General features: G+C 63.1%; 47 protein-coding genes, 1 tRNA gene and 1 pseudogene (2 of these 49 running past the window's edge). 26 read left to right on the top strand and 23 right to left on the bottom strand.

Annotated features, from left to right (window positions below; translation table 11 throughout):
- From L4X63_RS11555 to L4X63_RS11530, 6 genes are all read left to right on the top strand, one after another.
- Positions 1-209, top strand: partial view of a class I SAM-dependent methyltransferase gene (locus L4X63_RS11555; protein ID WP_250678780.1) — the 3' portion only. The gene continues 499 nt to the left of window position 1, outside the view; only the last 209 of its 708 coding nucleotides appear in the window; its start codon lies off the left edge, out of view; the stop codon is at positions 207-209.
- Between the two features lies 1 nt (position 210).
- Positions 211-438, top strand: coding sequence for a DUF1653 domain-containing protein (locus L4X63_RS11550; RefSeq protein WP_250678779.1), 228 nt, complete (start codon positions 211-213; stop codon positions 436-438).
- Complete coding sequence (locus L4X63_RS11545) at positions 438-1,094, top strand: toprim domain-containing protein (protein WP_250678778.1); 657 nt, start codon at positions 438-440, stop codon at positions 1,092-1,094. The genes L4X63_RS11550 and L4X63_RS11545 overlap by 1 nt, the downstream gene beginning before the upstream one ends.
- On the top strand, positions 1,091-1,642 hold the full coding sequence (locus tag L4X63_RS11540) for a 3'-5' exonuclease family protein (RefSeq protein WP_250678777.1): 552 nt from the start codon (positions 1,091-1,093) through the stop codon (positions 1,640-1,642). Before L4X63_RS11545 ends, L4X63_RS11540 begins: the two co-directional genes overlap by 4 nt.
- A complete protein-coding gene (locus L4X63_RS11535; protein ID WP_250678776.1) occupies positions 1,639-2,415 on the top strand; it encodes a radical SAM protein in 777 nt (258 codons plus the stop codon). The genes L4X63_RS11540 and L4X63_RS11535 overlap by 4 nt, the downstream gene beginning before the upstream one ends.
- Positions 2,416-2,529: 114 nt before the next feature.
- Complete coding sequence (locus L4X63_RS11530; protein ID WP_250678775.1) at positions 2,530-3,075, top strand: hypothetical protein; 546 nt, start codon at positions 2,530-2,532, stop codon at positions 3,073-3,075.
- A gap of 64 nt (positions 3,076-3,139) precedes the next feature.
- Here L4X63_RS11530 and L4X63_RS11525 read toward each other — a convergent pair whose 3' ends face one another.
- On the bottom strand, positions 3,140-4,507 hold the full coding sequence (locus L4X63_RS11525; protein WP_250678774.1) for a putative sensor domain DACNV-containing protein: 1,368 nt from the start codon (positions 4,505-4,507) through the stop codon (positions 3,140-3,142).
- A 284-nt stretch (positions 4,508-4,791) separates the two neighbouring features.
- Between L4X63_RS11525 and mutS the strand changes: the two genes are divergently transcribed.
- Both mutS and L4X63_RS11515 read left to right on the top strand, forming a co-directional pair.
- Positions 4,792-7,404 (top strand): DNA mismatch repair protein MutS, encoded by a 2,613-nt coding sequence (gene mutS / locus L4X63_RS11520; protein WP_250678773.1) that lies wholly within the window; start codon positions 4,792-4,794, stop codon positions 7,402-7,404.
- A 105-nt stretch (positions 7,405-7,509) separates the two neighbouring features.
- Positions 7,510-8,721 (top strand): N-acetylmuramoyl-L-alanine amidase, encoded by a 1,212-nt coding sequence (locus tag L4X63_RS11515; protein ID WP_250678772.1) that lies wholly within the window; start codon positions 7,510-7,512, stop codon positions 8,719-8,721.
- 255 nt (positions 8,722-8,976) lie between these two features.
- Here L4X63_RS11515 and L4X63_RS11510 read toward each other — a convergent pair whose 3' ends face one another.
- From L4X63_RS11510 to hpt, 5 genes are all read right to left on the bottom strand, one after another.
- Positions 8,977-9,306, bottom strand: coding sequence for a hypothetical protein (locus L4X63_RS11510; RefSeq protein ID WP_250678771.1), 330 nt, complete (start codon positions 9,304-9,306; stop codon positions 8,977-8,979).
- Between the two features lie 195 nt (positions 9,307-9,501).
- The gene (locus L4X63_RS11505; RefSeq protein WP_250678770.1) at positions 9,502-10,659 is read right to left on the bottom strand and encodes a hypothetical protein; all 1,158 of its coding nucleotides are present in this window, start codon (positions 10,657-10,659) and stop codon (positions 9,502-9,504) included.
- A gap of 178 nt (positions 10,660-10,837) precedes the next feature.
- Positions 10,838-11,281, bottom strand: coding sequence for a hypothetical protein (locus tag L4X63_RS11500; RefSeq protein WP_250678769.1), 444 nt, complete (start codon positions 11,279-11,281; stop codon positions 10,838-10,840).
- A gap of 121 nt (positions 11,282-11,402) precedes the next feature.
- The gene (locus L4X63_RS11495; protein WP_250678768.1) at positions 11,403-13,448 is read right to left on the bottom strand and encodes a DUF3426 domain-containing protein; all 2,046 of its coding nucleotides are present in this window, start codon (positions 13,446-13,448) and stop codon (positions 11,403-11,405) included.
- A complete protein-coding gene (gene hpt, locus L4X63_RS11490; protein WP_250678767.1) occupies positions 13,448-14,005 on the bottom strand; it encodes a hypoxanthine phosphoribosyltransferase in 558 nt (185 codons plus the stop codon). Before hpt ends, L4X63_RS11495 begins: the two co-directional genes overlap by 1 nt.
- A gap of 120 nt (positions 14,006-14,125) precedes the next feature.
- On the opposite strand from hpt, the gene L4X63_RS11485 reads away from it, so the two are divergent.
- Together L4X63_RS11485 and L4X63_RS11480 are read left to right on the top strand one after the other, a co-directional pair.
- Entirely contained in the window at positions 14,126-14,818 is a 693-nt protein-coding gene (locus tag L4X63_RS11485; protein WP_250678766.1) for a DUF1573 domain-containing protein, read from the top strand.
- Between the two features lie 81 nt (positions 14,819-14,899).
- Positions 14,900-14,976, top strand: a tRNA-Arg gene (locus L4X63_RS11480).
- A 151-nt stretch (positions 14,977-15,127) separates the two neighbouring features.
- On the opposite strand, the gene L4X63_RS11475 is transcribed toward L4X63_RS11480, so the two are convergent.
- The 6 genes from L4X63_RS11475 to L4X63_RS11450 all read right to left on the bottom strand — a co-directional run bounded on the left by L4X63_RS11475 (position 15,128) and on the right by L4X63_RS11450 (position 23,041).
- Complete coding sequence (locus L4X63_RS11475; RefSeq protein WP_250678765.1) at positions 15,128-15,772, bottom strand: fibronectin type III domain-containing protein; 645 nt, start codon at positions 15,770-15,772, stop codon at positions 15,128-15,130.
- A 429-nt stretch (positions 15,773-16,201) separates the two neighbouring features.
- Entirely contained in the window at positions 16,202-16,789 is a 588-nt protein-coding gene (locus L4X63_RS11470) for a hypothetical protein (RefSeq protein WP_250678764.1), read from the bottom strand.
- Between the two features lie 42 nt (positions 16,790-16,831).
- Positions 16,832-19,936 (bottom strand): efflux RND transporter permease subunit, encoded by a 3,105-nt coding sequence (locus L4X63_RS11465; RefSeq protein WP_250678763.1) that lies wholly within the window; start codon positions 19,934-19,936, stop codon positions 16,832-16,834.
- 14 nt (positions 19,937-19,950) lie between these two features.
- Positions 19,951-21,174, bottom strand: a complete 1,224-nt coding sequence (locus L4X63_RS11460) for an efflux RND transporter periplasmic adaptor subunit (protein ID WP_250678762.1) — start codon at positions 21,172-21,174, stop codon at positions 19,951-19,953.
- Positions 21,171-22,469, bottom strand: coding sequence for a TolC family protein (locus tag L4X63_RS11455; RefSeq protein WP_250678761.1), 1,299 nt, complete (start codon positions 22,467-22,469; stop codon positions 21,171-21,173). The genes L4X63_RS11460 and L4X63_RS11455 overlap by 4 nt, the downstream gene beginning before the upstream one ends.
- A 203-nt stretch (positions 22,470-22,672) precedes the next feature.
- Positions 22,673-23,041, bottom strand: a complete 369-nt coding sequence (locus L4X63_RS11450) for a hypothetical protein (RefSeq protein WP_250678760.1) — start codon at positions 23,039-23,041, stop codon at positions 22,673-22,675.
- A gap of 385 nt (positions 23,042-23,426) precedes the next feature.
- Here L4X63_RS11450 and L4X63_RS11445 point away from each other — a divergent pair, with 385 nt between their 5' ends.
- The 15 genes and pseudogenes from L4X63_RS11445 to L4X63_RS11375 all read left to right on the top strand — a co-directional run bounded on the left by L4X63_RS11445 (position 23,427) and on the right by L4X63_RS11375 (position 44,702).
- Entirely contained in the window at positions 23,427-24,653 is a 1,227-nt protein-coding gene (locus L4X63_RS11445; RefSeq protein WP_250678759.1) for a two-component system sensor histidine kinase NtrB, read from the top strand.
- Between the two features lie 2 nt (positions 24,654-24,655).
- Positions 24,656-26,014, top strand: a complete 1,359-nt coding sequence (locus L4X63_RS11440; RefSeq protein WP_250678758.1) for a sigma-54-dependent transcriptional regulator — start codon at positions 24,656-24,658, stop codon at positions 26,012-26,014.
- 171 nt (positions 26,015-26,185) lie between these two features.
- Positions 26,186-26,758, top strand: a complete 573-nt coding sequence (locus L4X63_RS11435) for a MamS/MamX family magnetosome protein (RefSeq protein ID WP_250678757.1) — start codon at positions 26,186-26,188, stop codon at positions 26,756-26,758.
- A gap of 27 nt (positions 26,759-26,785) precedes the next feature.
- The gene (locus tag L4X63_RS11430; RefSeq protein ID WP_250678756.1) at positions 26,786-27,637 is read left to right on the top strand and encodes a hypothetical protein; all 852 of its coding nucleotides are present in this window, start codon (positions 26,786-26,788) and stop codon (positions 27,635-27,637) included.
- 38 nt (positions 27,638-27,675) lie between these two features.
- Complete coding sequence (locus L4X63_RS11425) at positions 27,676-28,821, top strand: hypothetical protein (protein WP_250678755.1); 1,146 nt, start codon at positions 27,676-27,678, stop codon at positions 28,819-28,821.
- A 352-nt stretch (positions 28,822-29,173) separates the two neighbouring features.
- Complete coding sequence (locus L4X63_RS11420) at positions 29,174-30,148, top strand: sulfurtransferase (protein ID WP_250678754.1); 975 nt, start codon at positions 29,174-29,176, stop codon at positions 30,146-30,148.
- Positions 30,149-30,224: 76 nt separating this feature from the next.
- Positions 30,225-31,979, top strand: a complete 1,755-nt coding sequence (locus L4X63_RS11415; RefSeq protein ID WP_250678753.1) for a VTT domain-containing protein — start codon at positions 30,225-30,227, stop codon at positions 31,977-31,979.
- Positions 31,980-32,075: 96 nt separating this feature from the next.
- Positions 32,076-32,194: pseudogene (locus L4X63_RS11410) on the top strand (IS5/IS1182 family transposase); the annotation flags it as partial.
- A gap of 488 nt (positions 32,195-32,682) precedes the next feature.
- Positions 32,683-37,260, top strand: a complete 4,578-nt coding sequence (gltB, locus tag L4X63_RS11405; protein ID WP_250678752.1) for a glutamate synthase large subunit — start codon at positions 32,683-32,685, stop codon at positions 37,258-37,260.
- Positions 37,261-37,293: 33 nt separating this feature from the next.
- Entirely contained in the window at positions 37,294-38,775 is a 1,482-nt protein-coding gene (locus tag L4X63_RS11400) for a glutamate synthase subunit beta (RefSeq protein WP_250678751.1), read from the top strand.
- 203 nt (positions 38,776-38,978) lie between these two features.
- Positions 38,979-41,093 (top strand): sensor histidine kinase, encoded by a 2,115-nt coding sequence (locus L4X63_RS11395; RefSeq protein WP_250678750.1) that lies wholly within the window; start codon positions 38,979-38,981, stop codon positions 41,091-41,093.
- Positions 41,094-41,185: 92 nt separating this feature from the next.
- Entirely contained in the window at positions 41,186-41,530 is a 345-nt protein-coding gene (locus L4X63_RS11390; RefSeq protein ID WP_350339186.1) for a type II toxin-antitoxin system RelE/ParE family toxin, read from the top strand.
- Positions 41,509-41,799, top strand: coding sequence for a helix-turn-helix domain-containing protein (locus tag L4X63_RS11385; RefSeq protein WP_250678749.1), 291 nt, complete (start codon positions 41,509-41,511; stop codon positions 41,797-41,799). The genes L4X63_RS11390 and L4X63_RS11385 overlap by 22 nt, the downstream gene beginning before the upstream one ends.
- A 13-nt stretch (positions 41,800-41,812) precedes the next feature.
- Complete coding sequence (locus L4X63_RS11380; RefSeq protein ID WP_250678748.1) at positions 41,813-42,115, top strand: hypothetical protein; 303 nt, start codon at positions 41,813-41,815, stop codon at positions 42,113-42,115.
- 337 nt (positions 42,116-42,452) lie between these two features.
- Entirely contained in the window at positions 42,453-44,702 is a 2,250-nt protein-coding gene (locus tag L4X63_RS11375; RefSeq protein WP_250678747.1) for a PAS domain-containing hybrid sensor histidine kinase/response regulator, read from the top strand.
- A gap of 51 nt (positions 44,703-44,753) precedes the next feature.
- On the opposite strand, the gene L4X63_RS11370 is transcribed toward L4X63_RS11375, so the two are convergent.
- Positions 44,754-46,427, bottom strand: a complete 1,674-nt coding sequence (locus L4X63_RS11370; RefSeq protein WP_250678746.1) for a sigma-54 dependent transcriptional regulator — start codon at positions 46,425-46,427, stop codon at positions 44,754-44,756.
- Between the two features lie 419 nt (positions 46,428-46,846).
- On the opposite strand from L4X63_RS11370, the gene L4X63_RS11365 reads away from it, so the two are divergent.
- Positions 46,847-47,137 (top strand): STAS domain-containing protein, encoded by a 291-nt coding sequence (locus L4X63_RS11365; RefSeq protein ID WP_250678745.1) that lies wholly within the window; start codon positions 46,847-46,849, stop codon positions 47,135-47,137.
- 162 nt (positions 47,138-47,299) lie between these two features.
- Here L4X63_RS11365 and L4X63_RS11360 read toward each other — a convergent pair whose 3' ends face one another.
- From L4X63_RS11360 to sucC, 10 genes are all read right to left on the bottom strand, one after another.
- Positions 47,300-48,439, bottom strand: a complete 1,140-nt coding sequence (locus L4X63_RS11360) for an acyl-CoA dehydrogenase (RefSeq protein ID WP_250678744.1) — start codon at positions 48,437-48,439, stop codon at positions 47,300-47,302.
- 54 nt (positions 48,440-48,493) lie between these two features.
- Complete coding sequence (locus L4X63_RS24020; protein ID WP_502799909.1) at positions 48,494-48,649, bottom strand: 3-hydroxyacyl-CoA dehydrogenase family protein; 156 nt, start codon at positions 48,647-48,649, stop codon at positions 48,494-48,496.
- A 129-nt stretch (positions 48,650-48,778) separates the two neighbouring features.
- Positions 48,779-49,954: a thiolase family protein gene (locus tag L4X63_RS11350; RefSeq protein WP_250678743.1), complete on the bottom strand. Its 1,176-nt coding sequence runs from the start codon at positions 49,952-49,954 to the stop codon at positions 48,779-48,781.
- A 230-nt stretch (positions 49,955-50,184) separates the two neighbouring features.
- Positions 50,185-50,664 carry a 6,7-dimethyl-8-ribityllumazine synthase gene (gene ribH / locus L4X63_RS11345; RefSeq protein ID WP_250678742.1) on the bottom strand — a complete coding sequence of 160 codons (480 nt, stop codon included), beginning with the start codon at positions 50,662-50,664 and terminating at the stop codon, positions 50,185-50,187.
- A gap of 150 nt (positions 50,665-50,814) precedes the next feature.
- A complete protein-coding gene (locus L4X63_RS11340) occupies positions 50,815-52,020 on the bottom strand; it encodes a bifunctional 3,4-dihydroxy-2-butanone-4-phosphate synthase/GTP cyclohydrolase II (RefSeq protein WP_250678741.1) in 1,206 nt (401 codons plus the stop codon).
- A 140-nt stretch (positions 52,021-52,160) separates the two neighbouring features.
- On the bottom strand, positions 52,161-54,152 hold the full coding sequence (locus L4X63_RS11335) for a (Fe-S)-binding protein (RefSeq protein WP_250678740.1): 1,992 nt from the start codon (positions 54,150-54,152) through the stop codon (positions 52,161-52,163).
- Between the two features lie 205 nt (positions 54,153-54,357).
- Positions 54,358-55,701: an electron transfer flavoprotein subunit alpha gene (locus L4X63_RS11330; RefSeq protein WP_250678739.1), complete on the bottom strand. Its 1,344-nt coding sequence runs from the start codon at positions 55,699-55,701 to the stop codon at positions 54,358-54,360.
- Between the two features lie 11 nt (positions 55,702-55,712).
- Positions 55,713-56,525: an electron transfer flavoprotein subunit beta/FixA family protein gene (locus tag L4X63_RS11325; protein ID WP_250678738.1), complete on the bottom strand. Its 813-nt coding sequence runs from the start codon at positions 56,523-56,525 to the stop codon at positions 55,713-55,715.
- An 83-nt stretch (positions 56,526-56,608) separates the two neighbouring features.
- Positions 56,609-57,487 (bottom strand): succinate--CoA ligase subunit alpha, encoded by an 879-nt coding sequence (gene sucD / locus L4X63_RS11320; protein WP_250678737.1) that lies wholly within the window; start codon positions 57,485-57,487, stop codon positions 56,609-56,611.
- Positions 57,484-57,671, bottom strand: partial view of an ADP-forming succinate--CoA ligase subunit beta gene (sucC, locus tag L4X63_RS11315; protein WP_250678736.1) — the final stretch only. Its footprint extends 1,000 nt past the window's final position; 188 of the gene's 1,188 nt are visible here — the last part of the coding sequence; its start codon lies beyond the right edge, outside the window — the gene reads right to left on this strand; the stop codon is at positions 57,484-57,486. The genes sucD and sucC overlap by 4 nt, the downstream gene beginning before the upstream one ends.

Raw genomic sequence — 57,671 nt, 5'->3', positions numbered from 1 at the left:
ACTGGGGGGCGGTGCAAACGCTGATGGGCGCGACTCCCGACTCGTTAGCTTCGCTTCCCAAGCAGTTGAAGGAGGTCCTGACGGTCCTCCCCCCAACGGAAACGGAAGCTCTTATCCGGGAAAGCGGGATCGCCTGCCCGGTGCGGTTTTTCCAATCCCTGATGATCCACGGCTGGTATGGGAAAAAAACGCAAATCCAGGGGGGCTGACATGAGTGGTGCTACCGGCAAACTCCTTCCCGGCCGTTACCGGCACTACAAGGGAAACGAATACGAGGTCATCGGCATCGCCCGCCACAGCGAAACGGAGGAGGAAATGGTGGTCTACCGAAAGCTCTACGGCGACCACTCCCTCTGGGTCAGGCCACGGGCGATGTTTGAAGAACAGGTCGAGGTAAACGGCCACCTGGTCCCGCGCTTCGCACGGCTTGACGAATAATGAAGAAGCACATCTTCAAAGACCCCGTTTCGATGCCCGGTTCTTCCCTGTCGCCAGAGGAGGTCTATGCGGGCGCCGAGCCTGTTAGCGGCACACCCGGTCACGCGTATCTGCTGCGCCGCGGCATCGGGGCCGATATCGCCACCACCTTCGGCGTCAGGTATCACGGCGACTTCGCCGGGCGCCCGGCGGTAATAGTCCCCCTGCACGACGTCCAAGGCAATCTCACCTCACTTCACGGCCGCTACCTGAGCACGGCGAGGCTTCAGGACAAGATGTTCACCGTCGGCAGGCCCGGTGGTGTCATCTCGTTGCCGGAGTCGTGGAGGGTGGATCCCCTCATCGTGGTGGAGGGTCTCTTTGACGCCTTGTCGCTGGCGGTCTCCGGGTGGAGCTCGGTGGCCACGATAGGACGTCACGTCCCCTGGCTGGCCGAGGTCAGCCGCGGCCGGACCGTCTGGGCGGCCTTCGATGCGGGGCGGCCCGGGGAGGCCAACGCGGAGAGTTACCGGAAGCAGCTACTCGGTGCGGAGGTGCGGCGCCTGCCCCCTCCCCCACGGTGCAAGGATTGGAATACCGCGCTCGTGAAACGCGGAAGGGAAGCGGTCTCGAAGTGGGTCGCCAGCCAAATGGCCGCTGGGGAGGCAATGGGATGAGTGAAATCTACATCAGCACCGATGTCGAGGTCGACGGCCCCATTCCGGGACCGTACTCCATGCTGAGTTTCGCCTCGGCGGCGTTTCTCCCCGACAAGACCATGGTTGGGACCTTCTCGGCCAACCTGGAAACCTTACCGGGAGCGAGCGCGCATCCCGATACCGTTAACTGGTGGGGAGCCCACCTGGAGGCCTGGGAGAAGTGTCGCCAGGATTTGCGGGATCCCGGGGAGGCCATGGCCGATTACGCCGCCTGGGTGCAACGGCTGCCGGGGAAGCCGGTCTTTGTCGGCTACCCCGCCGCTTTCGATTTCATGTTCGTGTACTGGTACCTGATCCGCTTCGTGGGGCACAGTCCGTTCAGCTTCGCGGCGCTCGATATAAAGACGCTCGCCATGGCGCTGCTGCGCACCGAGTTCCGCAAGACCGCCAAGAAAAACATGCCCAAAAGGTGGTTCGATCCCGCCCCCCATTCCCACGTCGCGCTCGACGACGCGATCGAGCAGGGTCTGCTTTTTTGCAACATGCTGGCGGAAATGAAAAGGTGAGGCGGGACTCGCTGCCGCCTGCCGTCTGTTTCCGCGTATCCCGCCACTGCAATGCCCGCTGCCGTTTTTGCCTGGCTCCCCCCGACGGCATCACGGTCAGCGAGGAGACCTTGAAGGCCCGTCTGGATTGGCTCTTCTCCGCCGGGGTGAGATCGATCCATTTCTGCGGCGGCGAGCCGGCTATCCACCCTGCCCTTCCGGGGCTGTTGCGGCACGTGGCCGCAAGCGGCGCCAAAAGCCGCGTGACCACCAACGGCATCGAGGTTTCAGACGATGTGGCCGCCGCTTTGCAGGAGTCCGGTACCCACGTCAAGGTGAGCCTCCACGGTGACCGCAACCACCACAACGGCCTGGTCGGATGCGACGGTTTCGACAGGACCGTTGCCACCCTCCGGATGCTCCAGGTAGCGAAGGTGCCGGTCTCGGTACAGACCACGCTGGTGGCGGGAGGGGGCTGGGTGCTCGATTGGGCGATCGATTTCTGCCTTCGGCAAAAGATCAAGCGGCTCAGTTTTCTTCCTTTCGTGGCCCGGGGGAGAGGAGTGGCGCTGCGCGATCAATTGGCACTTTCGAGTGGCGAGCGCGCCTCGTTCTTGCATCACGTGAAGCAGGCAAGACGCCTGCTGTCGAATCGTCTGGACGTAAGGTGGCTGGACATGAGATCCAGCAGGCTTTGTGTCATCGATGTAGATGGCCGCATCGTCATTGAAAGAGGCAGCGAAGTCCTGGATCTCCAACTGGGAAACGTGGGAATTCCCGCCAGGCCCCGTTGATCCAGCCGCTTCCCCGCTGAAGCCAAGCCTTCGGCTTGGCGGGACGTGCTCCCCCTGCTGACTCAACTAACTAACTAATTTGCGCATGTATTCCCGATCCTAAAGGAGAACCTGATGGCTACCATGAAGCGCCTGTGTCCTGCCGCTGTACTCATTGCTCTGACTTTCTTGCTGACGCCGGCGGCATACCCGGGGACGGCGGCCGAGGTGTCGGTCAACAACTTTCCCGCGCTGCAGCAGGTGAGAGGAGCGGTCACCGTCGAGGGGACCACGAGGACATACAAGTTGGAGGGACTGCTCGTTACGCCCGGGGCAAGAAACGATCTCAATGAACTGCTCCATGCGGGAAAGGTCGACACCGACGGTTTCACCTCGGTAACGCTTTCCCTGCAAGGAGAAGTAAAGAGCACCACTTTTCTATCTGGAAATGTCGGCCTCATGCTGATCCCCGACGAGGAGCCAGTGCTCAGGGTTCTGAAAGAGGTCAAACAGATCCAGTTTCCGGTCGAAATCGCCTGCAGTGTGAGAAGCGGCGATTCCGAGTACTTCAGTTGCGCGCTGCCCGCCTTGAACGTAGGCTTTCCACGCTATCGCGTGTACTTCTACAACACCCTCAACAAGCCCGCCGAGGTCAACGCCTACCTCTACCTCAAAAAATAGGCCACTGGGGCCACACATCCGGGGGACACAGCCAAGGGGGCCAGGCACCTTTATGAGCCGGGGGTTAGAAGCCGGGGACGCCGGTGGGGACTTGGTCCCAGTAGGTGACGGCACCGTTGTGCCACTTGACGATCTGGACGCTCTCGTCCTGGGAGATCACGATGGCGATGGCGTCGTGGAGCTGCTGGCAGAGCCGGTAGGCGGCCCGGTGCCGGGTCCCCACTCCCTCGCTCAAGACCTGCTCGGTCCGGGTCCCCTCGGTGTCCAGGGCATGGGTCACCATCCCCACGCTGTCCAGATCCCCCGAGATCACGCCGCCAAACCCCAAAAGCTCCTGCCGCTTGGTGATCACCACCGCCCCGTCCACCGCCGAGAGCGCCGCGATGAAGTGCGCCACGTCGAAGATCGCCTCGTCCAAGAGGGCGATGGCGTCGTCCTTGCTGGTCACGTACTCCCGCCACCCCACCACCTTCTGGGGCTCGTCCGGATCGCCGTAGATCTCGGCCAGCTTGTTCATCACCCGCAGGGTCAGCGTCCTGAACCGCTGGCGCGACTCGTATTCGAGGAACTGGTACTTGATGGTCAGAAACCGGTTCTCCCGCTGGATCTCTTCGGTCATCTCCGGGGGGAGGTAGACCAAAAGCCCCCCGTGATGGGTGTTCCTGATCACGCTGATGATCCGGCGGATGGCCTGCTGGCCGACGTAGAGTCCGAAATCGGGATCGAGGTTGGCCCAGACGGTATCGGCGCGGGCATGGGCGGCCCGGTGCAGCGCCCAGGTCTCGGCGTGAACGACAGCCAGCGAGTCGGCGATCCAGTGCGAGTTGAAGACGTCCACCATCGGACAGTTGATCTGTCCGCCGTTGAGGGAGGCCACGATCTCGGAGCCGATGCAGACCGAGAGCTGGCCGGCCCCGGTCACGTAGATCACCACGGAAAAGGGGAGCGGCGGAGAGGTCTTGCGCCCTCCGTACACGTTGTGCATCCAGCGGGTGCCTGAGTGGAGAAGCCCCCAGATCTGCGCGCCGTCCACCGGATCGATGGAGATCCCGATCAGGGTACGGTAGAAGTCGGCGGCCGGGGCCAGCCGGTGGAGCTCATACTCGTTGAAGGGGCGGGAGCGGGAGAAGACCAGCCGGTGGATCCCGGTCGGGGGTCCGTCCTCGGCGTCGAAGAGGTTGGCCTCCCTGATGATGAGGCGGAACATGACCGGGCGCTCCTCCTCCCTTAAAAGGCTCGCCTGGTAGCAGGTCGAGAGCACCCGCTCGAGTACGGCCGGGTCGGGCATCGTGAAGGAGCAGGTCCCGCCGGGGCAGAAACGATCCAGAAAGGCCGGGTCCTCCAGCTTCTCCGTGATGAAGGCCACCAGTTCCTTCGGATAGGCGTGCCCGGTCTGCCCCTGGCACCCGTGACTTCTGCTGCTTGCTCTCATCCAGCCACTCTCCTGTCGTCGATACGCTCGGATACAAGTCGTTGCAAAGATTATAGCAGGTCTTCGGAAGCGGAAGAAATCCGCAGCAAAGGGTGCCTTTCCTATTCTCACCTCCCCCCCGGCTTCGCTCCCCTCCCCGTCCGGCCGAAGCCTTCCTCCCCGTGGCCCAAAGCTCCGCCCTGCCTCCGTGGGAAGATTGCCCCCGCCGCCTAAGCACGCTTTACACCCGCCAGTGATTTTGCTAAGATGACGCCGCTTTTTCCTCCCCCCTAAAAGGTTTGCAAATGTCCGAAATGACGCCGATGATGCGGCAGTACCTGGAAATCAAGGCCGACTACCCCGATGCCATCCTGTTCTTCAGGATGGGAGATTTTTACGAGATGTTCCTGGAGGACGCCGTCAAGGCCTCCCGCATCCTGGGCATCACCCTCACCTCCCGCAACAAGAGCTCCCAGGGAGACGAAGTCCCGCTTTGTGGGGTCCCCTTCCACTCCTGCGCCCCCTACATCGCCAAGCTGGTCGAGGCCGGGGAAAAGGTGGCCATCTGCGAGCAGACCGAGGACCCCAAGCTCGCCAAGGGGATCGTCAAGCGCGAGGTGGTCAAGGTCGTCACCCCCGGCCTCGTGGTGGAGGACGTCTCCCTCTCCCCCAAGGAGAACAACTACCTGCTGGCCATCGCCTGCGAAGGGGAGCGCTACGGGATCGCCTACCTCGATCTCTCCACCGGCGAGTTCCGGGTCACCGAGCTCAACGGGCTCACCGCGGTCTTGGCCGAGGCGGCCTGCGTGGCGCCGCGGGAGGTGATCCTCCCTTCCCGCTTCCGTGACGAGCCGAAGGGCAAGGGGCTCACCCAGCTCGGGATCGACCGCACGCTCACCTACTTCGAGGAGTGGGTCTACGACGCCGATTACGCGAAGCGGCTGATGGCCAACCAGTTCAAGGGGGCCACCCCGGCGTCGCTTGGGCTCGACGCCCTGCCGGTGGCGGTCGTCGCCGCCGGTGCCGCCCTCCACCACCTCCTGGAGACCCAGAAGGGGAACGCGCCGCACCTGACCGGGATCACCCCCTACTCCGACAGCGAACACCTCCTCTTGGACGAGAACACCCGGCGCAACCTGGAGCTGACCGCCACCATCTCGGAAGGGAAGCGGCGCGGATCGCTCCTGGGGCTCATGGACCGCACGGTCACCGCCATGGGGGGGAGAAAGCTCAGGCAGTGGATCAACTACCCCCTGATGGACCTCGGGAAGATCGTCCAGCGCCAGGACGCGGTGGAGGAGCTCCTCCAGGCCCCGGGGGTCCGCTCGGAACTGCGGGAGCTTCTGGACGGGGTCTACGACCTGGAGCGTCTCAACTGCCGGATCAGCCTCGCCTCCGCCTCAGCGAAGGACCTGGCCTCCCTCAAGGTGTCGCTGGAGCGGATCCCGGCCATCAAGGAGAGGATCGCCGAATTCGCCTCCCCCCTTCTCATGGAGCTCGACGCCGCCACCGATCCCCTTCCCGAGATCTGCGAGCTGATCGGCCGGGCCATCGTGGAGAATCCTCCCTTCGTCCTTCGCGAGGGGGGGATCATCGCCGACGGCTATCACGAGGAGCTGGACGAACTGCGCGCGATAAGCCGCGAGGGGAAAGGGTTCATCGCGCGGCTCGAGGCCAAGGAGAAGGCGCGCACCGGCATCAACTCGCTGAAGATCCGCTACAACAAGGTCTTCGGCTACTACATCGAGATCACCAAGGCCAACGTGGGCGCGGTCCCCGAGGACTACTTGAGGCGCCAGACCCTCACCAACGCCGAGCGCTACATCACCCCGGAGTTGAAGGAGTACGAGGAGAAGGTGCTGGGGGCCGAGGAACGGATCCGGGATCTCGAGTTCGCCCTCTTCCAGGAGGTGCGCGAGGCGGCGGCCGCCCAGGGGGAGCGTCTTTCCCGTACCGCCGACCGCTTGGCCACCCTGGACGTGCTGGTGTCGCTCTCCGAGCTCGCCCACGACCGGAGCTACTGCCGCCCGGAGATGCACGAGGGGAGCGAGCTCTCCATCACCGAGGGGAGGCACCCGGTCATCGAGGAGATCCACGCCTCCGAGCGCTTCGTCCCCAACGACACCCTGCTCGACAACGGCGAAAACCAGCTGATCATCATCACCGGCCCCAACATGGCCGGCAAGTCCACCTTCATGCGGCAGGTGGCGCTGGTGACGCTCATGGCGCAGATGGGGAGCTTCGTCCCGGCTGACCGGGCGCGGATCCCGCTGGTAGACCGCATCTTCACCCGGGTGGGGGCCTCCGACAACCTTGCCAAGGGGCTCTCGACCTTCATGGTGGAGATGATGGAGAGCGCCGCCATCCTGAGAAACGCCACGCCGAAGAGCCTGGTGATCCTGGACGAGATCGGGCGCGGCACCTCCACCTTCGACGGGGTCTCCATCGCCTGGGCGGTGGCCGAGTTCCTGCACGACAACAAGCTGCACGCGGCCAAGACCCTCTTCGCCACCCACTACCACGAACTGACCGAGCTGGCGGTGACCCGCCCCGGCATCAAGAACTTCAACATCGCGGTGAGGGAGTGGAACGAGCGGATCATCTTCCTGAGGAAGATCGTCCCCGGCGGCGCCTCCCACTCCTACGGCATCCAGGTCGCCCGGCTGGCCGGTCTTCCCCAGCCGGTCATCGAACGGGCCAAGGAGATCCTCCTCAACCTGGAGAAGGGGGAGTACGGCGAGGGGGGGCTGCCGAGACTGGCCCGCGGGAAGAAGGCGCCGGCCCAGTCGCCGCAACTATCGCTCTTCGCCTCCAGCGACGAGCCGCTTAGGGAGCGGCTCAAAACCGTCGATGTCCACACCCTGACGCCACTGGAGGCGCTCAACCTGGTGGACGAGCTGAAGAGGATGATCGAGTAGTCACCCCCCGCCCCCCCCTTTTGCGGAGGGGGAGCGGGGGATTAGCTTTTAAACCGAGAACTGCCGAAGAAGCGTGACCCGAAGCGGGCAAACGGAAGGCGATCCATGAACAGAAGGGACTTTTTGAAATACCTGGGGCTCTCCGCCCCGGCCCAGCAGTGGCTCTATTACGAGCTCCTCGCCCTCCAGGGCTCGCTCTTGATCGACCCGCTGGTGGCCTTGGCCCAGGGGGAGACGATCGGGGTAAGCGAGCTCAGGCACTGGTCGACCCCGAGCTACACCCGCGTGTCGCTTACCCTGGACCGCGAGGCGCACTTCGAGCCGCACCGGATCCCGGGCAAGCTCTACATCGACATCACCGGCGCAAAGCTTGGCCGCGGCGTGAAGGACCTCTCGATAGGGGACGGGCTTTTGAAGAACGTCCGCATCGCCCAGTACCGGCCGGGAATCGTCCGTCTGGTGCTCGATCTCGACAGCATCAAGGAGTACAAGGTCTTCACCTTCTCCGATCCCTTCCGGATCATCGTGGACGTGATGGGGGAGCGCAAAGAGGAGATCTCCTCCACCAAGGAGGTGATCGAGACCAAGAAGCCCGAGCCTGCGCCGGTAGAGCAGCAGAAACCGGCCCAGCCCTTCAAGCCCGGCAAGATCAGGCGGATCGTGGTCGATCCCGGCCACGGCGGTCACGACCCCGGCGCCATGAGCCCCACCGGGACCCGCGAGAAGGACATCGTGCTGCAGATCGGCCTCAAGCTCGCCGACCGGATCCGGATGGCCGGGCTCGAGCCGGTCATGACCCGGTCCACCGACGAATTCATCGAACTCCAGGAGCGTACCGCCATCGCCAACAAGGTGGGCGCCGACCTCTTCGTCTCCGTCCACGCCAACGCCTCGCTGAACCGCTCGGCCTGCGGGATCGAGACCTACTACCTGAACCTTGCCAAGACCGAGAAGGTGGCCGAGCTGGCCGCCAAGGAGAACGGCACCACCCTGGAAAAGGTGAGCATGTTGCAGGCGGTGCTCTTCGACCTGATGGCCAACTACAAGCTGAACGACTCCGCGCACCTGGCCAACGAGGTGCAGAAGGCCCTGGTAAGAAAGGCGCAGACCGGCTACGCGAGCGTCAAGAACCTCGGCGTCAAGCAGGGCCCCTTCTACGTGCTGGTCGGGGCCAGCATGCCGAGCATCCTAGTGGAGACCGCCTTCGTCAGCAACGACCGGGACGAGCAGAAACTGAAGGATCCGCAGTACCAGGAACTGACCGCCACCGGCATCTTCAACGGCATCAAGGGGTACATCGGTTCTTTGAAGAGCTGAGGCGGGAGGAAGAGCAGGACTGATAGGATCGATGGGACCGATAAAAAAAAGGCCGGGCTGAAAAGCAACGCCCTTACTTAAAGTGTTGAAAGTGTGACCTCGAAAACAAACAAACCCCCCCATCAGTCCTGAAGTTAGGACGGTGGGAGTTTTTGTTTCACCTTCGGAAAATATTTTCCCAGGCCCTTATGGCTCCTTACCTCCCCTCCGGGCGACATGGTTGCTGCTGATGTCTGGGAGCGCAGCGAAACAGGTCTATTGGCTTGATGGGGTTGTCTTCTTCTTAATCCAATTTTCCACTATCGACCGATTTGGATGATATGCCCAAGACCACGGAGTCTCATCCCTTGGCCATTCATCGAAAATGTTATAATCCCAATCGTCTTTTGAGCAGATAGGACATTTCTCAAGGCTTGTCAAATCTAAGACCTTGCTTACATCCTTCGGGTCAAAGTAGACATCATTCAATTCATCGTCTTCTACTATGTATGACTTGCAGCAGGTGGTTATGGCGAGATTATAGTCGCTGTTGCTGCAACCTCTGGCCCCTGCCTGTTCAAAAATGTGCTTATCAATGGTTCCCATTCTTGTTGTCTCTCTGACCCGATATTTTTACCCGACATTTCGGCGGGATATGCAGCACCATCCCCCCCGACTTCTCAATACCACATCAAGTGCCGCCTATAAAGCCCATTCTGATCCCAATAAAAGGCACCATTTTGAATCACTTCGCCAATGTGCGCTCTCCTGGTTTTCGCCTACGCCCCCCGAAGAGCCATTTTAAGGTTCTGGGCTGTAATAGATGATGTCCTCGACGGTGCATGGTCCCTTGGCAAGGCCAAGACGCATGGCCGGCGTCTTGCAGTCATCTCCTATCTTGACGAAGTTGTAGTAGACCCTGTAAATCTCCAGCATTTTAGCAGCCATAGCAGGATCATAGGCGCTGTATCCATACCACCTCCTGCCAACAGATGAAGAGGTGTTTGGCCGCTCCAGCATCGATGTCTTGCGGCGCGTCTGCATGAAGAAGCGGTCGATTGGATGCAGAGTTGCCTTGAGCAGCAGGTTGGCCAAGTGCTCGTCATCATAGTCAAACCAGTCCGCCTTGAGGCTCGTCAGATAGCAGACCCGCTTCTCCGGTTCCGCCATGTTGGGGAACGGATATTCCAGCCAGCGGTCTCTCCACTTTCCCTTTTGGCTCCACAAGGTGTGCATGTGGTCCTTGAGGTACTGACGCCGCTGTTCCTGCAAGTGCAAGCACTCGTAGCCAAACTTCTCCACGTACTTATTCAGCTTCCGCTGGCTCTCCGCCACCAGAGCCAAAGCCCGATCCTTGGTGACTCCCTTGCTGATGCTGACATAGAAGGCATCGCAGGTCTTAGCGAGCACTTCGTCGGCAAAAGCGGACAAACAAGCGGCCCGAATACCCGATTCCTGATCAAGGAAGAACCTTACCTTGCCCACCCCCGGCCAAAAGGCTCTTGAGGTAAAAGAAATGCGCGTAAAGGGTGTATTCAGCGTGGACGAGCAGGCCATGGCCAGGCGGTTGCCACTCGCTCCTTGGATGGTCCGGTTGCTCAACGTCGCCACGTGAGACAGCGCCTCTATCCAATCATCCAAACTGCCCATCCCCTCGGTGCTGGGGACATTGCCTTTAGCTAGTTTTACGGCCTTCTCATACTCTTCAGGTAGCCACAGCCGGGCAAACCGTCGGAAAGGCGGCGGCTTTTCGTGGTCAGCGCACTCAATGGCGGCAAACGTAACGTCGTCTTTTGAGAGAGTATCATCGTAATTGACGTGCAACCCTAACACGTAGCTCGACTTTAGGTCGGCACTCGCGACAGCCTGGATGGTGATGTTTCGCTTGTCTGCACGGTTCGACCAGTTGATGATTTGGTCCATGCGGTCGACGCAGATATACATGCGGTCGAAGGCCATGGAAGGGAGACGTCGTTCTCGGTTGGAGGCGAAAAGAAGGCACTGCCGGTGAATGAAGTCTAGTTTGCGGTAGACGGTTTTGGGGGAAATGCGCGAAAACTCAGCGATGCAACTAAGCGGCATCTTCTGGGTGAGGGCGCGAAAGATCTCTGAGTTCAGGTGGCTCTTACGCTGACGTTTAGTAGACGTACCGCCCACCGCAAATGTCTTCTTGCAAGCCTTGCAACGGTATCTGGGAGTGCCTGCCTTGGTCTTTGTATGTGACCAGTATGCTCTTGGCGCTGAAGTGCGGCACACCGTTATTCGGGTAGCCCTCCGTCTGGCAAGACTGCTGCGGTGGCGGTACGAGAGGCATCATCAGCCTGTCGAGTTCTTCGGCGATGCCCACATTCGATTTGATGGGGATCTCTTCTCCACAACTCAAACACTTAAGAGCCGGGGGAGATCCGGTGACTTTGTACCGATCATTCCCAGCTCTGACGTATTTGCCGCGGGATTGAGGGGTGTTGCTTGCTGGCGTGCCGAAATTACAGCAAGATGGGTTTTTGCAGAAGTTAACCTGGAGACCACCATTTACAGGTGGAATACGTTGACCTTTGGTGGTTTGCAGAGGTTCAGGCATAAAAAAACTCCCCCCGGCCGCGGTGGCTGGGGGGAGTATACCCTACGTCACATCTTTTTCACCACTTATAAGTAAGGGCGTTGGCTGAAAAGCCCGGCCTTTTTAGTTGGGGAAGAGTCGGCTACTGCCCTGCCGCCACCGTCGACCCGATGGACTCCACCGCGAAATCGACGGCATCCTTGGGAACGTTGGGGATGGCGACCACGAAGGAAATCGACTTGCCCGGCTTGACCCCCATGTTGGAGAGGGAGTCCCCGAACTGGTTGTTCATGGCGGCGTCCAGCTTGGTCATGGGGAGCGTTTCGAGCTGATCCTTCGAGAGCTTGTTGCCGCAGAAGGCGGTCTTCTGCGCGACGACGGCCCCCTTGGAGTCGAAGACCGACACCTTAACGCGGATGGAGGCCCGCGGCTTCTTGAAGTTGTTGACCGCATCGCCGTTCACGACGAAGAGCTCACCAGCCTCCTTATTGGCGACGAAGGAGGCGAGCGGCTTGTTGATGACGATGCGCCCTTCCTCGGGGGCCTCGACGCCGAACCACTTCCCGACGAAGCCCAGACCGACCTTATCGAGTTTCTGCAGCGCGGAGGGGCCGCTTTGCAGCAGATAGAGTCCGGCCCCGGTGAGGGCGAGGATGACCAGCACGGCGAGGGTCACCACGCTGGCGGTGAACCACGAGCGCCCCTTGCGGCGCGAAGTGATGGAAAGGGGCGGCAGCTCCTCCTCACCCTCTTCAAGGCCAGGAGCGGCAACGCCAGCCGACGGTTTGGCGCCGAAGGAGAAGTCCAGGGAGCTTTTGCCGAACGGTTGCTTCGCCTCCTGGGGGGCCGGTTCCTCCGCGCCTAGGGCGGCGAGGGAAGTCTCCGGTGCGGCAGCGGGAGCGGGACCTTTGTCTTCGGCAGGAAGCGACAGCGATCCGATGCCGAAGAATTCTTCTTTGGCCGGAACGGGCTCCTCGGGCGCCTTGGGAGCCTCGGGTTCCGGGGCCGAGAAGGAGAGCGAACCGAAATCGCCGGCCGGTTCCGGGGTGGGAGACTCGCCCAGTTGGGGAGGCTCTTCGCCGAAGCTGAACTCTCCGAATTCCAGCGGGGCCTCCGGGGAAGCGAGCGCGGACGCAGGCTGGGAGGAGGCGGGCTGTTCCGGCTCCTCGCCGAACGAGAATTCGCCGAAAGGCTGTTCGGCAGCCGCCTCCTTGGGCGCCGCCAGAGTCTCCTCGGAGAACTCGAACTCGCCGAATCCGGCACCGACGGCGGCCGGGGTGACCGGGGCGACCGAGCCCTCGGGATTGATGGTGAAGTCCTCGAACTCGAACCCCTCGCCCGGGGGAGCCGGGGCGGCGGGAGCGCCCTGCTGGGGGGCCGATTCGGCGGCGGCAGGCTCCTCAGGGAAGGCGAATTCGCCGAACTCAAGGGAAGGAGCAGCCGCGGGCGCCTCCTCCAGGGGAGGGGGCTCCTCGGAGGGAGCGAAATCGAAGTCCTCGAACCCGGAAGGAGCGGCGGGAGCCTGGGAGGGCTCGGCGGCTGCCTGGGGGGCGGCGTCGAAATCGAACTCCCCGAATTCGGCCGGAGCGGCCGAAGCCTGGGAAGGCACGGGGGCCGGCTCGGAGGAAGCGGCAAAGTCGAAGTCCTCGAATTCGTCCGGAGCGGCGGAAGCCTTGGGAGGTTCCGGAGCCGCCTCGGAGGAAGCGGCAAAGTCGAAATCCTCGAACTCAGCGGGTGCGGCGGAAGCCTTGGGAGGCTCGGGAGCCGCCTCGGAAGGAGCGGCGAAATCGAAATCGCCGAACTCGTCTTGGGGAGCGGGCGCTTCGGGGGCCTTGGGAGCCTCAGCCGCCGGTCCGGCGGTGAAATCGAAGGAAGCCAGGTCGCCGAAATCGTCGGCCGGTGCCGAGGGAGCCGGTTGCGGCAGTTCGGCAGCCGGTGGAACCTGGGTAGCCGCCTGCGGCTCGAATCCGAAGTCTTCCTCCTCAGGGGCGGACGGTTTGGGCGGGGTGGGAGCCCCGAGCCCGGAGAGCAGGGCGTCGAAATCCGACTCCTCCTGGCGCGGTTCCGTCTCGGCGCCAGCCACGAAGACGTGGCGGCACTTGGAGCAGCGCACCTTGACGCCACCGGGTTTTAGCTTGGAATCGTCAAGCCGGAACTTGGTATGACACTGATCGCATTCGAGTATCATCAAATCTCTCCGTCGTGATCTTGGATCATCTGGTAAATTGCCGGCAGCTCCCTCATCCGTTCGTCGAGATCGAGACCGTAACCGACCAGGAAACCGCCCTGGCAATGGAAACCGACGAAGTCGGCAGTCACCTCGGCTTGCCGCCTCTCCGTTTTATCGATCAGGGTGCAGACCCTGAGAGTGCCCGCCCCCCGCTGTTTCAGGAGATCCAGGAGATAGACAAGCGTAAGACCGGTGTCGACGATATCCTCGACCACCAGCACGTCCTTGCCGGCCACCTCGAACTCCAGGTCCTTGGTCAGCCGGACCGTGCCGCACGACTCGGTGCCCGCGTAGCTGGAAAGCTTGACGAGATCCATGCGGACCGGTACCGTGACAAGGCGCAGCAGATCGGCGGCGAAGAAGAGGGCGCCCTTCAACACGACGATCACCAGGAGCTCGCGGCCTTCGTACGAGGCGTTGATCTCCTTGGCAAGGCGTGCGATTTCAGTTTGTATCCGCTCGGGGGAATAAAGAAGTTGCAGGGGATATCCCTGGTTCCGGTGTGGTTGATCCATTAATATTCTCCAGCGTTTTCTATAGCAGAACCACTATGGAGTGTCAATTCATTCTGGTTGCGCCTTACCTTTTGTGGTATAAATATCAGGTCCATAGCGAACTTTGAGAGGAAATCGATCATGAAAACCACTTTAACCGCCATCTCACTGTTGGCCCTGCTCCTCACCGCCGTGACCGCGCTGGCCGCACCCGAGCTCACCGTCGAACAGGGGAAGTACAATTTCGGCACCATCACCCAGGGGAAGAAGGTGCAGCACAACTTCACCGTGAAGAACACGGGCGACGCGCCGTTGCAGATCCGGCAGCTGATCGCCTCCTGCGGCTGCACCGCGGCGAAACCTTCCACCTCGACCATCGCCCCCGGTAAGACCGGCCAGATCCAGGTGACCTTCGACTCCGCCAACTTCTCCGGCCGGGTCGAAAAGAGCGTCACCATGACCACCAACGCTGGCAGGACACCGAGCTACATCTTCTATCTCGACGGTACCATCGAGGAGCAGTTGCAGGTAGTCCCCCGCCAGTTGGCCTTTGCCCCGGCCACCGCGGGAGTCACCAAGATGGGAACCATCACCGTGAGCAACAAAAGCGGCGCCACCGTGCGGCTCCTTTCGGTGAAGGTTAACTCGACCTCGATGCAGATCAAGCCGGAGATCAAGAAGAGCGAGCTGAAGCCGGGAGAGACCGGCACCATCGAGGTGGCGGTCACCCCCAAGGCCGAGGCCAAGGTCTGGAGCGGGTATCTCCACATCATGACCACCTTCCCGCAGCGCAAAGAGATCACCGTCCCGGTCTACGCCTCGCCTCCCCGCTAGGTGTCCCGCGCGAAAGTTGATTTTTTTGTAATTAACGCTTGAGTTGGTTCCCGAATTGGTGTAGATAATTAAATCTTTCCCGGGCGGGTAGCTCAGTTGGATAGAGTACTGGCCTCCGAAGCCAGGGGTCATGGGTTCGAATCCCATCTCGCCCACCATTTACAAACGATTGCCATGCAGAATAGAAAGGGTGGAGTGCCAATGGCACCCCACCCTTTTCGTTTTTCATCTCCAGCTTTCGTGATACTGCCGCCGTGCCCTTACCTCTTCACACAGTTCACCCGGCGTAACATGTCGTCTGCATTAAGGTTAAAGGGCCATGAGGCCAACCGGGACGGACCAGGCGCTGAAGCCGGTGGCGGAGAGGCTCCGGGCGCGGACATAGTAGCGGACGCCGGGAGTCACGCCGGGAATCTGGAAGGTGGTCACCACGGAGCGGTTGGGCTCGGGCCAGTCCGCCTCTACGTCGGGATTGCCGTGGGTTATCTGCCACTCGAAGCTCTTCGCTCCGGGGGGGAGAAGGACCTTGCAGTCGAAACACCCTGTCCCCTTGGCATGGGAGAGCGCGGCGACCGGTACCTCGATCGCCTTTTTCGGCGCCGGCTTCTTCGATTCCGGCCTTATCCGGTACCCCGTTCCCTGCAGCTTGGTCACATCTCCCTCGCAGGCCATGCTGATGTACTGCCCGATGCCCTGCAGCCCGTCCTTAAGTACCTGGCTGCAGTTGTCCCGCTCGGCTACCTTGGAGAAATTGCGGTTCTTCACCTCGCGGTCTAGCCCCTCCAGCGCATCGGCTTTCTGCCCCACCTCCTCGAGCGACATCACATACCCTGGCCATGGCGGAGGAAAATGATCATGACTGGTCAAGCTGTTCTTCACCATCCTCGCCTCGGCGACCACGGCCGCCGCCGAATACCGTGTGTAGTTGATCAACAGAAGCGGCTTCGCTACCATAGGTCCTCCCGTTGTTGAATTTTTTAGAGAATTTTAATCAACCTCTTTCGCTTGTCAACCCCCAAGTCCCCAAAAATCACGATAACGTCTAGACTCCTCCCTGCCGTTTTCGGAGAGGTTTCCGGTAGGCGGTCGCTAGAGAAATGTACCCTGCAAGGTAAACGCCGCCGGCTGACATGCGACCGCAGTCGGCTGGCGTCTGACTTCAGTCGGCTGGCGTCTGACTTCAGTCGGCTGGCGTCTGACAAGGTGCAGACTACTCGGTAATCATTACGGTTTTCGACAGCAGGTCGCATGCACTCTTGTCACGCGCCAGCTGACTGTTGTCAAACGCCAGCTGATCGCTGTCAAACGAGGCGCGAAAGGGGGCAATTCGGGTAGGGAGTGGTGAGGGTGGCGAACCACCCTCACCTAGTGGGTCTTTCTACGCTAGATGGGGGCGCCGTTGAGGCTGATCCAGAATCCCCGCATACCTTCTTTGAAGCTGGCGCTGCCATGGGGAGCGGAGCGCGCCGCCCCCGCTGCTTCCCGGTACACCGGCTCCAGGGTCAGCCGGTTGCTGGTCCCTCCGGCCAGGGTGATCTCCCGGTCCACCGAGAGGTCGTCGGCCGGCAGGGCAACGACTACCTGGTGATCGCCCGCCTTGACGCGGACCGTCTTGGTAAAGTAGTACCGGATCCCTTCGCCCCCCTCCGGGTCGCGCAAGGCGTTCGGTTCCACCTTCTCTTCCCACAGGCTCCCCGATAGCCTCAGTGGCTCGCCGTCCAGGTCCACCTGCAGCTGGTACTCTCCGGTGCCGTGGCGGTCCTCGCCGGAATAGAGTCCGGGGCGGTGGGTCTTCATGGAAAGGGTGATCTCCAGGTCGGCGTATCCCCGGGGCACCTTCTCTCCCGGGGTCACCTCCCGGAAGACTTCACCGCCGGTTCCGGCTCCCGTTCTGTTCACCGCCCCCCTCCCGGCACAGCCGCCAGTCACTACTGCCATTGCCACCATCAGCACTATCAGGATACTTTTCATACGCACCTCCTTTACAATTTTCAAAGCGGCACCGGTCCGGAACTACATCTCTTCATCGGCCTTGCGCTTCTCGAACCAGCCGTACACCGCCGGGATGATCAGCAGGGTCAAGAGCGTGGAGGTGATCAATCCTCCAACGACGACGGTGGCCAAGGGCTTCTGAATCTCGGAACCGGTACCTTGGGCCAAAAGCATCGGCATCAGGCTGAAGATGGCGATGGAGGCGGTCATCAGCACCGGCCGCAGACGATCGAGGGCCCCTTTCCTGATAGCCTCGCCAAGCTCCATCCCCTCCTCCCTGAGCTGGGATATGCGCGACACCATTACCAGCCCGTTGAGCACCGCCACCCCGAAGAGGACGATGAAGCCGACCGAGGCAGGGACCGAGAGGTACTGCCCGGAGAGAAACAGCGAGAATATGCCGCCGATCAGGGCAAAGGGGAGGTTCGAAATGACCAGCAGCGCCAGCCGGATGGAACGGAAGGTGACGTAGAGCAGCAGGAGGATGAGAGCGATGGCCACCGGGCCGATGATCATGAGTCTATGCATGGCCCGCTGCTGATTCTCGAACTGGCCGCCCCAGGTCAGGTAGTACCCGGCTGGCAGTTTGACCCGATCCCGGATCTTCCCTTTCGCCTCGGCTACGAAACTTCCCATGTCCCGGCCGGTGACGTTCATCTCGATGCCGATCCTCCGCACGCCATCCTGACGGCTGATCTGAACCGGCCCCTCGACCATCTTCACCTCGGCCAGTTGTTCGAGCGGGATGTTCATCCCCGATTTGGTGGCGATCAGCAGGTTCTTGATGGTCTCCAGCGAATTACGCTTCTCCTCCGGGAGGCGGACGGTGATGTCGAAACCACGGTTCAGTTCGTAGAAGGTGGAGGCCGCCTTGCCGGCCACCGCTATTTCGATCACGTTTTGCACGTCGCTGATATTGAGGCCGTAACGGGCGATTTTCGAGCGGTCGATGGTGACCGTCAGGTCCGGCTGGCCGGAGACCTTTTCCGTATTCAAATCGGTCCCGCCGCGGACGGTGGAAAGTACCTTGGCGATTTCCGCCGACTTGTCGCGCAGTACGTCCAGGTCTTCGCCGAAGAGCTTGACGATGAGCTGGGCGCGGGTGCCGGCAACCAGCTCGTCGATCCGGCACTGGATCGGCTGGCTGAAGCCGAAGCTGATTCCCGGGACGGTTTCCAGCGCCTCGCGCATCTCGTTGGTGAGGGCTTCCTTGGAGATATCCCGTTTCCACTCGCTCTTCGGCTTGAACACCCCCACATAGCCGGTCTTGTCCACGCCGCGGGTATCGAGGGCAACGCCGGTCTGGCCGATGCGGCCGATCACCACATCGAGCTCGTCGAACTTCTTCAGCCTGGCGGCAGCCTGCTGGTTCACTTCCAGTGCCTTGGCCAGGGAGACCCCGGGGAGCATGGCGACATCCATGTCGAAGGAACCCTCGTCCATGATCGGGATGAACTCCGACCCGAGCCTGGTCACCAGGAACAGCGAAAACAGCAGCAGCCCGCCGGAAATACCCAGAACCACCTTTTTCCTGTTCAGGGCATACTCCAGCATCGGCAGATACTGCTTCTTGGCCCAGGCCATGATCCTGCTCTCTTTTTCCGCCTCCGGTTTGAGGAACAGGCTGCAGAGCACCGGGATGATGAAGATCGACAGCAGCAGGGAGGAAAGGAGTGCGATGGCCACGGTAACGGCCAGCGGACCGAACATCTTTCCTTCGATCCCCTCCAGGGTCAGGATGGGGATGAAGGTCAAGGCGATGATCAGCTCGCCGAAGATGCTCGGTTTGCGCACTTCCATGACGGCCTTGAGAACGGTGGCCAGTTTGGGGCGCAGATGCCCTTCCTCGCTCAGGTGGCGCTGTACGTTTTCCACCTGAATGATGGTGGTGTCGATGATCATGCCGATGGAGATCGCGAGCCCCCCCAGCGACATCAGGTTGGCGGTGATGCCGGTCAGTTTCATGACGATGAAGGTCGCCAAAAGCGACAGCGGCAGCGCCAGCAGCACGACGATACTGCCCCGGATGCTGTTCAACAAGAGGTAGAGGACGATCAGTACCAGGATGGAACCCTCGATCAGCGCCTTGTTGACCGTGCCGACGCTCGCCTTGACGATGTCGCTGCGGTCGTAGTAGGGGACCATCTTTATCCCGTCCGGCAGCATGTTGCTTTCGTTGATCTCCCTGACCTTGGCCGCCACCCGGGCCACCACGTCGCGGCTGTTCTCGCCCCGCAGCATCATGACGATGCCGCCGACCGCCTCGTCCGAACCGTTCTTGACCGCGGCCCCCATGCGGACCGCCTCGCCCACCCGGACCTGGGCCACGTCGCGCAGATAGGTCGGGGTGCCTCCCGTGGATCTCAGGACGATCGTCTCGATATCGCCGATGCTCTGGATCAGGCCGACGCCGCGCACGATGTACTGGTCCGGGCCCCGTTCCAGGACGTTGCCGCCGACGTTGCTGTTATTGCTGCCGATCGCGTTGTAGACGTCGTCCACGGTGACGCCGTATTTCACCAGTTTCTCCGGCGCCACCAGCACCTGGTACTGCTTGAAGTAGCCGCCGAACGAGTTGATTTCGTTGACCCCGGCAACACTCTTCAGCTGGGGGGTGACGACCCATTCCTGCAGGGTGCGCAGGTTGGTGAGGTAGGCCCGTTTCTGTTCGGGATCCTGGGGTGCTTTCCCCTCCAAGGTGTACTGGTAGATCTCCCCCATGGCGGTGCCGATGGGTCCCATGGCGACCTGAACGCCTTTGGGCACCTTTTCCCGGGCCTCAGCCAGCCGTTCGAACACGAGCTGCCGGGCGAAGTAGATATCGACGTTATCCTTGAAAACGATGGTGACGATGGAGAGGCCGAACTTGGTCACCGAGCGGAGCTGCTCGATATCCGGCAGGCCGCGCATGGACATCTCGATCGGATAGGTCACGTTGCGTTCGATTTCGGCCGCCGACAGGCCGTCGGCATGGCTGACCACCTCCACCTGGATGTTCGTCACATCGGGGAAGGCGTCGATGGGCAATTTCAGGTAGGAATAGAAGCCGAAGACGACGATCGCCACCGCAAGGAAGATGACCATCCCCTTCTGCTTCAGGGTATATGCAATGACTTTTTCTAGCATGCCAGGTTATCTCCTCAGTTACCCTCGAGTTCGCCCTTCTTCAGTTCCGACTTCAGAATGAACGCGCCCTTGACGGCCAGGCGTTCGCCCTCTTTGAGACCGGAAACCACTTCCACCATGCCGCCCGAAGCCTGCCCCAGCTGTACGGCCCTCGGCTCGAACTCGTTCTCCTTCCTGGCGGCGAACACGAGCTTCTTGCCGTCCAGCTCCTGCACGGCCTCCTCCGGCACGGCCAGCACCGGCTGCGCGCCTGCGGCAACCGCAAGCTCGACGGTGGCGAACATCTCCGGTTTCAGCTGGCGCCCCGGATTGGCCACCTCGACCCGTGCCTTGACCGTGCGGGTGGCCTCGTCGACCGCGTCGGCAAGGTAGGTTACCCGGCCGCGGAACTTCCGGCCGGGAAAGGCGCCGACCATGACGGTTACGGCCTGTCCCCTGCGTACCTTGGCCAGATCCTTTTCGTGGATGTCCACCAGCACCCAGACCGAGGAGAGGTCGGCAATGGTGTAGAGACTCTTGGCGGGGTCGGAAAGCTCCCCCACGATGGCGTGCTTTTCGGTCACCACCCCGCCGATGGGGGAGCGGACCGGAAGGAGAATGCGCCCCTTTGCCGCCCGGTCGAGGTCGTCCGGGGAGACGCCGAAGAGGAGCAGCCGCTCCCGGTCGGTGTGGAGCTCGGTCTCCGCCATCCGGTAATCGGTCTCCGCCTGGAGGATCTCCTTTCTGGCGGCGATCTTCTTCTCCACCAGGGTCTTGACCCGCTGCATGTTGTTGCGGGCGAGCTCGAGCCTGGTCTGGGACTGCCGGTAACGGGAAAGGGCCTCCCCAAGCTCGACGCTGTCGAGCCTGGCCAGCACCTGCCCGCTCCTCACGCCGTCTCCCAGCGAGGCATGGACCGAGACGATCTTCCCGGCGATGCGGGGGGAGACGTGGGCGACCCGGTCGGCGTTGACCTCGACCTTGCCGGTGGCGGAGATGACTGCCGCCAGCCGCTCCTTCCCGGCGGCGGCGACCACCACCCCGTTTTGCAGCTGGACCCCGGGTTCCATCCTCACGGTGGCGGGGCCCGGAGCCTCCTTCTTCTCGCCCTTTTCTTCCTTGCCACCCTCCCCGTGCCCGGGCTCCTCCGTTTCGGCGTGGGCCCCGCCGCCGGCCGCGGGGTGAGTGAAGCGGTATCCGAATGCCGCTACCAGCACGAGGGCCAGCACTGCGGCGCATATCATATTTTTATGTTTCACTTCCCACCTCCCGTGGTTCCCTTCTCCAGTTCCTCACCCACCGCCGCCTCGAGCTTCGCAAAGGCGACGCGTTGCCCATAGAGGGCGGTGAGGTAGCCGTCATTGACCTCGAAAAATTTCCTCTGCTCCTCGATCACCGCCAGTATCCCGGTCTCGCCCAGACGGTACGCCTCCTGGACGAGCTTCAGGTTCTCCTCGAGCTGGGGGAGGATCTCCTTGCGGTAGATGGCGACCGACTTCTCCGCCGCGGCCAGCCGGGCGAGCGAGGCATCCACCTCGCGCTCGATGCCGGCTTGCAGGTAGCGGGAGCGGGCCTCAGCGCTCCCCTTGTGCGCCTGCGCCTCGCGCAGCGCCGCCTGGTTCTTGTCGAAGAAAGGAAGCGGTACCGAGAGGGTGAGGGCCACCAGGTTGTCGTGCTGCTTTCCGGTGACGCCGCCGATCTCGAAGGAACTGTTCTGGCGCTGGTAGCCGATGCCGGCGGTGAGGTCGGGAATCCGCTCGGCGCGGGCAAGCTCTATCCCGGCCTCCCCCTTCCCCTGCTCGGCAGCGGCCGCCTTCAGGTCGGGGCGGGAAGCCAGGGCGCGCCCCTTCAGGGCCGCGGGCTCCAGGGGGGGAGGATTCTCCTCCAGGTCATCAAGCAGCTCGATGCCGTCCGAAGGGGAGCGCCCCATCAGGTAGAGGAGCCGGGACCTGGCGGGGACCAGCTCCCGCTCGGTCTCGTTTTTCCGCTCTTCGTTGCGGGCCACCTCGACCCGGGCCAGGTTGACCTCCAGTTCGGGGATGTCTCCCGCGGCGAAGCGCTCCCGGGCAACATCGAGGAGCTGGTTGGCGAGGACGAGCGAGCGGCCGGCGAGCTCCGTCCTCCTTTTGGCCAGGATGATGTCGTAGAAGGTGACCTTGACCTCCTCCCCCAGCAGGCGGCCGGAATTGTCCAGCTGCCGGTCGAAGGAAACGAGCTCCTTCCTGGCCACGGCCCGCCGCTTCTCCCGCTTCCCCATGGTGACGAACTGCTGGGAAAGTGCCACCGAGAAGGTGCTCTCGTCCGGGCTCCCGGTAAGCCAGCCGCTATCGAGCCCGGCTTCCAGTACCGGGTTGGGGTAGAGCGAGGCCTTGGTCTCTCCCGCCTCGCGGACCCCGCGCTCCTCGCGCAGGGCCTTCAGTTCGCCGTTATCGCTAAGCGCCATGGCTGCCGCCCGCCGGACGTCGATGGTTTCCGCCCGCCCCGCGTTCGCGCAGGCCAGGGTGCCGATGAAAAGAAAGCCTGCGGCTCCCTTCAATGAGAAAATACGCGACAAAGAAATCCTCCTCTGCGTACAGGTTGCCGTGCTTTCCCCATAGCGCGCTCCTCCCCTTCGGAGTGACGAAGACGGATAGAGGGCGCCAGGGACGGATCGGACCGCCAAGCCCTAGAGCGGCGGCGGCCGGGAAAACCGCGGCTAAATCAACGGGAGAAGCCCGGGTGCGGAATGCGAGGGGGCTTCAGGTGATGAGGGGTACGCTAGGCGAGGATGTGGGGCGGAATGTACTTGGGAAGATAGACTTCGGGAATGGACTGGAAAGGTTCGTGGAAAACGAGCGAGGTGGCCACCGGGACCGGCACCAGGTGGAGGGAAGGGACGGTCAGGGGGGCGTGACAGGGGCAGTGGCAGCAGCTGTCGCAGTGATCGCCTTCGCCGTGGTGATCGTGGTCGATGGGAACATCGGGAAGGGAAGCGAGGGAGGCAACGATGACGGTACCGCCGGGGGAAGAGGCCCCGATCGAGAGCTCGGAGGCGCAGGCGCTGCGGCAAAAGGTGGAGAGGGAGACGGTGAGCGTCACCATGACCATGAGCAGCGAAACGTATTTTCTGAAAAAAGAGAGGGCCATAAGAGCATCACAATGAAAGCATCACATTAGAGAATGGTGCGATTGATGCGCGATCTTGCAATAAAAGTACGACAAGATCAAGGACAATCTTTCCGTCTCCGGAGACGGCGGTGGATACCGGGCTCGGCAGCAGGGCGGACGTGATAGGCGCAGCGGCCTCCGGCGGGGAGAGGAAAATTCCACAGATGCTGTGGGATATTCGCCAACAGGCGGAGCGCCTCCCTCTCCCCTCCCCGGCTCGAACGCCGCCGGGACAGCAAAGGGGAGCTTTACGCATCTTTTGGTACAGTTAGAGCAGGGACTGAGAGATAGCGGCTTCTCCAGCATCGTCTATGTCAGGTCCGGCTCCGGCAGCCGGCCGGGAGCGGCCCCACCCAAGGTATACATGATACGAAAAGCGATCCTCACCATCGGCGCGTGCTTCAGCCTCTTCCTGCTCTGGTTCGCGCTCTACGACTACAGCCAGGCGGGACCTGCCGCCGAGGAGCAGCTCCAGGGGCTCGCCCTCTCCATGGGCGCCGCCGTCGAGAACCTGGCGGCCACCGATCCCTCGCTGGCCAAGCTGGCCTCCTTCCATCCGGCGGACCTCGCCTACTTCGCCCTCATCGACGGCAAGGGGATCTACCGCTTTCACTCCAATGCCGACCTGATCGGGACGCCGGTCCTCGACGGGACGCTCCTTACCAGGCTGCAAGGTGGGACCCCGTTTCAGACGCGGGTGAGGCTTGGGACCGGCGAGCGGGCCTTCGAGTACGCCACGCCATTCCGGCTCCCGGGGGAGCCCCTCTTTCTCTGCCTCGCCCTCCACACCTACCGGGCCGACGCCGCCCTTCGCCGGGCCAACCTGAATGCCACCATCCTCATCTCGCTGGTCGCGGCGGGGTGGGTGCTCGTTTTGGCGCTCTACCGCTACGCGCGGCGCGAAGAGCTGCACCAGCAGGAGATGGCCCGCCGGGAGTCGCTGGCACGGCTGGGAGAGATGGGTGCCATGCTCGCCCACGAGATACGCAACCCGCTCTCGGGGATCAAGGGGTTCGCCCAGGTCATCGCCAAGAAACCGACCGACGAGCGCAACGAGAGGTTCGCGGGCAACATCGTCACCGAGGCGAAGCGGCTCGAGAGCCTGGTGGAAGAGCTCCTCGCGTACGCCTCCCCCGCCGCCTCCCCCCATGCGGCGGTCGATGTCTGCGAGCTCATTACCCACACGACCTCCCTGCTCGCCTCCGAAGCCGCCGAGCTTGCCGTGGAGGTGACCGTCGATTGCGGGGCGGGGGGGACGGTGACCGGGAACCGGGACCGGCTGGAGCAGCTGCTCTTGAATCTCGGCAAAAACGCCCTGCAGGCCATGCCGGACGGGGGCCGCCTGCGGATCTCCGCCGGGCGGGAAGGAAAGATGGTGGTGATCGCCACCACCGACACCGGATTGGGGATCGAGTCCGCCGATCTCCAGCGGGTCTTCGAGCCGTTCTTCACCACCAAGGCGAGAGGAACCGGCCTCGGGCTCGCCCTCTGCCGCAAGGTGGCCGAGGAGCACGGTGGGACCATCGAGCTGGTGAGCAGGCCAGGGGCGGGGACAGCAGCGAAATTGCGCCTGCCGCTGGCAAAGGAGTGAGCGTGAAGGAAACAAAGGGAACCATTCTGCTGATAGAGGACGACGCCACCTTCAGGAGTTTTCTCCAGGTGATCCTCGAAGACGACGGCTACCAGGTCGAGACCGCCGAGGACGGGGCCAAGGGGGCCAGGCTCCTGCGGCAGGGGGACTTCGACCTGGTCATTTCGGACCTGAAGCTCCCCGGCAAGAGCGGGCTGGAGCTCTTTAGGGAGAGCAGGCAGCAGCTCGGCCATCCCCCCTTCATCTTCCTGACCGCCTTCGGGAAGGTCGAGGAAGCGGTGAGCGCCATCAAGGAGGGAGCGGTCGACTTCCTGACCAAGCCGCTCGACGACCCGGATACCCTCCTCGCCCTGGTGAAGCGCACCATCGAGTCCCAGGCGAGGGCCCGCGACTACCTTTCTCTCAAGGAGTCGGAAGCGGCAGGGCTCCCCACGGAGGGGCTCCTCTTCGCAGGCGAGGCCATGAAACCGGTGCGCAGGCTGGTCCAGGACGTGGCGGGCACGCTGGCCAACGTGCTTGTGATCGGGGAGAGCGGGACCGGCAAGGAGGTGGTGGCCAGGACCGTGCACCTGGCAAGCCCCCACGGCAAAGGGCCTTTCGTGGCGCTCAACTGCGCCGCAATCCCGGAGAACCTCCTCGAAAGCGAGCTCTTCGGCCACGAGAAAGGAGCCTTCACCGGCGCCATTCAGGCGAGGCAGGGGAAATTCGAGCTGGCCAAGGGGGGGACCATCTTCCTGGACGAGATCGGGGAGATGCCGGTCTCCCTGCAGGCCAAGCTGCTTCGCGTCCTCCAGGAGCGGGTCTTCGAGCGGGTCGGCGGGACGAGGGAGATCAAGGCCGACGTGAGAGTGATCGCCGCGACCAACCGCAACCTCCGGCAGGAGGTGGACCAGCACCGCTTCCGCGAGGATCTCTACTACCGCCTCAACGTCTTCCCGATCCACCTTCCCCCTTTGCGGGAGAGGGTGGACGCGCTGCCGCTTTTGATCGAGCATTTCCTCCACCGCTTCGGGGGGCAGCTCGGCAAAAAGGTGGCGGGGGTGGATGCCGAGGCGCTGGCCGCCCTGAAGCGCTACCACTGGCCCGGCAACGTGAGGGAGCTGCAAAACGTGCTGGAGCGGGCGGTCATCCTCTCCCGGGACCGGGTGGGGCTTGCCGCCCTCCCCGAGGAGATCAAGCACCCGGACGGGGGGGAGAGCCCCGACAGCCGCGAACAGTTGAAGGCCGCCGAGCGCGAGATGATCGTGAAGGCGCTCGGGCGCCACGGAGGAAACCGCCGCCTCACCGCGGACGAGCTGGGGGTCTCCCGGCGCACCCTCCAGTACAAGCTCAAGGAGTACGGTTTGCTCGAGGATGATTAGAAGCCGGTTGGTGCAACGGCGAGGTGAAGGCGTGCAACTTCTTGCACGCTTTTTTCTTGCCGGCCGGCGGAGAGGGAGACGCTTTTTCCTGTCGAACCGGCAGGTTAGCAGGTTGGCACGCAGCGTGAAGAAGGATAGGCAGCACGTCACCACGAAGAAAGGTTGGCCCCGATGGTCAGGTACCAAAAAGAAAACCGGCGACACCGAACCCTCCCACGGTTTTCCGCGGCCCTGCTGGCATTTAGCCTCAACCTGCTGGCGGCCACCTCCTCCCAGGCCGGTTTCTTCGACTTCGGCGCCGGCACCAGGGGTGTGAGCGGGCTGGACTTTCAGCGGGGGTACGACGTCAACACGGTGGCGACCGTCTCCGGCAGGGTCACCGCCTCTCCGCGCCTGGAGGAGCCCGACCAGTACCTGGTCGATGTCCAGCAGGGAGGTGAGGTGGTGAGACTGTGCCTCGGCCCCGCCTCCTTCTGGGAGCGTAAGGGGATAGCGCTCAAGGCCAACGACCTGGTAACCGCCAAGGGAGCCCGCGCGCAGGGGCAGGATGGCAAGAGCTACCTGCTGACCCAGCGCCTGGTCAACCGGAGCAGCGGCAGCCAGGTCGAACTACGCAACGAAACCGGGGCCCCGAACTGGGCGCAGCACAGCGTCACCACCGGGGGAGAGCGCCCCGCCGGAGGTGCCCTCTTCCAGGGGGGCGGGATGCTGTTTCGCGGCGGCGGCTCCATGATGAGGCACTAACCGGGGTTCGCCCCTTAGAGAGTATGCATGACGTTACGTAAGATGTTCTATGTCGCCGGCCGGGTCCTTCCCGTGGCCCTCCTCCTCGCCCCCCTCTGCGCCCGCGCAGAAACGCCCGCGGTGACGGTGGGGATGGGGTTCGAACTCTCGTCGGGAAAGTACGGGACCGCCACCAGGACGGAATCGGTCTACGCGCCGCTCACCGTGGCGGTGGCTCCCACCGAACGGCTCGGGTTCTCCCTGGAGGTCCCCTATCTCTACCAGAGTAACTCCTCGGTGACCGCGAGCGTCATCACCGGCGGGGGAATGATGGGGGCTTCCAGCCATGCGGCGGCCATGTCCGGCTCCGGGATGGCGGGCTCGGGGGGAACCGCCCAGACGGCAGCCACCTCGCACGACGTCTACGGATTGGGGGACGTCATCCTGAAGGGGGGCTACGTGCTGGTCCCCGAGGGGGAGCTCATGCCGAGGATCCGCCCCTACCTCCAGGTGAAGTTCCCGACCGCCCAGCACGGGACCCTCGGGACCGGGAATTTCGACGAAGGGGGAGCGGTGGAACTCTCCAAGCGGATCGGGAGAACGTACTCCTTCGCCGAGGTGGGCTACCTCCACCAGGGACACTCGGACACGGTCCGCCTGAAGGACTACGTAAGCTACAGCGCGGGAACCGGCTACGCGGTCGGGGACCGCTTCCTCCCGATGATCGTCGTCAAGGGGGCCACCTCCCCGGCCGAAGGGGCGAGCGACCTGCTCGAGGCCCGGCTGAAACTGAAGTACCTGTTGACCCCGAAGACGGGGATGGAGCTCTACGGCGCCAAAGGATTCACCACCAACAGCCCGGACTACGGTGGAGGGCTGAGCATATATCACGATTTCTAACGCAAAAGGGATTTCTAACGCAAAAGGGGAAGCATCGCATGAAAAAGAAAATTATTTCCGCATCGCTGTTGGTCGTCGCCGGTCTCATGGCAGGCTGTGGCGGCAGCTCGAAGACCGCCACCTCCGGCACCGCCGTTTCCGGGCAGGTCGCCGACGGCTACCTCGCCAACGCCGTCGTCTTCATGGACAAGAACAACAACTACCAGCTCGATCCCGGCGAGCCGTCAGCCACTACCGATGCGACCGGGCACTACTCCCTGACCGTCGATCCGGCCGACGTCGGCAAGTACCCGATCGTGGCCATGGCCATCCAGGGGCAGACCGTCGACCTCGACACCAACCAGCCGGTCACCAGCACCTACGTCATGAGCCTCCCCGGCGCCGGGGTGAGCGGCAGCGTCAACGGTAACTTTGTGAGCCCGATGTCGTCGGTGATCCGCGAGATGATGGAGACCGGCAAGTACGCCACCATGCAGCAGGCGATGGATGCCCTGGCCGCCAAGATGCACCTGCCGGCGGGGACCAACATGCTGGCCAACTACATCGACGGGCAGAACACCACCATGCACACGGCAGCGCAGAACATGGCGGCGCTCATGGGCGGCCAGATGCCCCAGGTGATCGGGACTAGCGGCAGCACCACCACCGTCGATGTGAACCGCTACCGCGGCATGATGGGGGCGGTCTTCTCCAACATCTCCTCCATCAAGATGGCGGGCGCCCAGGGGACCATGTCCACCCTGATGGGCTCGATGACCTCCACCACCATGGCAATTCCGAGCGGCATGCCGTTTAGGAACATGTCCACCTCCTTCCGCGGACCAGGGATGATGGGAAGCGGGAGCTCGACCGGCACCGGCATGATGGGGAGCGGCAGCTCGACCGGCACCGGCGGGACGGGGATGAGCGGTTCGACCGGCAGCGGCAGCTCCACCGGCAGCTCCACCGGCAGCTCCACCGGCAGCTCCACCGGCGGGTCCATGATGGGAAGTGGCTCCTCGACTGGCAGCGGGAGCACCGGTAGCGGCAGCACCTCCGGGACCTCCGGTAGCGGCAGCACCTCCGGGACCTCCGGGAGTGGGGGCACTTCCGGAACCGGCATGGGAAGCGGCACCACCGGGACCGGCTCAGGCAGCGGTGGCACCATAGGGTCCGGAAGCAGTACCGGCAGTTCCATGATGTAGCGATCCTCACGAGGGGGAGGGCGAACCTTATCGCCCTCCCCTTCGTGCTCTTGAACGAGTGTCGTCCTATCTCCTCGCTTCCCTACCCTTCCCTACCCCTCCTAACCACCTCGTCACCTCGTCACCTCACGACCTCACAATTTCCCTTCCCGACCTCGCCACCTCGCCACCTCGGCCTTACAACTTCCCATCCCCCGGTATGGTGTGCCGATCTGCCCCACTCGCGCCTACACACCCCCCAACGCGAAGGACAAGCTTACTTGAGTATTCTAGTGCAACATTCCTCTTGCATTTTACTACTTTTTTGGTTAGATATTGGCCGCCATATTTACTTTACAATGGAGGTAGTGAAATGCAGAGGCTATTTATCCTGGTTTTCTTGACCGTTTCCCTTACAGTATCCTTGGCAGCAGGGGCTCACGCAGCGGCTCCCAAACAGGGGTACAAAGGGTATGCCCGGGGCAACGCGCTCATCACGGCTAGAGAGCTGAAGCATCTCATCGATTCCAAGGATCCCAAACTGGTCATCGTGGCGGCCGAAAACGAGCTGGAGTACCGGCTCGGCCACATTCCCGGGTCCTTCATGGTCGACCGCCCCGAATACGAGGCGCCGGCCGAAACCCAGAACGGGGTCACCGGCAATCTCATCGACGCGGAAGGGTTCACCAAACTGGCCAGGCGTCTCGGCATTAACAAGGACTCCAAGGTCGTCATCTTCGACACCAAGTACGACGCCACCAGGCTTTGGTGGGCCTTCTTCTATTACGGCAAGACCGACGTGAGGGTGCTGGACGGCGGGGTGAAGGCATGGAAAGAGAGCGGGTACGATACCGACTTCCTGGCCCCGGAGAAGAACCACTCCGGGAACTTCCAAGCCAGCGTCGCCTATCCGCGGCTCAGGGTGGATACCCCGGAGATCCTGACCCTGAAGGACCAGCACAAGGGGCAGCTTTGGGACGAGCGTGAACAGAAGGAGTACTGCGGCGAAGAGCTGAAGAAAGGCGCCTACCGTAAAGGGCGTATCCCCTGGGGCAAGTTCGCAAGCTGGGAGATCTTCAAGAAGAAGGCGAACCGCGCCGAGTGGGTCTCCGCCGAGGAAGCTGCCTCCATCCTTAAAAAGCTGGGGGCCGATCCGAAGAAAAACCAGTACTTCTTCTGCCAGTCCGGGGTACGTTCCACCCAGGCGCTATTCACCTTCTACCTGCTCGGGTGGTCCCTGGACAAGCTTCACAACTATGACAGTTCCTGGATCGGCTGGTCCAAGGATCACACCCTCCCCATCGCCACCGGCTGCGGTATGGGACCGGCTGTAGCGTCTATCCCCTAACCTCCATCTAAAACTATGGTGGGGAGCCCGGCTCCCCACCTTGGGATTCGCAATGGCAGTAGCTAACCGAACATCTATGGGAACTGGCCGAGCGGCTGGTAACGTCCATGCCTGCACCGGGTGCAACCTGTGCGTGAAGGAGTGCGACTTTCTCCAGCGGAGCGGGAACCCGAGGCAGTTGGCCGACGGCTTGAGAGAGTGTGATCCGTTCCACTGCACGCTTTGCGGCCTCTGCACAGCAGTTTGTCCGGTAGGGATCGACCCAGCAGCATTTTTCCTGGAGCGCCGTCGGGAGGTCCGGCAAACACGGGGGGGCGACGACCCGCGGCACGCGCCGCTCATCGCCTATGAAAGGAAAGGGACCTCCCCGGCCTTCACCTTTTACGGGCTGCCGGAACAATGCGACACCGTCTTGTTCCCCGGCTGCGCCCTCCCAGGCTCCCGGCCGGGCGTGGTGTGGGGTGTCTACGAGGAGTTGAAACGCACGGTCCCCCAGCTGGGAATCGTGCTCGACTGCTGCCTCAAGCCGTCCCACAGCCTCGGGAGAACCGGCCACTTCCAGGCCTCCTTCGGGGAGATCAAAGACTATCTTTTGGAGAGAGGGATCAGGAAGGTGCTGGTGGCCTGCCCGAACTGCCAGAGGATCTTCAGCGAGTACGGAGGGAACCTGACGGTCGAGACCGTGTACGAGGCATTCGCCGCCCAGCCCGCCACCTCGCACTGCAGCCGCGCTGCCAGCGTCGTGGTCCACGATCCTTGCGTATCACGGAGGATGGAGCCGGTGCAGGATGCCGTTCGCGAACTGGCTAGCCGGCAGGGGCTCCAGGTCGAGGAGATGAGGCATGCGGGCCGAAAGACCCAGTGCTGCGGGCGCGGCGGCGGGGTCAACTTCGTACGTCCCGACACTCTCGCGCAGGCAGCCGCATCGCGGGCCGAGGAAGCGGCAGGAAGACCGATCGTGACCTACTGCGCGGCATGTGCCGAAAGCTACCGCAGCAAGGCCGCTACGATACACCTGCTCGACCTCTGGCTGAAGCCGGAGGAAGCTCTCGCCGGCAAGATCAAGGTCTCCCGGGCCCCCTTCACCTACCTGAACAGGCTGGCCCTGAAACGGAAATTCCGCAGGAGTGGGAAGTTCGCCATCATGCGGGAACGAGGAGGGAAAGAGTTGACGAGTGACACGACTGGCCGGCTGAAAGCTGCCACCATCCTTCTCCTGGTCGCCACCGCGGCGGCGCTCTTTCGGCTGGCGGGGGGGAGCCATCTTTGCGACCCGGCTGCCCTGGAGCTCATGCTCCAGGGGCACGAAATCCTGGGGCCGGTCCTTTTCATTCTGCTCTACGGCATCACCCCGGTGCTCTTTCTCCCCGGCCTTCCGATGGCGATAGCCGCCGGGCTCCTGTTCGGCCCGGTCTGGGGTGTCGTCTATGCCATAACCGGCGCCACCCTGGGAGCCTCGGCCTCGTTCCTGGTGGCAAGGTATCTGGCGCGGGACTGGGTGGAAGCGAAGCTGACCGGCGAGATGTGGAAGAACCTCGACCAGAAGGTGGGCGAACAGGGATGGAAGATCGTCGCCGTGACGAGGCTCGTCCCCCTCTTCCCGTTCAACCTGCTCAACTACGCCTTCGGCCTGACCAGGATCCCCTTCTGGCACTACGTGGCAGCGAGCTTCCTCTTCATGCTCCCCGCCTGCATAGCGTTCATCGTCTTCTCCAGTTCTCTTCCCGCACTGCTGAAGGGAAAGGCCTCCCCGTCGCTTGTGATCGGCACCGTCCTGATCTCCGCCGTTATGCTGCTCCCCTCCTGGTACCGCAAAAAAGCGGCCTCGTAACCTGGTACCGTTTGCGCCTCAAACAAGAAGGGTGAGGTGCCACGGCACCCCTCTAGCAGGTTGTCGAAAACCCAAGTTCAGAAACGAGTCTTCGTTTTCTTATCCCGCATACTCGACCAAGCAAAGCGTAAGCGGCTGTTGTCGCAAGACCACTTCACCGTGGACGGCCCCCTCATGGAAGCTTGGCTTCGATCAAGAGCTTCAAGCCGAAAGATCCCGAGGATGGCCCACACCTACTTTTTCTCTCTCCCCGCCTTTAACTCACCTATCCTTGCCAGCAGCGACGGCTTCTACTGGTGGGAACCCACCGGCTACTCTTACTTATAGATATAGGGTTCGGATAATTCAACGAGAGGCAAATCCCCCCTGTCCCCCCTTCGCAAAGGGGGGGACGCGAGTCGCAGGTGTTCGAAGCAAGGGGGGGGCGAGGGTTGGCCTCGGCTTGGCGGAGGCAAATCCCCCCTGGCCCCCCCCTTTGACAAGGGGGGACGTGATTTCACGGGAGGGGGAGACGGCGCGGTGAGGTGGAAGTGAGTACTCGACTGTGTAACATCGGTAAGCTCATGAGAGCTCAACGGGGGGAGAAAATGGCTGGTCCGGGCGCAAAGTACCGGAACTCCGAACGGGGTGTGAATCGGCACCGGTATTGCATCATAGTGACGATTCCATCAGCACCATGAACATTTCCCGCAAAGGTCGCATCATGAAAACTATCGGATTACCCAAGAAGCAGGGGATGTACGATCCCCAGTTCGAGCATGATGCCTGTGGCGTCGGCTTCGTCACCAACATCAAGGGGAAGAAGTCCCACGAGATCGTCCAGCAGGCCATAACCGTCCTCGCTAACCTCGACCACCGCGGCGCGGTGGGGAGCGAGCACAACACCGGCGACGGCGCCGGCATCCTGCTGCAGATGCCCGATGCCTTCTTCCGCAAGGTCTGCCCCGGGCTGGGCTTCGAGCTCCCCCCGTTCGGCGAGTACGGCGTCGCCATGCTCTTCACCTCCCCGGACGCCACCGAGCGCTCGGCCGCCAAGCACATCTTCCACCGGATCACCGCCGAGGAAGGGGTCGAGATGATCGGCCGCCGCAAGGTCCCCACCGACAACTCGCTCTTGGGCGACACCGCCAAGGCCGGCGAGCCGCTGGTCCGCCAGATCTTTTTCAAGCGCGACCCGTCCTGGGACGAGGACACCTTCAACCGCAAGCTCTACGTGATCGGCCAGCGTGCCATCCACGAGATCCGCGACACCGGAGTGGATCCGCTCTGGTACTTCGCCAGCAACTCGACCCGCACCATCGTCTACAAAGGGATGCTGATGCCGGCCCAGCTGGACCAGTACTACCCGGACCTGCGCGACGAGTCGGTGGAGACCGCCATCGCGGTGGTGCATTCCCGTTTCTCCACCAACACCTTCCCGAGCTGGGACCGCGCCCATCCGTACCACTACCTGGCCCACAACGGTGAGATCAACACCTTGAGGGGGAACGTCAACTGGATGCACGCCCGCCAGTCGATGTTCTCTTCCGAGCTCTTCGGCGAGGACATCAAGAAGCTCCTCCCGGTGATCGACGCCAACGGCTCCGACTCCGCCATGTTCGACAACTGCCTCGAGCTCCTGGTCAAATCCGGCCGCACCCTGCCGCACGCGGTGATGATGATGGTCCCGGAGCCGTGGGAAAACCACGAGAGCATGAGCAAGGAGAAGCGCGCCTTTTACGAGTACCACTCCTGCCTGATGGAGCCGTGGGACGGCCCGGCCGCCCTCACCTTCACCGACGGCCGGATCATCGGCGCCGTGCTCGACCGTAACGGCCTCAGGCCCTGCCGCTACTACCTGACCGACGACGACCTGGTCATCATGGCGTCCGAGGCGGGCGTCTTGCAGGTCGACCCCGCCAAGGTGATCAAGAAAGGGAGGCTGCAGCCGGGCAAGATGTTCCTGGTGGACACCGAAGCAGGACGCATCGTCTCCGACGAAGAGATCAAGAACGAGCTCGCCACCGCCAAGCCGTACGCCGACTGGGTCGCGGTCAACCACCAGTCCCTGGAGAGCTTCCCCGCCGCAGCCACGGCAGCGCCGGCCGAGCAGTCCTCCCTCCTGCAGCGCCAGAAGGCCTTCGGCTACAGCTTCGAGGACCTGGAGACCATCGTGGGCCCCATGGCCACCGACGGCATCCAGCCGCTCGGCTCGATGGGAACCGACACCCCGCTGGCGGTCCTCTCCGAGAAGCCGCAGCTCCTTTACAACTACTTCAAGCAGCTCTTCGCCCAGGTGACCAACCCGCCGATCGACCCGATCCGCGAGGAGATCATCACCGCGACCACGGTCCGCGTCGGCTCGGAGTCGAACCTCTTAAAGCCCACGGCGATCAGCGCCCGTACCATTCACCTGGACCACCCGCTCCTCACCAACGAGGAACTGGAGAAGCTGCGCGCCCTTGACCAGCCGGGCTTCAAGAGCGTCACCCTGTCGCTGTTGTTCAAGGCGGCCGACGGCGCCGAGGGGATGGAGAAGGCCCTGGAAAGCCTCTTCTCTACCGCCATCCGCCACATCGAGATGGGGACCACCATCCTGATCCTCTCCGACCGCGGCGTGAACGAGGAGTACGCTGCCATTCCGGCGCTCCTGGCGTCGGCAGGCCTGCACCACTACCTGATCCGCACCGCCGCCCGCACCCACGCGTCCTTGATCCTCGAGTCGGGCGAGCCGCGCGAGGTACACCACTTCGCGGTGCTCCTGGGGTACGGCATCACCGCCATCAACCCCTACCTGGCCTTCGAGACCATCGACGACATGATCGCCCAGGGGATGCTGACCGGCATCGACCACAAGAAAGGGGTCAAGAACTTCATCAAGGCCTCGGTCAAGGGTATCGTCAAGACCATGGCCAAGATGGGTATCTCCACCATCCAGAGCTACCGCGGCGCCCAGATCTGCGAAGCGGTCGGCCTTCACGACTCGGTCATCGAGAAGTACTTCACCTGGACCCCCTCCAGGATCGGCGGCATCGATTTCAACGGGATCGCCCAGGAACTGCTGGTCCGCCACCGCAAGGCCTATCCGCACCGGGTGCCGGTGGAGCCGACCCTCGACCCGGGCGGGCAGTACGGCTGGCGCAAGGATGGCGAGGAGCACCTCTTCAACCCGCTCACCATCCAGTCGCTGCAGAAATCGACCCGTACCGGCGACTACAACGAGTACAAGGTCTTCTCCAAGCTGATCGACGAGCAGAACGAGCGGCTGTACACCCTGCGCGGCCTGCTCGACTTCAACACCGAGATCCGCGTCCCGGTCGCCATCGACGAGGTGGAGCCGGTCGAAGAGATCATGAAGCGCTTCAAGACCGGTGCCATGAGCTACGGCTCCATCAGCCAGGAGGCCCACGAGGCGCTGGCCATCGCCATGAACCGCATCGGCGGCCGCTCCAACACCGGCGAAGGCGGCGAGGATCCCGAGCGCTTCACCTGGACCAACGAGCAGGGGGACTCCAAGAACTCCGCCATCAAGCAGGTTGCTTCCGGCCGCTTCGGCGTCACCAGCAACTACCTCTCCAGCGCCGGCGAGCTGCAGATCAAGCTCGCCCAGGGGGCCAAGCCGGGCGAAGGTGGCGAGCTGCCGGGGCACAAGGTCTACCCGTGGGTGGCCAAGACCCGTCACACCACTCCGGGTGTCGGTCTCGTGTCGCCCCCGCCGCACCACGACATCTACTCCATCGAGGACCTGGCGGAGCTGATCCACGACCTTAAAAACGCCAACCGCCGCGCGAGGATCAGCGTCAAGCTGGTCTCCGAGGTCGGGGTCGGCACCATCGCGGCCGGGGTCGCCAAGGCCCATGCCGACGTGGTGCTCATCTCCGGCTACGACGGCGGCACCGGCGCATCGCCCCTTTCCTCCATCAAGCACGCCGGCCTCCCCTGGGAGCTCGGCCTGGCCGAAACCCACCAGACCCTGGTGCTCAACAACCTCCGTTCCCGTATCATCGTGGAGGTTGACGGCCAGCTGAAGACCGGCCGCGACGTCGCCATCGCCGCCCTCTTGGGCGCCGAGGAGTTCGGCTTCGCCACCGCGCCGCTGGTAACCCTCGGCTGCGTCATGATGCGGGTCTGCCACTCCAACACCTGCCCGACCGGCGTCGCCACCCAGGACCCGGTCCTCAGGGCCAAGTTCGCCGGCAAGCCGGAGTACGTGGTCAACTACATGCGTTTCGTCGCCCAGGAAGTCCGGGAGATCATGGCCGAGCTCGGCTTCCGCACCTTCAACGACATGGTGGGACGCGCCAACCGCCTGGAGCCCAAGCGGGCCGTCGCCCACTGGAAGGCTGAGGGGCTCGACTTCAGCAAGATCCTCTACCGCCCGGAGATCGGGGTCAAGGGGAGCCGTTACTGCACCGAGGCGCAGGACCACGGCCTCGACAAGTCGCTCGACATCACCAGGCTCCTCGCTATCTGCAAGCCGGCCATCGAGAAAGGCGAGCAGGTATCCGCCGAGCTTTCCATCACCAACATCGACCGCGTGGCCGGCACCATCGTCGGCAACGAGATCACCCGGGCCTACGGGGCCGAGGGGCTCCCGGAAGGGACCGTCCGGCTCAAGTTCAACGGCTCGGCCGGCCAGAGCTTCGGCGCCTTCATTCCGAAAGGGATGACCATGGAGCTCTCCGGCGACACGAACGACTACCTCGGCAAGGGGCTCTCCGGCGGCACCATCGTGGTCTATCCTCCGGAGGGCTCCAAGTTCAAGGCCGAGGAGAACATCATCGCCGGCAACGTCGCCTTCTACGGCGCGACCAGCGGCACCGCCTACATCAGCGGGATCGCCGGCGAACGCTTCTGCGTCCGCAACTCCGGCGTCAACGCGGTGGTGGAAGGGGTGGGCGACCACGGCTGCGAGTACATGACCGGCGGCACCGTGGTGGTGCTCGGCGAGACCGGCAGGAACTTCGCGGCCGGCATGAGCGGCGGCGTCGCCTACGTGCTCGACGACCAGCACCAGTTCAGGGAGCGCTGCAACACCGACATGGCCGATCTCGAGCAGCTGGACGAGCAGGACGTCGCCACCGTCAAGGCGATGATCATGAGCCATGCGGAGAGGACCGGGAGCGCGCGGGCCGCGGCCATCCTGAACAACTGGAGGACCTACGCCCACCAGTTCCTGAAGGTCATGCCGAGGGACTACAAGAGGGTCCTGCAGGCCCTGGAACGTGCCAAGGCGGCCGGTTTGAGCGGCGACGAGGCACTGGCGGCGGCATTCGAAGAAAACGCCGCGGCGGCACACTAATCGAAGAAGAATTTATTGAGATAGGAAAGAGCTATGGGAAAACCTACCGGATTCATGGAATACCTTCGCGAGCTCCCGGCCGACCGCGAGCCGCTGGATAGGCTCAAAGACTGGAACGAGTTCCACCTGCACATGCCCGACGAGAATCTCCGCACCCAGGGGGCCCGCTGCATGGACTGCGGCATCCCCTTCTGCCACACCGGGATGCTGGTGAGCGGCATGGCCTGCGGCTGCCCGATCAACAACCTGATCCCCGAGTGGAACGACCTGGTCTACCGCGGCCTCTGGAAACAGGCGGTGACCAGACTTCTGCGGACCAACAACTTCCCGGAATTCACCGGGCGGGTCTGCCCGGCTCCCTGCGAGGGGTCGTGTACCCTGGGGGCTAGCGAGCCGGCGGTCACCATCAAGAACATCGAGGTGAGCCTGATCGACCGCGCCTGGAAGGAGGGCTGGATCGTTCCCAATCCGCCGCAGGTCAGGACCGGCAAGAAGGTGGCGGTGGTCGGCTCCGGCCCGGCCGGACTTTCCGCGGCCGCCCAGCTCAACAAGGCGGGGCACCAGGTGACCGTCTTCGAGCGGGCCGACCTCCCCGGGGGGCTTTTGATGTACGGCATCCCCAACATGAAGCTCGACAAGCGCGAGGTGGTGCTGCGCCGCATCAAGCTGATGGAGGAGGAGCAGATCACCTTCGCCTGCAACACCAACATCGGCGGGGCCGACTACCCGGTGGAGAAGCTTAAGAGCGAGTTCGACGCCGTGGTCCTCGCGACCGGCGCCACCCTCCCCCGCGACCTTCCGATCGAGGGGAGAGCGCTCAAGGGGATCCACTTCGCCATGGACTTCCTGACCGCCAACACCAAGGCGGTACTCAAGGGGGGGAGCGACTTCATCTCCGCCGAGGGTAAGGACGTCATCATCATCGGCGGCGGCGACACCGGCACCGACTGCGTCGGCACTTCGCTCCGCCACGGCGCCACGTCGGTCACCCAGCTGGAGATCATGCCCCGCTTCCCCGACACCCGCGCCGCCGACAACGCCTGGCCGGAGTGGCCGAAGGTCCACAAGGTCGACTACGGTCAGGAAGAGGCCGCCGCCAAGTTCGGCGCCGATCCGAGGGTGTTCCTCACCACCGCCACCAAGTTCGAAGGGGACGCCGACGGCAACGTCACCGCGGTCCACACCGTCGAGGTTAAGTGGGAGAAGAACGAGAAAGGGCAGTTCGTCCCGGCCCCGGTACCGGGGACCGAAAAGGTCCGTCCGGCCAGCCTGGTGCTGCTCGCCATGGGCTTCCTCGGCCCCGAGCAGGAGCTCCCGGCCGCCCTCGGCCTCGAGCGCGACCCGCGCAGCAACATCAAGGCGGAGTACAACAAGTACGCGACCAGCATCCCCGGCGTCTTCGCCGCCGGCGACTGCCGCCGCGGCCAGAGCCTGGTGGTCTGGGCCTTCAACGAAGGGCGCGGCGCTGCCCGCGAGTGCGACCGCTTCCTGATGGGGGAGACCGAGCTTCCCTAGGACGCTCCCCACTACTACACTGCCCACGAAAGGGTGAGGTGCCTCGGCACCCCACCCTTTCTTTTTGCCGATTGGCGATGAGCTTCCGCGGCAGAAAGGCCCCCTTTATTAACGGAGCCGATGAGATAAACTAATGGAGACCGTCAGGCCGAGCGCTAAAGTAGAGGTGTCCCCGTGCCACATCCCATGCTGCCCGGAACAACATGAAGCCACTTAACCACCTCATCGTCGCCGGGGCCTATCTGCTGACCGCCAAAGTCGGTCTGTTGCTGGCCATCCCTCATACCAACGCGACCCCGGTCTGGCCCCCCAGCGGGATAGCGCTGGCCGCTTGCCTGATCTACGGGTACCGGATCTGGCCCGGCATCTTTGCCGGCGCCCTCCTCGCCAACGCCGCCGCTCCGGGCGACCATTCCCTCCTTTCCTCCGTCCTTTTCTCGGTGACGACCGCCGGCGGCAACACCCTGGAAGCGCTGGCCGCAAGCTGGCTTATCCGGTGCGGCAGCGCGTACCGTTTCACCTTCGACAGGCTGGCGGACACCCTCCGCTTCATCCTGTTTGGCGCCCTGGCCAGTCCCCTCATCAGCGCCACCGTAGGGACCTTCGCGCTGAACATGATGGTGAACGACTGGCCCGAGAGCAGCGAGGTGTGGCTCACCTGGTGGGTTGGGGATGTGGTGGGAGCCCTGCTCTTCACGCCGCTGATCCTCAACTGGCCCAAGAGGCCCCTTCCCCGCTGGTCCGGGCGGAAGGCGATGGAGGCCGCCGCGGCACTCCTGGGGCTCGCGCTGGTGGAGATCGTCTCCTTCCGCCTGGACCTGCCGCTGGAATACCTCTTCATCCCCATCCTCTTCTGGACGGCGTTCCGCCTGGGGAGCTTCGAGGCGGCCGTAGCGCTCGTGCTGGTCATGGCGAGCGCGGTCCTATGGACCCTCAACGGCTATGGGCACTTCGCCGCCGGGCATCCGGAGCGCGCCCTTCTCTTTCTCCAGATGTACATCGGGGTGACCGCCGCGGCCACCCTCGTCGTGGCGGCGATGGTAGCCACCCGCAACCGCACGGTAAGCGCCTTACGCAACTCCGAGGAGGAGTACCGCCATTTCTTCGAGTCCGCCCCCATCGGCATTTTCCGCTCCAGCGTCGAGGGGCGTTTCCTCCGTGTCAACCCGGAGCTCGCCTCGATGTTCGGGTACCCTACCCCCGAAGGGATGCTTAGCGGCGTTTCCGACATCGCCAGCGAGCTGTTCGTCCATCCGGAAGAAAGGTTCCGGATCGTCGAGACGGTGCGGACGGCCAGCGGTTTCGTGCGCGACGAGGTCGAGTACCGCCGCAAGGACGGCACCAGGTATTTCGCCAACCTCTACATGCGCACCGTGCGGGACGAGAATGGGGAGATCCGTTGTGTGGAAGGATTCGTGGAAGATATAACCGCTAGAAAGCTCGCCTACGATATCACCCGCAACCTCAACCTGGAGTTGGAACAGCGGGTCCATGAGCGGACCGTCGAGCTGGAGCGGGCCAATAGCGCGCTGCAAAAGGAGGTGGAGAGCCGCAAGAAGGGGCAGCTCGAGATAGCCTGCCTGAACGCGGGATTGATGCGGCAGCGGGCGGCGCTGGAGACGGCCAACAAGGAGCTGGAGTCCTTCAGCTTTTCGGTATCGCACGACCTCCGGGCGCCGCTACGCAACATCACCGCCATGGTCGCCCTCCTTTTGGCGGAGGGGGAGGGCTCGCTGGGCCAAAGGGGGGTGCAATATGCGGAGAAGATCGGCACCTGCAGCGCCAAGATGCAGGAGCTGGTCGAAGGGCTCCTGACGCTCGCGCAGATAAGCCGGGGGGAGCTTCGCACGGTGCCGATCGACCTCAGCATCTACGTGCGGGAACTGGCCCAGGAGCTCGCGCAAACCGAGCCGGAGCGGGCGGTGACCTTCGTCATCGCCGACTCCGCGCCCGCGGTGGCCGATCCGGTGCTGATCCGCTCCGTGCTCCAGAACCTGGTGACCAACGCCTGGAAATACACGTCGAAAAGGAGCGAGGCGGTCATCGAGTTCGGCGTTCAAGGGCAACGGGAGGACAGGGCCTTCTTCGTCCGGGACAACGGTGCCGGCTTCGACATGGCTCATGCCGAAAAGCTTTTCGGGGCCTTCCAGCGGATGCATACGACCTCGCAGTTCGAGGGGACCGGCATCGGCCTCGCCACGGTCCAGCGCATCATCCACCGCCACGGCGGAGAGGTATGGGCCGAGGCGGAAGTGGACCGCGGCGCTACCTTCTACTTCACCCTCCCCCTCCCCTGCCAGGTGACGCCTGAGGGGTGAGGGGGAGGCTTCGAGCAGAAGTACGAAGCCGGTTGCAGCGGATCTTCGAGACAGACGCGTCCCCCTAGACCAAATATAGCAAATGCGCTATAATGCCTATGAATTGGACCATCAGCTACTATAGTGATTCACTTCAACAGGACATCCTTGGCCTGCCGTCAGGTCTCCTGGCGCGCTTTCTCAGGTGCACAGACCGTATGCTGGTTCACGGGCCCGACCTCGGTATGCCGCACACACGGCCGATGGGCGACGGGTTATTTGAGTTGCGGGTGAGAGGACCAGAAGGAATAGCACGTGTTTTCTATTGCACAGTGGTAGGTAAAAAGATTGTTATGCTACACCAGTTCATAAAGAAGACTGAGAAGACGCCGTCAAAAGAGCTCGCGACGGCACGGGGCAGGATGAAGGAGGTAAAATGCTCAGCCATGAAGAGTTAAAAGCTCGTGCGCTCGAACGAGAGGATGTACGGGATGAATACGACAAACTAGCTGAAGAATTTGCCATCCTCGACGAGTTCCTGAAAGCACGTGCCGAAGCAGGTATCACTCAGGCGGAAGTGGCCAAGCGGATCGGAACTACCCAGTCAGCAGTGGCTCGTCTCGAATCCGGCAGCGGTAAACATTCTCCCTCCCTTGCCACGTTACGAAAATACGCACGGGCACTGGGGTGCCGCCTGGAATTGAGGCTGGTGAAGGAGCAAGGTTGAACCGGAGCCGCAGATGAAGAAAGAGTCTCCCCACAAGGATTGGACGCAAGCCGGCTACCTCTTGGAGGTCCCTATCCTCCTCTGCCTGGTGGGAGTTTCCCTGGCGCTCGTCGTTCCGCACCTTTCGTCGACCGGGCGGAAGATCGCCGTGACCATGGCCTCAGTTCCCGTTCTCTTCGCTCTGTACTACATGATTGTGGTTCCCGGCTGGATGGGCGGGAATAAAGTGCCTGCCGGACCGGTAACGAGGTGGGCGATCTTTGCCCTGGCTGCGGCGGCGGTTGCCGCTGCCGTCGTGATGATCGACTTCAGATGATGTCGGCAGTAGTTGGCAGTGTCCCGGAAGAAGACAGCAGGGAGCACCTCTCTGCGAGCCATCTTGCTGAACCAGCGAGGATGGTGTCATGGCTTTGGCAATCACTCAGACATACCCTTATTCTAAATCAGAGATAATCTTGTTTTTATCCCGCCCTTAGTAGCGAAGTCATCGTTTTGATGGTATAGATTCATCCATCGGACGGAAAAACCATGACTGCAACATCCCCCCTATCCCCCGCGCAATGAGCAAACCGCAGCCACGGCAATAACGAATATCCAGCCAGGACACTATCTCAAGGGGCGGCCGACGGTTGACCGGCCCCCGTCGAGGCGACATGGACTCCCTACGCATCCTGATCATCGAAGACAGCCTCACCGATTTCAAGCTGATGAAGCGCCACCTCGAGGCGCATTTTTCCCCCACCATCTCCTGGGTCTCCACCCCCGATCAGATGACGGCCGCGCTGGAGGAGAGCTGGGACCTGGTGCTGGCCGACTACAACGTCCCGCACATGGAGTTCGAGAGGACACTCAAGACCATCAAGGGGCGCCATCCCGGCCTCCCGGTGATCCTCGTCTCGGGGAGCGTCGGGGAGGAACAGGCGGTCGAGTTTTTGAAGGGAGGGATGGCGGACTTCGTCCACAAGGACAACCTCGCCCGGCTCGCCCCCTCCATCACGCGGGCGCTGAACGAGGCGGCGGAACACCGGGCCCGGGTGGCGGCGGAAGAGTCCCTCACCCGGAGCGAGAGGAGGTTTCGAAGCATCTTCGACAATGCCCCGGTCGGGATCGCCATCGGCGAGATAGAGAGCGGGCGGCTGCTCGAGGTGAACAACGTCTGGCTGGAGATCTTCGGCTTCCGGCGCGAGGAGGTGATCGGCAGGAGCGGCGGGGAAGCCGGGATCTACATGAGCGGTGTGCAACGGACCGCCATCGTCAAGCATCTCAGGGAAAAGGGGCGGATGCTCAACGAACCGCTGCGGCTTAAAAGGAAGTCGGGCGAGGTGGCGGAGGTCCTCTGTTCCGCTGAGATCCTCACCATAGGCCCCTCCTGCTATCTGCAGATGATGCTGACCGACGTGACCGAGGAGCTGAAAACCAGGAATGCGCTGGCGGCCTCCCAGGAGACCCTCCGCAAGCTCTACGTCGCCGTCAACCAGAGCCCCACCGGCATCGTCATCAGCGACCGCAAAGGGGCGGTCGAATTCGTCAACCCGCGCTTCTCGGAGATGACCGGCTACGCCGCCGAGGAGATGATCGGGCGCAACCCCCAGACGATCTGGCAAAGCCTCTGCGAGGACGGGGAGGTCTGGCGGGGAGACTTCTGCAACACGAGAAAGGACGGCACCACCTACTGGGAGCACGACATCGTCTCCCCAATCAGGGACCAGGCGGGGGAGGTCACCCACTACATGGCCATCAAGGAGGACATCTCCGACAAGCGCGCCATGGAGGAGCAGCTCAGGCAGTCGCAGAAGATGGAGGCGGTGGGGCAGCTGGCCGGCGGGATCGCCCACGACTTCAACAACATCATGCAGATCATCGCCAGCAACGCCTTCTTGCAGTCGCTGGAGAACAGCAGCCGTGGCGTCGAGACCCAGCACCTGGACGAGATCTGCAAGGCGGTCGAGCACGGCTCGTCGCTGACCAAAGGCCTGCTGGTCTTCAGCCGGAAGACGCCGGTGGCGCTCAGCTTCCTGAACCTGAACGAGGTGGTCCAGCAAAGCCGCAAGCTCGCCACCCGGCTGGTCACCGAAGACATCGTCATCAACACCACGACCAGCGCCGAACCGCTGATGATCTCGGGGGACACCGGTCTCGTGCAGCAGATCATCTTCAACCTGGTCACCAACGCCCGGGACGCCATCAAGGGGCCCGGGAGCATCACCATCAGCACGCAAAGAATCGAAAATGCCTCGCTGCTCCCCCACGGTTGCGAGGCCGTCGGCCAGAGCTTCGCACTCCTTAGCCTGCGCGACACCGGGCACGGCATACCGGAAGAGATCAGGGGGAGGATCTTCGAGCCCTTCTTCACCACCAAGGAGGTTGGCAAGGGAACCGGTCTCGGCCTGGCCATGATCTACGGGACCGTGCAGCGGATGAACGGCTGCATCACGGTGGAGTCGCCCGCGGCGGGGGGAACGGAGTTCCGGATCTTCATACCGGTGGCGGAAGCCGAGCAGGCGGCGGACGAGCTCCCGCGGATGACGGAGCGCCTCGGGACAGGTGAGCTCGTGCTGGTGGTCGAGGACGAAGACGCGGTGCGGCTGGCACTCACCCAGACCCTCACCTTTTCCGGTTACCGCGCGAGGGGGGCGGCCAGCGGGGAGGAGGCGCTGGAGGCGGCCCGAAGGAATCCCGGCATCGCGCTGGCGGTGATCGACATGATCCTCCCCGGAATGAACGGGATGGAAACCGCCCAGGCGCTGAGAATGATCAACCCTTCCCTGCCGGTCATCTTCCTGACCGGCTACGACCACGACATCCTGGAGGACCGGGGAATCAAGGCCGTGGTCCAGCACAAGCCGATCCAAAGCGCAAGGCTGGTGGCGCAGGTGAGGGAGATCCTGGGGAAGGCGGGATAGAGGGAGGGGCCGAAGCGGCCGGATGTGCGGGTACGCGGCAGAGCGGCGCGGTCAGGAGCCGGGCTCGGCGATGGAGAGCTCGCGCATCTTCCGGTAGAGGGTCTTGCGGTCGATGTTGAGGGTGCGGGCGGCGCGGGACTTGTTGCCGCCACTTCTGGCGAGTGCCTCGGCGATCCTTTCCCGCATGGGGAGGAGGTCGCCGGGCGCGAGTGAGCCCCTGACCACCTCGGGGAGGTGCTCGGGAAGGATCATCCGGGTGCCGCACATGATGAAGGCGTGCTCGAGGGCGTGTTCAAGTTCGCGGACGTTGCCGGGCCAGCGGTAGCGGGACAATAGCCGCATGGCCTCCTCCGACACGGAGGCGACCTGCCGCTCCAGCTTGGCGTTGAGCCTGCGGACAAAGTGTTCCACCAAACACGGCAGGTCCTCGCTGCGGTCCCGAAGCGCGGGCACCGTCAATTCGACTACCTTGAGCCGGTAGTAGAGATCCTGGCGAAACCTCCCGGCATCCACCTCGCGGGCGAGCTCCTTGTTGGTCGCCGCGACGATGCGGACATCGACCTTGACCGGCGCCGATCCCCCCACCTTCACGAACTCCCGCTCCTGAAGCACCCTCAAAAGCTTGACCTGCATCTGCGGGGAGATCTCCCCGACCTCGTCGAGGAAGAGGGTCCCCCCGTTGGCCTTCTCGAAGACGCCGATCTTGTCGCGCACGGCTCCGGTAAAGGCTCCCCGCACGTGGCCGAAGAGCTCGCTCTCCAGCAGGGTCTCGGCGATGGCGGCGCAGTTCACCTTCACGAAGGGACGCCCTTCGCGCCCGCCGTTTGCGTGCAGGGCCGCCGCGATGAGCTCCTTGCCGGTGCCGTTTTCGCCCTGCACGAGCACCGTCGAGGGAACCCCCGCCAGCCGGTCGATCATCGAATAGACCATCTGCATCTGGAGACTCTTGCCGATGAGACCAAAGGACGAGGAACGGGGCTGCTGCCTCTTTTCCAGCCGGTAGAGCGAGGTCTCGTCCCGGACCACCATGACCGCGCCCCCCGCCTGGCCGCGGCTCGGGCCGCACGGGGCGACCGAGACGCTCACGTACTGCTCGTCGAGTCCGGAAGCGCCCCGGCACTTGAAGTAGCGGGTTTCCACCGGGCGGCGGGTATGGATAGCGGTCTCGAGGGGACCGCGGCATTTCCTGCCGCAGGGAAGCTCGAGGTCGTAGAAGGATTTTCCGGCCGAGTCGCGGGCGATGCCGCAGATGGCGGTGGCCGCGGAGTTGAGGCTGACGACACGCAGGTCGCGGTCCACCGAGACGATCGCGTCCCGCACGCTGGTGAAGATGGCCTCCAGGTCGTTGCGGAAGCGTTCTCTTTCCTGGGAAAGCCTGCGGAACTCCAAGGCGCGCCTGACCACGTGGACGATCTGTTCCGGGAAGACCGGCTTGGAGACGTAATCGAAGGCCCCGAGCCTGAGCGCCTCGGAGGCGCTCTCCACCCCGGGGGAGCCGGTGATCATCACTACCGGGCAGAGCTCCTGCTGGCTGCGGGAAAGCCGCAGCACGTCGAGCCCGGATCCGTCCGGCATGACGATGTCGGTCAGGATGAGGTCGTACTCGAGGGCGCTCACGAGCGACTGCGCTTGGGCCACGTTGGCGGCCTGGGTCACCACGTAGCCAAGCGGCTCGAGCACTATGGCCAGAGACGACCTGATGGCCGCTTCGTCATCGACTATCAATATCTGAGGAACCACTGGCGTCGCTGCCCCCTCGCTGTCTTCCTGGAATCATTTGAACTACCGGCGTTTTCTCTCTTTTCGGCGATCTTCCCAGCTCCTTTAGCCTTCATTCGTCGCCAATTGTCCACAACCTGCGGCCACCGGGTGTGGCATGCCACGAAAGTGGGGCGCCGGCGCTGTGGCATGCCACACTTTCCGCACATTCATGAGGGAAGCCCCCCCTCCCCTCTTCCCCTTGCCGCCTAGGTTCTGTCCCCCTCCAAATGCCAGCCGTTACGGGAAGTTGCCAACGGCGGCCTCCGTGCTGCCGGTTTATTTTCTCGTTCCCACTCACGACGGGAGCGGAACTTGAACACCCCGGGGAAGGTTGAGACCACCAGGCCGGAGGCAAGCCATCTGCGGCCCGCAAGGAGAAAGACATGAGAGAGGAATCAAGCCGCTACTACCTGGAAGGCGAATGGACCATCGACCATGTTTTCGAGCAGGCGACGGCGCTCAAGCGGCACCCGATCTTCACCGTTTCGGAGGAGTGCCTGCCGTACCCTACCTTCTCGGTACTCGACCTCAAAGGGGTGACCGAAATCGACGACGCCGGCTGCCAGTTGCTCACCGTCTGGCTCTCCTGTCTGGAAAAGCTCGGCGTTAAGCCTGCCCTCGAGAACGCTTCGCAGCCGGTGCGGGATGCCCTGCAGCGGATGGGGTTGGAATGACAAAGGGTGGCGGCTGACTTGCCGAACGGCAATTCGACCTTCATGACCGCTTCATCGAAAGCGGGCCGGATCTCAATATCGGTCCAAGATGGTGTGCGTACAAAGTGAAAGGGTGGAGAGCCGGTCTCCACCCTTTCTGTTTAACAGCATGTATGGCGGGAGCTAGGACAGGAGCATCTTGGAGATGACGACGCGCTGGATTTCGTTGGTCCCTTCGTAAATCTCGGTGATCTTGGCGTCGCGGTACATGCGCTCGACTTCGTAGTCGGCGATGAAGCCGTAGCCGCCGTGGATCTGGATAGCTTCCCTGGCCACGAAGGTGGCGGCCTCGGAGGCGAGCATCTTGGACATGGCGGATTCCATGGTGTAGTTCTTCTTCTGGTCTTTCAGGCAGGCGGCCTTGTAGGTCACCAGGCGGCTGGTCTCGATCTTGGACCACATGTCGGCGAGCTTGAACTGGATGGACTGCAGGTCGCAGATCGGGTGGCCGAACTGCTTTCTCTCTTTCGAGTAGGCGAGCGCACGCTCGAAGGCGCCGCCTGCTATGCCGAGCGCCTGGGAGGCGATACCGATCCGGCCGCCGTTCAAGGTATCCATAGCGATCTTGAAGCCATGCCCTTCTTCGCCCAAGAGGTTCTCCACCGGGATGCGGACCTCGTCGAGGGCAAACGCGGTGGTGTAGCTCCCCCTGATGCCGAGCTTCTTCTCGTTCTTCAGGATCTCTACGCCGGGGCTCTCGAGGTCGATGATGAAGGCGGAGACCCCTTTGTGCTTCTGGCTCTTGTCGCGGGTGGCGAACAGCACGCCGGTCCCGCGGTAGCCGCCGTTGGTGATGAAGATCTTGGAGCCGGTGACGACGAAATGGTCGCCTTCGCGGCGATAGGTGGTGGCGGTGGCGCCCGCGTCGGAGCCTGCGTCGGGCTCGGTGAGGAGGAAGCAGCCGATCTTGCGGCCGGTGTTGAGGTCCGGGAGCCACTTTTTCTTCTGGTCAGCGTTGCCGAAGGTGTAGATAGGGCCGCAGGCCAGCGAGGTGTGGGCGGAGATCAGCACGCCGCTGGAGCCGCAGGCCTTGGAGACTTCTTCGACCACGATGGCATAGGAGAGCATGTCAAGACCGGCGCCCTCGTACTCCTCGGGGAGGTAGCTCCCGAGAAAGCCCATCTCGGCCATCTTCCTTACCAGCTCGTCGGGGATGGCGTGCTCCTCGTCGATCTGCATGGCGATCGGCTTGATCTCCTTGTTGACGAAATCCCTCACGCTGTCCTGCAACACTTTGTGGTCCTGACTCAGTTCGAAATTCATGATCCCCCCCCGTTTAATGACCTTATTTTGTGCCATGGTGGCTGATGGCAAATATCAGTAGGTGTAGAAACCGCGGCCGGATTTGCGGCCGAGGTGGCCAGCGTTGACCATCTTCACCAGCAGCGGACAGGGGCGGTGATCATCTTGTTCCCTCCTTAAAGGCCTCGCCCCATCCTCACCCTGGCCCTCGAATTTACTTTCCAGCTTCACCCTTGGGCTAAAATCCCCCCTGTCCCCCCTTCGCAAAGGGGGGGACCTGTGGCCTGCGGCGCAGGAACATCTCACTCCCCTGGGATCACGGGCGAGGGGGGAGAGGGTGAGAGTCTGGATGGGGGTGTCTTAAACCCGCTCGAAGATTACCGCTACGGCTTCGCCGCCGCCGATGCAGAGGGTGGCGAGGCCGAAACGCTCTTTGCGCCGGTGGAGCTCGCGCACGACGGTGGCGGCCAGGCGGCCGCCGCTGGCACCGATGGGATGTCCGATGGCGCAGGCTCCGCCGTTGACGTTCACCTTTTCCAGGGGAAGTTTCAGTTGTTTGATGGCGATGAGCGGGACGGTGGAGAAGGCTTCGTTGATCTCGAAGAGGTCGATCTCGCCCACGGAGAGGCCTGCTTTGCGGCAGACCTTTTCGATGGCCGCCACCGGTGCCTCCGGGAAGTGATCGGGATGGAGGCTCGCGGTGGCGGAAGCGAGGATGCGGCCGCGGGGGACGAGTCCATGCTTTTTCACTCCGGCCTCGCCGGCCAGAAGGGCCAGAGCGGCGCCGTCGTTGATGGAGGAGGCGTTTCCGGCGGTGATGGTGCCGTCCTTGCGGAAGGCGGGACGGAGCTGCGCCAGCTTGGCCGGATCGCCCTTCAGCGGCTCCTCGTCGAAGGAGACGATCTCCTCGCCCTTTTTCCCCTTTTTCACCACCGGTACTATCTCGCTGGAAAAGATGCTCTGGGAAAGGGCCTGGCGGGCCAGTTCATAGGAGCGGGCAGCGAAGGTGTCCTGGTCCTCGCGGGTGATACCTGTGCGGAGGGCGCTGTCTTCGCCGATCTCGCCCATGTGGCGGCCGGTGTAGGGGTCCTGGAGCCCGTCGTAGATCAGCAGGTCGAGCAGTTCGCCGTGCCCCATCCGGTAGCCGTTGCGCCCTTTCTTGAGGAGATAGGGGGCAAGGGTCATGTTCTCCATACCGCCGGCGACCACGATCTCGGATTCCCCGAGGCGGATGCTGTCGGCACCGAGCATGATGGCCTTCAATCCGCTGCCGCAGACTTTGTTGATGGTCAGGGCGGGGACGGAATCGGGGAGACCAGCAGCGCGCATCGCTTGGCGCGCGGGTGCCTGGCCGCAGCCGCCGGAGAGGACCTGGCCAACGATGACTTCGTCCACCGCTTCGGGGGCGAGGCCGGTTTTGGAAAGGAGGCCTTTCATGACGGTGGCTGCCAACTCCGGGGCCGGTACATCGGCCAGCATGCCGCCGAAGGAACCGAACGGGGTGCGTAAGGCGTCTACTACGAAGACTTCAGTCATTGCTTGATCCTCCGAGGGATAATGCTTGGTATTTACTATGAGGCCACGATCCCCATCCTCACCCTGGCCGTCCGCTTGCTTTCTATGCTCACCCTTGGGCTAAAATCCCCCCTGTCCCCCCTTCGCAAAGGGGGGAACCTGTGGCGGACAGTCCCCCTCCCCTTGAGAGAGGGGAGAAGGGGTGGGGGAAGTCGGCAAGGGACCTGTGGCCGGGGGCCTGGTCATGTCGATTAGGCGGCGAGGGAGTTGCAGAGGTTGGCCATTTCGATGGCGGTCATGGCGGCATCGAAACCTTTGTTGCCGGCTTTGGTACCGGAACGCTCGACGGCTTGCTCGATGGTGTCGGTGGTCAGCACGCCGAAGGCGACGGGGATGCCGGTGGAGAGGGAGACGTGGGCCACCCCCTTGGTGACTTCGGCGGAGACGTAGTCGAAATGGGGAGTGGAACCGCGGATTACGCATCCCAGGCAGATGATGGCATCCACCCCTCCCCTCTCCTGTAGTTTCTTGGCCGCCAGCGGGATCTCGAAGGCTCCCGGCACCCGAACCACGGTGATCCGCCCACGGTCGGCTCCGTGGCGGACCAAGGCGTCCAGGGCGCCTTCCAAAAGGCGCTCGGTCAGGAAGCTGTTGAAACGGCCCACGACTACGGCAAAGGTGAGGCCGGTGGCGTCCAGCTTTCCTTCGATGACTTGCGGCTCTTCTCTCATGGCCGGGGGCTCCTTAAGGGACTCATTAGTTTTGGTGGGGTAAGCGGGTGGTCTAAAGGGACTTTAGGGACCTCAGGGACCACAGGGACCACAGGGACTCAAGGGAACGAAAGGGCCCTTGGCAGTGGGAACCCGGGAACCTTTGCTGGGTCAGAGGTTCACCAACAGGTGACCGAGCTTTTCGCGCTTGGTCTTCAGGTAATGCAGGTTCGACGCGGAGGCGGGTGTCTCCAGGGGGACGCGCTCCACGATGTTGATGCCATAGCCCTGGAGGCCAACCATCTTTTTCGGGTTGTTGGTCATCAGGCGGATGTTCTTCACGCCGAGGTGAAGCAGCATCTGGGCTCCGATGCCGTAGTCGCGATGGTCGGCTTTGAAACCTAACGCTAAATTCGCTTCTACGGTGTCCTTTCCCTGGTCCTGCAGGGCATACGCTTTCAGCTTATTGACGAGACCGATACCGCGCCCTTCCTGCCGCATGTAGAGAATCACTCCACGGCCTTCTTGCTCGATCATGGCCATCGAGCGCTGAAGCTGATTGGCACAGTCGCAACGGCAGCTTCCGAAAACATCGCCGGTAAGACATTCGGAGTGGACGCGCACCAGTACCGGCTCATCGCCTGAAATGTCGCCTTTCACCAGGGCCAAGTGCTCCTGACGGTCGACGTCGTTTTCGAAAACCATGGTCCTGAATTCGCCCCCGTAGCTGGTCGGCAGGCGCACTTCGGCGGCCTTCCTGACGAGGGACTCGTGCTGGAGACGGTAGGCAACGAGATCGGCGACGGTGCAGATTTTGATGCCGTGTTCAAGGGCGAAACGCTGCAACTGCGGCATCCGGGACATGGTGCCGTCGTCGTTCATGATCTCGCAAATGACCCCGGCGGGCTTCATTCCGGCCAGCCGCGCCAGGTCGACGGAGCCTTCGGTCTGGCCGGTCCTTACCAGGACGCCTCCCTTGCGGGCGCGCAGGGGGAAGACATGTCCGGGGCGGGCGAGGTCGGCGGCGCAGGTATCGTCGGCGACTGCGGTCAGGATGGTGTGGGCGCGATCGGCGGCGGAGATGCCGGTGCTGACTCCGCGGCGGGCCTCGATGGATACGGTGAAGGCGGTGCCGAAGGAGGAGCTGTTGTCTTTGACCATGGGCGGGAGGTTAAGGCGGTCGCAGGTCTCTTCGGTGAGAGTCAGGCAGATCAGGCCGCGGCCCTGCTTGGCCATGAAGTTGATGGCTTCGGGGGTGATCATTTCGGCGGCCATGCAGAGATCGCCTTCGTTCTCGCGGTCTTCGTCATCGACCAGGATGACCATCTTTCCCTGGCGCAGGTCTTCCAGTACGTCTTCGATTTTGGCTAATGGCATCGGTTCTCTCCCTTATTTTCCCTCCACCCTGGAGGGGGAGGGTCAGGGTGGGGGGGAAGCCGGCTACGGAACTTCGTGGATGCGTCCCCCACCCCCTCGCCCCCTCCCTCCAAGGGAGGGGGGATGTCATACAGCAGAGTCTAGGGTCTCAGGCCTTCGGCTACTACTTCGGCCAACTCTTTTACCTGGGTGCCGGAGGCTTGGAGGTCTTTCAGGCCGTCTTCCATCATGGTCATGCAGTACGGGCAACTGACACAGATGGTGTCGGGCTTTTTGGCCAAGGCCTCTTTCACGCGGTTCAGGTTGATCCTTTCGCCCTCGGTCTCTTCCTGCCACATCCTCCCGCCGCCAGCTCCGCAGCAGAAGGACTCCTTGCCGTTGCGGTCGAACTCGGCCGGGCGGTCGCCGGTCGCCTGCTGGATCGCCTGGCGGGGCGCTTCGTACACCTCGTTATGCCGCCCCAGGTAGCAGGAATCGTGGAAGAGAAGCTTGCCGAGGCCGGCGACTTTCTTGTTGAGCTTCAACCGCCCGCTCTGGATCAGCTCGGCGATCAGCTCGGAGTGGTGCACCACCTGAAGCTCGATCCCGTACTGGCGGTAATCGTTCTTCAAGGTTGAGAAGCAATGCGGGCATTGGGTGACGACTTTGACCACGCCGCGCTCCTTGAAGAGGTGCACGTTCTCGCGGGCGATCTTGTCGAAGACGTACTCGTTGCCGAGCCTTCTCAGGCTGTCACCACAGCACTTCTCGTCTTTGCCGAGAATTCCCCAGGAGACACCAGCGGCGTTCAGGATCGTTGCCATGGCGACGGTGGCGTGCTTCTGCCGGGAATCGAAGGCTCCCGCACAGCCGACCCAGAAGAGGTAGTCGGTCTTGCCTGCCTCGAACGTCTCGACCTCCATGCCACTGTGCCACTTGGTCCGCTCGGTGGGGGCGATCCCCCACGGATTGCTCCTCCCCTCCATGTTCTCGAAAAGGGTCAGCAGTTCCTCGGGGAAGCTCGATTTCATCTGCACCAGTTGGCGGCGCATCTTGGCGATCTTCGGCATGTGCTCGATCAGCACCGGGCAGACGCTCATGCAGCTGCCGCAGGTGGTGCAGGACCAGACCGCGTCTTCGGAGGTGGTCCCCTCCCCTTCCGCCCCGATCAGCGGAACTTTGGGGGCGTCGCCGTGCCTGAGCGAGTGGCCGTTGGCGAGGAGGTTCACCTTGATGGCGTGGATCACCTGGCGCGGGTTGAGCGGCTTCCCGGTGCTGGCGGCGGGGCAGGAGGCCTGGCAGCGCCCGCATTCGGTGCAGGAGAAACCGTCCAGGAGATCCTTCCAGGTGAATTCGTCCACCTTGGCGACGCCGTAGCTCCCCCCTTTCACGAATTCCTCACGCGGCAGCATGGTGCGCCCGTTGGGGTCGGCCAGGAAGAGGTTGGGGATCGCGGTCAGGATGTGCATGTGCTTGCTTAAGGGAAGGAGGCAGAGGAAAAGAAGGAGCGCCACCGCGTGCAGCCACCAGCTCACATCGGCCAGGAGTGCGAGCTGAGCAGGGGTGAGGGAGCCCCCCAAGAGCGGGGCGATGAACGACGACACCGGCATGGCGGAGGCCGCTTCTTCCTTCCCGAGGGCGATGGCGGCGCTGTGCATCCCGAAGTAGGCGAGCATGAGCGAAGCGATCAGGGAGAGGATGACGAAGCCTTCGAAGCTTCTTGCCTTCACGTACGCGCTGCTCATCTGTTCGGGCGGGAAGAAGAGACGGCGGGCGGAGGCGAAGAGGACGGCAACCAGCGCCAGAAGCGAGGCGGCGTCGAACATGAAGAGGAGTCCGTGGTGGACTCCGGCGGGGAGGACGGCCAGCGAGAAGGAAGGGACGAGCGAGCTGGCGACGAACTCGGCGTTGGCCAACAGGAGCACCAGGAAGGACCAGAAAATCACCGCATGGTTGAAGCCGAAGGATTTGGAGACCACCTGCTTTTGGCCGATGGCGTGGGATAGGACCTGCCAGATGCGGCGGCCTAATCCTGCGGAGCGCTCGTCGGCCTGGCCGATGCCGACCAGGCTTAACCTGCGGTAGCAGGCGGTGCAAAAGACTATGCCGCTGATAAGCAGCATCCATCCGAAGATACTTGGGTTGGGCGACATAATGATTCCCTCGTCCGTTGGTGGTTAACTTCCTAGGTTTTACTGGTGCCTAAAGTCCCCCTTGTCAAAGGGGGACTTTAGGGGGATTTGCCTCTAGCCGGAACTTCAAATCCCCCCTGTCCCCCCCTTTGACAAGGGGGGGGACGAAGGGCCTTCGCAAAGGGGGGGACGATGTTGAAGCGGGGGTGGAGAAAATAGTTTCCAGCTAGGCGTTGATGCAGATTTTTCTCGCCGACTCGGGCTGGCCTTTTAATGTCCGCAGGCGCTCGATCAAGGCGGGGACCACCTGGAAGAGGTCACCGACGATGCCGTAGTGGGCTACCTCGAAGATCGGGGCGTCCTTGTCGCGGTTGATGGCGATGACCAAGTCGGAGTCCTGCATGCCGACCAGGTGCTGGATCGCGCCGGAGATCCCGCAGGCGATGTAGATCTTCGGGCGCACCGTCTTCCCGGTCTGGCCGACCTGCCGCTCGTGCGGCATCCACCCTGCGTCGACCGCGCTGCGCGAGGCGCCTACCACGCCTCCCAGCTCGTCGGCCAGTTCCTGGAGCAGGGCGAAATTCTCTTTGCCCATCATGCCGCGGCCGCCGGAGACGATGAACTCCGCACCCGCCACGTCGACGTGGTCCTTGTTCTTGTCGGAGATGATCTGCAAGACCTTGGTGAGGATCTCCTCCTCGGCAACCCGGCAGGTCACCGGTAGGATCGCACCGGCCCTCTCAGCCAGCCGCTCGGGCATCGGCATCACGTGGGGACGGACGGTCGCCATCTGGGGACGGAACTTGTCGCACATGATGGTCGCCATGATGTTGCCACCGAAGGCGGGACGGGTCTGCATGAGATTGCCCCGGTCGTCGATGCCGAGCGCGGTGCAGTCGGCGGTGAGGCCGGTGCCGACCACGGTGGCAACGGCTCCCGCCAGATCGCGCCCGAGGCCGGTGGCTCCCATCAGGATGATCTCCGGCTTGAAAAGATCGAGCAGCTGGTAGAGGGCCTTCAGGTAGGCCTGGGTCCGGTAGTGGCGGAAGACCGGCGCGTCAACGAGATAGGCCTGGTCGGCGCCGTAACGGAACGCCTCGTGGCAGAGCCCTTCGACCTTTTCACCGATCACCACGGCGGAGAGGGGAACCTTCAGGGTGTCGGCGAGTTCGCGCCCCTTCCCCATCAGCTCCCAGGAGACCTTGGCCACCTCCCCCTCGGTTTGCTCCACGAAGACCCAGACTCCCTTGTAGGCGGCGAGCTTTTCGGCCAGCGCCTTGGCCTCCGGGTCAAGCTCTTCCTCGACGGGGGTACCCTGCTGGGCGAGCTGATCGAGGATCGCCTGCTCTTCGGGGGTGAAGAACATCTCCAGCGCCTGGGCGGGGCAGACCTTCACGCACTTGACGCAGCCGATGCACTTCTCGGCCACCACGGTGGGCTCGCCGGCCTCCGACATCACCACCGCGTTGACCGGGCATGAGCTCTCGCAACGGGCTCCGCAGGCGATGCATTTTCCCTCGACGAGCCGGGCCTTTCCCCGCGGTTTCTTAATCTTGTTCTCTACGGTCATTGGTGTCCTCGCTAAATGGCCAGCAGATCCTTGCTCAAAAGCTTGTCGATCAGGAGATGGGCGGCGCCGGAGGGGTCTTTCAGCCCGTCGCCAATCACCTCGCCCTTGGCGCGCTCGGGGGAGAAGATCCTGCTCACCCAGGTGGGCGACCCCTTGAGCCCGATGGTGCCGACGTCCAGCTTCAGCACCTCGTTGTTCCAGAGCTCCACACGGGCATCTTCCGAGGCGAGCCGCATGGGAACGGTCGGGTAGCGCGGGTTGTTGAGCTCCCTCACCACGGTCAGCATCACCGGGAAGGGCGATTCCACCACCTCGTGCCTCCCCTCGAGCTTGCGGCGCACCCGGATCTTGCCGCGCAGGGTGTCGACGTTTTCCACCCGGTCGACCAGGGTGAGCTGGGTGTAGCCCAAGCGGGTGGCGATGCCGGGGCCGACCTGGGCGGTGTCGCCGTCGATGGTCTGCTTGCCGCAGAGGACCATCCCCACCTTCTCGTCCGCGTGGAGAAGCTGGATGGCGCGGGTCAGGACGTTGCTGGTGGCCAGGGTGTCCGCCCCGCCGAAGACCCGGTCGGAGAGGAGGATGGCCCGGTCGACACCCAGCGAGAGGGCCTTCCTGAGCGCCGCTTCCGCATTGGGAGGGCCCATCGAGATGGCGGCCACCCTGAAGCCGAAGCGATCCTTCAGCTGCAGGGCGGCCTCCAATGCATGGGTGTCGTAGGGATTCACGATGAAGGGAATCCCGTCCCGGACCAGGGTATTGGTGACCGGGTCGATCTGGACCTGGGTGGTGTCGGGTACCTGTTTGATGCAGACGACTATGAGCATGGCAAGATCCTTGTCATGGTTGCCCTGAGCCGCGTAGGCTCAGGGCGAATTTGCCTCAGGAGCGAGTTCGCGTCTGGGACGACTTAGCTTTTGGGGCGATAGACCTTCATGAGCGCCTCGGCCATCTCCGCCGGGGTGGCGGCTACCGAGATCCCGCATTCTTCCAGGACGGCGACCTTCTCCGCCGCGGTCCCCTTCCCTCCCGAGATGATCGCGCCCGCGTGTCCCATCCTTTTTCCCGGGGGAGCGGTGCGGCCGGCGATATAGGCAGCGACCGGCTTGGTCATGTTTTCTTTCACGAAGCGGGCGGCCTCCTCCTCGGCGTTGCCGCCGATCTCGCCGATCATGATGACCGCCTCGGTATCCGGGTCCTCCTCGAACATCTTGAGGCAGTCGAGGTGGCTCGTCCCGTTGACCGGGTCGCCGCCGATGCCGACGCAGGTGGATTGGCCGAGACCGAACCCGGTCAGCTGCCAGACCGCCTCGTAGGTGAGGGTGCCGGAGCGGGAAACGACACCGACCTTGCCGGGCTTATGGATGTAGCCGGGCATGATGCCGATCTTGCACTGTCCCGGTGTGATGACGCCCGGGCAGTTGGGACCGATCAGGCGGGTCTTTTTACCCTGCATGTACTGCTTCACCTTGACCATGTCGAGGACCGGAATCCCCTCGGTGATGCAGCAGACCAGCTCGATCCCCGCATCGACCGCCTCCATGATGGAGTCGGCGGCGAAAGGGGGCGGGACGTAGATGACCGAGGCGGTTGCGCCGGTCTTTTCAACTGCTTCGGAGACGGTATCGAAGACGGGGAAGCCGTCGATGGTGGTGCCCCCCTTGCCCGGGGTGACCCCGCCGACCATCTGGGTGCCGTACTCGCGGGCGCCCTTGGCGTGGAAGAGGCCGGTAGCCCCGGTGATCCCCTGGGTGATTACCTTGGTGCTGGCGTTGACGAATATGCTCATTCTCCCCTCTCCCTTCTGGCGGCCGAAGCCACGGCGTTGACGATCTTGCGGGCCCCGTCTGCCATGCCGTCGGCGGCGACGATATTGAGGCCGCTTTCGGCCAGAAGCTTCTTGCCCAGATCGACGTTGGTCCCCTCCAGGCGGACCACCAGCGGCACCTTGAGCGATACCTGGTGCGCCGCCT

This window comes from Geomonas sp. Red32 (assembly GCF_023652955.1).
In the GTDB taxonomy this organism is placed as follows: Bacteria; Desulfobacterota; Desulfuromonadia; order Geobacterales; family Geobacteraceae; genus Geomonas.
Note: the sequence above shows the minus strand (reverse complement) of the source record. Positions and strands in the feature narration are given on the sequence as shown.

What these genes read in the sequence shown, in the direction of transcription:
- L4X63_RS11550 (WP_250678779.1), top strand. Translation starts at nt 211, where the DNA reads ATGAGTGGTGCTACCGGCAAACTCCTTCCCGGCCGTTACCGGCACTAC.
- L4X63_RS11545 (WP_250678778.1), top strand. Translation starts at nt 438, where the DNA reads ATGAAGAAGCACATCTTCAAAGACCCCGTTTCGATGCCCGGTTCTTCC.
- L4X63_RS11540 (WP_250678777.1), top strand. Translation starts at nt 1,091, where the DNA reads ATGAGTGAAATCTACATCAGCACCGATGTCGAGGTCGACGGCCCCATT.
- L4X63_RS11530 (WP_250678775.1), top strand. Translation starts at nt 2,530, where the DNA reads ATGGCTACCATGAAGCGCCTGTGTCCTGCCGCTGTACTCATTGCTCTG.
- L4X63_RS11525 (WP_250678774.1), bottom strand. Translation starts at nt 4,507, where the DNA reads ATGAGAGCAAGCAGCAGAAGTCACGGGTGCCAGGGGCAGACCGGGCAC.
- mutS (WP_250678773.1), top strand. Translation starts at nt 4,792, where the DNA reads ATGTCCGAAATGACGCCGATGATGCGGCAGTACCTGGAAATCAAGGCC.
- L4X63_RS11515 (WP_250678772.1), top strand. Translation starts at nt 7,510, where the DNA reads ATGAACAGAAGGGACTTTTTGAAATACCTGGGGCTCTCCGCCCCGGCC.
- L4X63_RS11510 (WP_250678771.1), bottom strand. Translation starts at nt 9,306, where the DNA reads ATGGGAACCATTGATAAGCACATTTTTGAACAGGCAGGGGCCAGAGGT.
- L4X63_RS11505 (WP_250678770.1), bottom strand. Translation starts at nt 10,659, where the DNA reads ATGGCCTTCGACCGCATGTATATCTGCGTCGACCGCATGGACCAAATC.
- L4X63_RS11500 (WP_250678769.1), bottom strand. Translation starts at nt 11,281, where the DNA reads ATGCCTGAACCTCTGCAAACCACCAAAGGTCAACGTATTCCACCTGTA.
- L4X63_RS11495 (WP_250678768.1), bottom strand. Translation starts at nt 13,448, where the DNA reads ATGATACTCGAATGCGATCAGTGTCATACCAAGTTCCGGCTTGACGAT.
- hpt (WP_250678767.1), bottom strand. Translation starts at nt 14,005, where the DNA reads ATGGATCAACCACACCGGAACCAGGGATATCCCCTGCAACTTCTTTAT.
- L4X63_RS11485 (WP_250678766.1), top strand. Translation starts at nt 14,126, where the DNA reads ATGAAAACCACTTTAACCGCCATCTCACTGTTGGCCCTGCTCCTCACC.
- L4X63_RS11475 (WP_250678765.1), bottom strand. Translation starts at nt 15,772, where the DNA reads ATGGTAGCGAAGCCGCTTCTGTTGATCAACTACACACGGTATTCGGCG.
- L4X63_RS11470 (WP_250678764.1), bottom strand. Translation starts at nt 16,789, where the DNA reads ATGAAAAGTATCCTGATAGTGCTGATGGTGGCAATGGCAGTAGTGACT.
- L4X63_RS11465 (WP_250678763.1), bottom strand. Translation starts at nt 19,936, where the DNA reads ATGCTAGAAAAAGTCATTGCATATACCCTGAAGCAGAAGGGGATGGTC.
- L4X63_RS11450 (WP_250678760.1), bottom strand. Translation starts at nt 23,041, where the DNA reads ATGGCCCTCTCTTTTTTCAGAAAATACGTTTCGCTGCTCATGGTCATG.
- L4X63_RS11445 (WP_250678759.1), top strand. Translation starts at nt 23,427, where the DNA reads ATGATACGAAAAGCGATCCTCACCATCGGCGCGTGCTTCAGCCTCTTC.
- L4X63_RS11435 (WP_250678757.1), top strand. Translation starts at nt 26,186, where the DNA reads ATGGTCAGGTACCAAAAAGAAAACCGGCGACACCGAACCCTCCCACGG.
- L4X63_RS11430 (WP_250678756.1), top strand. Translation starts at nt 26,786, where the DNA reads ATGACGTTACGTAAGATGTTCTATGTCGCCGGCCGGGTCCTTCCCGTG.
- L4X63_RS11425 (WP_250678755.1), top strand. Translation starts at nt 27,676, where the DNA reads ATGAAAAAGAAAATTATTTCCGCATCGCTGTTGGTCGTCGCCGGTCTC.
- L4X63_RS11420 (WP_250678754.1), top strand. Translation starts at nt 29,174, where the DNA reads ATGCAGAGGCTATTTATCCTGGTTTTCTTGACCGTTTCCCTTACAGTA.
- L4X63_RS11415 (WP_250678753.1), top strand. Translation starts at nt 30,225, where the DNA reads ATGGGAACTGGCCGAGCGGCTGGTAACGTCCATGCCTGCACCGGGTGC.
- gltB (WP_250678752.1), top strand. Translation starts at nt 32,683, where the DNA reads ATGAAAACTATCGGATTACCCAAGAAGCAGGGGATGTACGATCCCCAG.
- L4X63_RS11400 (WP_250678751.1), top strand. Translation starts at nt 37,294, where the DNA reads ATGGGAAAACCTACCGGATTCATGGAATACCTTCGCGAGCTCCCGGCC.
- L4X63_RS11395 (WP_250678750.1), top strand. Translation starts at nt 38,979, where the DNA reads ATGAAGCCACTTAACCACCTCATCGTCGCCGGGGCCTATCTGCTGACC.
- L4X63_RS11390 (WP_350339186.1), top strand. Translation starts at nt 41,186, where the DNA reads ATGCCTATGAATTGGACCATCAGCTACTATAGTGATTCACTTCAACAG.
- L4X63_RS11385 (WP_250678749.1), top strand. Translation starts at nt 41,509, where the DNA reads ATGCTCAGCCATGAAGAGTTAAAAGCTCGTGCGCTCGAACGAGAGGAT.
- L4X63_RS11380 (WP_250678748.1), top strand. Translation starts at nt 41,813, where the DNA reads ATGAAGAAAGAGTCTCCCCACAAGGATTGGACGCAAGCCGGCTACCTC.
- L4X63_RS11375 (WP_250678747.1), top strand. Translation starts at nt 42,453, where the DNA reads ATGGACTCCCTACGCATCCTGATCATCGAAGACAGCCTCACCGATTTC.
- L4X63_RS11365 (WP_250678745.1), top strand. Translation starts at nt 46,847, where the DNA reads ATGAGAGAGGAATCAAGCCGCTACTACCTGGAAGGCGAATGGACCATC.
- L4X63_RS11360 (WP_250678744.1), bottom strand. Translation starts at nt 48,439, where the DNA reads ATGAATTTCGAACTGAGTCAGGACCACAAAGTGTTGCAGGACAGCGTG.
- L4X63_RS11350 (WP_250678743.1), bottom strand. Translation starts at nt 49,954, where the DNA reads ATGACTGAAGTCTTCGTAGTAGACGCCTTACGCACCCCGTTCGGTTCC.
- ribH (WP_250678742.1), bottom strand. Translation starts at nt 50,664, where the DNA reads ATGAGAGAAGAGCCGCAAGTCATCGAAGGAAAGCTGGACGCCACCGGC.
- L4X63_RS11340 (WP_250678741.1), bottom strand. Translation starts at nt 52,020, where the DNA reads ATGCCATTAGCCAAAATCGAAGACGTACTGGAAGACCTGCGCCAGGGA.
- L4X63_RS11335 (WP_250678740.1), bottom strand. Translation starts at nt 54,152, where the DNA reads ATGTCGCCCAACCCAAGTATCTTCGGATGGATGCTGCTTATCAGCGGC.
- L4X63_RS11330 (WP_250678739.1), bottom strand. Translation starts at nt 55,701, where the DNA reads ATGACCGTAGAGAACAAGATTAAGAAACCGCGGGGAAAGGCCCGGCTC.
- L4X63_RS11325 (WP_250678738.1), bottom strand. Translation starts at nt 56,525, where the DNA reads ATGCTCATAGTCGTCTGCATCAAACAGGTACCCGACACCACCCAGGTC.
- sucD (WP_250678737.1), bottom strand. Translation starts at nt 57,487, where the DNA reads ATGAGCATATTCGTCAACGCCAGCACCAAGGTAATCACCCAGGGGATC.